Source organism: Aromatoleum toluvorans (assembly GCF_012910905.1).
Taxonomy (GTDB): domain Bacteria; phylum Pseudomonadota; class Gammaproteobacteria; order Burkholderiales; family Rhodocyclaceae; genus Aromatoleum; species Aromatoleum toluvorans.
The window spans coordinates 1-56,478 of sequence record NZ_WTVN01000003.1 but is presented as its reverse complement, the minus strand read 5'-3'; the positions used below and the strand labels follow the sequence as shown (position 1 = coordinate 56,478).

Sequence of the window (56,478 nt, the reverse complement as noted above, 5' to 3'; positions counted from 1 at the left end):
AAGCTCTACAGCCAGATCAAGGACCCGAAGCACTACGGGCGCAAGGTGCTGACCGAGTTCGTGAAGGCGGGCGCGCCCGAAGAGATCCTGTACGTGAGCAAGCCGCACATCGGCACCTTCCGCCTCGTCGGCATGGTCGAGACCATGCGCGCCGAGATCATCGCGCTGGGCGGCGAGATCCGCTTCCAGCAACGCGTGGCCGACGTGCTGATCGAGGACGGCCAGTTGCGCGGTGTGGTGCTCGCGAACGGCGAGGAGATCCGCAGCGACCACGTCGTGCTCGCGCTCGGCCACAGCGCGCGCGACACTTTCGAGATGCTGCACGAGCGCGGCGTGTATATGGAGGCCAAGCCTTTCTCGGTCGGGTTCCGCGTCGAGCATCCGCAATCCCTGATCGACAAGGCGCGCTTCGGCCCCAACGCCGGCCATCCGCTGCTCGGCGCGGCCGACTACAAGCTCGTGCATCACGCGAAGAACGGCCGGTCCGTGTACAGCTTCTGCATGTGCCCCGGCGGCACGGTGGTCGCCGCGACGTCCGAGCCGAACCGTGTCGTCACGAACGGCATGAGCCAGTATTCGCGCAATGAGCGCAACGCCAACGCGGGCATCGTCGTCGGCATCACGCCGGACGACTACCCGGGCGGCCCGCTGGCGGGCATCGCGTTCCAGCGGCAGTGGGAGTCGCGCGCCTACGAGCTCGGCGGCGGCGACTACATCGCGCCGGGGCAACTCGTCGGCGACTTCATCAGGAACCAGCCGTCGAGCGTGCTCGGTTCGGTCGAACCTTCGTACAAGCCGGGGGTGAAGCTCGGCGACCTGTCGACAAGCCTGCCCGACTACGCGATCGAAGCGGTGCGCGAAGCCTTGCCGGCCTTCGAGCGCCAGATCAAGGGCTTCTCGATGCGCGACGCGGTGCTCACCGGCGTCGAGACGCGCACCTCGTCACCACTGCGCATGACGCGCGGCGCCGACTGCCAGAGCCTCAACGTGAAGGGCCTGTATCCGGCCGGGGAGGGCGCGGGCTACGCGGGCGGCATCCTCTCGGCGGGTGTCGATGGCATCCGCGTGGCCGAGGCGGTGGCGAAGTCCATCCTCGGCGACGTGACCGTCGTGGCGGAGGAGGCGTGATGGATGAGCGTCTCGACCGCATCGAAAGCAAGCTCGCGCTGGCCGAGGACACCATCGACGAGCTCAATCTCACGGTGTTCAGGCAGCAACAGCAGATCGACCGCCTGCAGCAGCAGATCCTGGAACTGCACCGGCAGATCGCGGCAGGCTCGCCCGGCGAGCGCCGCGATCTGCGCGACGAGATTCCGCCGCATTATTGAATCCGAAATTCACTTTTGCCAGAATGCGAAGGGCCGCCTGGTCGTTCGTGGGTGACAGATGAACCACGCGGATCGCGACGAACAACCGCTGGCCTGATGCCGAAAACATCGCCGATGACCCGCACCGCATCCCCCGTGCATGCCGGTTCGCGCCATGCTCCGTTCGAGCAGGAGCCGACGCGCGTCGAAACCGCGTTTCCCGCCGTCGATCCGGCAGCTGCGCTCGTGGGGAACAGGCTGTGGACGCGCATCCTTCTCGTTGCGGCCGTCTATGCTGCGGCGGCGCTCATCTCGAAGCCGCTGGGGGCGTCCCCGGGTATTGCCACGTCGCTCTGGCCGCCGGCAGGGGTGGCGCTGGTATGCCTGATCCTGTTCGGGATCCGCGCCTTTCCCGGTGTATGGCTGGGGGCGTTCCTGTTCAGCCTGCTTTTCGATCCGACGACCGTGGGCGGACTCGTCGCCGGGTTCTGGGCCACGGGCGCAACCCTGCAAGCGGTGCTCGGCGCATGGTTCACCCGTCGCTACCTTCGCTCGCCGTTTGCGCTTGCGAGCCACTGGAGGCTCGTCCGGATTCTTTTGCTGACCGGACCGGTTGCGTGCGTCGCTTCGGCTACTTTCGGAATCGGTGCCCTGGTCGGACTCGAGCGGCTCGCTTCGGTCAATGCTGCCGACGAATGGCTGGCAGTCTGGGCCGGCGATACGATCGGCGTGATCCTCTTCGCGCCCCTCGGCCTGCTCGTCATGCCGGGCGTTCGGCCGGCGTGGACAGCCAGCGGCCGAAGCGGTCTCCGTGTCGCCGCCGCCCTGCTCGCCACTGCCATTCTCCTCGGGGTCGGCAGGGTCGGGGTGCATCGCATCGAGGCGGAGCGAAAGCGTGCGGACATCGCCCTGCGGATTGACGAGGTCGTCGAGCTGGGCCTCCTGCCTTTGCCGAATGTGGTCGCCATGCTGGAAGGTGTCGAACGCTTCATTTCGGCAAATGCCACGCTGACGCGCGAGGAGTTCGCCACGTATACCCGCTGGATAACGCGTCATCCGGCGCTGTCGTCCGTGGATTGGGCGCCGCGCGTCCTGCGCGACCAGCGCGCCGCGTTCGAATCGGCTGCACGGGCAGGCGGCGTCCCGGACTACCGGCTCTTCGAACCCGACACCGATGGCAGCCCGCTTCCGGCACGGGATCGGCCGGAGTATTACCCCGTGCTGTTTACCGAGCCACTGGAAAAGAACCGGATGATCCTGGGGCTCGATCACGCGTTCAATTTCGAGCGCATGGAAGACATGCACCATGCGTCGGATCCGGGCTCTCCCCATCTGTTTTACAGACCCCGTCTCCGTCGGAGCCCGAATCCGTCCCTGCTGGTGTTCCAGCGCGTGCTTGCGAAGGACGCCGCGGGGGCCGCGGCGGCGGGTGCGAAGGACAGCGAGACCCGTGGGTACGTGGTCGGTGTCTATGACGTCGCGGCGCTCCTCGCCCCCCTCCTCGACGCGGCGAGGGCGCGCGGGGTGCTCTGCCGTGTTCGGGACGTGACCGGCGGCGAGACCGCGTACACGCTGGTCGACGACCTGACGGCGGACGTGCCGCCGCTCGTGACGCGCGACATCGAGGTCGCCGGCCGCAGCTTCCGGCTCGAAATGCAGCCGGGCCCGGGGTTCGCCGCCATGGCTTACGGGGCCGAGTCGCACATCTTTCACGTGTTCTCGGTTCTCGTCGCGCTCCTCGTGAGTTTTGGCGCGCTCAGCACCGCCGGCTATGCGGCGGGAATCGAGCGGACGGTGGCGCAACGCACCGCGGAGCTCGAGGACGAACTCCGGGCGCGGCGCAGCGCCGAGAACGAGCGCGACCGCCTGTTCAACCTCTCGCTGGACCTGCTGGGTATCGCGAGTTTCGACGGCTACTTCAAGCGCATCAATCCGGCCTTTCGGAAAACGCTCGGGTGGAGCGACGAAGAATTCCTTGCACATCCGTTCCTCGATTTCGTTCACCCCGACGATCACGCGGCTACACAGGCCGAGCTCGCCAAGCTCGCCGCGGGAACGCCGATGCAGGGCTTCGAAAACCGCTACCGGTGCAAGGACGGTTCCTGGCGCTGGCTGGAGTGGAAGGTCTTGCCGCAGCCCGACGGCCTGATGTTCTGTTCCGCGACAGACGGTACCGAACGTCACGAGCATGCGCTGCGCCTTGGTCAGCTGAATACGGTGCTGGCACGCCGGGTCGAAGAGCGGACCGCAGCGCTGGACGCATTGCACGCGAAGAAGGAAGAACTCCGCGCGGTGCTCGATCACCTGCTTGACTGCGTCGTCACGATCGACGAGCGCGGCGTGGTGCAGCGCGCCAACCCGGCCATCGAACAGGTGCTCGGCTATTCGCCCGAGGAACTCGTCGGGCAGAACGTCGCGATGCTGATGCCGTCACCGCACTGCGAACAGCATGACGACTACCTGCGGCGTTATGTCGGGACCGGCGAGCGCCACATCATCGGCACGCGCCGCGAGGTGGAGGGGCGGCACAAGCTCGGCCATGCCGTCGCACTGGAACTGAGTGTCGCGGAATACAGCATCGGGAAGGAGCGATTCTTCATCGGCACCCTGCACGACATCACCAAGCGCAGGACGCTGATCGCTGCGCTGCAGCAGGCGCGCGACGATGCCGAGCAGGCGAGCCGCGCGAAGTCCGCGTTCCTTGCCGCGATGAGCCATGAAATCCGCACGCCGATGAACGGCGTGGTGGGGCTTGTCGACGTGCTCGCCCACACCGGGCTGACCGAGCAACAGGCCGATCTGATCGCGACCATACGTTCGTCGTCGTCGACCCTGCTCGAAATCATCGACGACATCCTCGATTTCTCGAAGATCGAGGCCGGACGGCTCGAGCTCGATATGGCGCCGGTCGCACTGGGCGAACTCGCCGAGGGGCTGGCCACGTCGCTCGCACCGGTCGCAAACGGCCGTGATGTCGATCTCTCGATCTTCGTCGCGCCCGACCTTCCGCGACTGTTGATGGCCGACGAGATGCGTGTGCGGCAGGTCCTGTACAACCTCGTGGGCAATGCAATCAAGTTTTCGGCGGGGCGTCCGGGCATCCGCGGGCGGGTCGGAATTCGGGTGGCCGTGGCACAGCGCGACCCGTTGCGCGTTGCCATTTCCGTGTCCGACAACGGAATCGGAATTGCCCCCGACAAGGTAAATGAGCTCTTCCATCCCTTCACGCAGGCCGAGACCTCGACGACGCGGCGCTTCGGCGGGACGGGGCTGGGGCTCGCGATCTGCAGGCGGCTCGTCGCGCTCATGGATGGCGACGTGGCCGTCGAGAGCCGCCCCGGCGAGGGGGCGCGTTTCACGGTGACACTGCCGTTCACTCCCGCCGAGGTACAGGCTGCGCAACCGGACCCGCAGCTCGCCGGCGTCGGCTGCATCCTCATCGATGACGCGGAGTTGGCGACCGACGACCTGCGCATCTATCTCGAACATGCCGGCGCGCACGTGCATGTCGCAGCCGATGTGAGCGCAGCCGCTGCGGCCGTGCAGGCTCTCGGCGCGTCGGCGATCGTGATCGGCTTCGTCGGCACTGGCGCGAACGAGCAGCGCATTGCCGAAACGCTCGCGGGCGTCCGGCGTGTCTGCATCAAGCGGGGACGCCGCCAGCGTCCCCGCATCAGCGACCCGCACACGGTCACGATCGATGGCAATGCGCTGCGCAGGCACGCCCTGCTGCGCGCCGTGGCCGTCGCAGCGGGACTTGCTTCGCCCGAGATCTTTCCCTCGTTCCTGCCTGTTTCCGAGCAGGCTGCCACGCTGACGATGCCCGACATCGAGCAGGCCCGTCGCGAAGGTCGCCTGATCCTGGTCGCTGACGATGATGAAGTCAATCGCAAGGTGTTGATCCATCAGCTCGCGCTGCTCGGATACGCGGCCGTGCTTGCGAACGACGGCGTCGAGGCACTGCAGATGTGGCGCAAGGGTCATTACGCGCTGGTGCTGGCCGACATCCACATGCCCGAGATGGATGGCTACCGGCTCACCGAGTCGATCCGGCACGAGGAGGGCGACAAGGGCAGGACGCCGGTCGTGGCCGTGACGGCGAACGCCTTGCGTGGCGAGGAGCGCCGTGCGTATGCGGCAGGAATGGATGGCTACCTGACGAAGCCCGTGCTGCTCGAGGCCCTGAGTGCCACCCTTCGGCAATGGTTGCCGGAGGGTGAGGTGCCGCGTGCGGCCGGACAAGCCGCGCAACGCATCGGCCTCGAACCGACCGGCGAATTGCCGCTGCTGGATCTGTCGGCGCTTGCGAAGCTGGTCGGCGAGGAAGAAACTGTCATACGGGAGTTCCTGCAGGAGTTCGCGGAGTCAGCCCGGCGGCACGCAACGACGATGGGGGACGCCGAAACGCGCGGCGAGCTTCACGTCATCGCGGCGACGGCGCACAGGCTGAAGTCGTCGGCGCGTGCAGTGGGTGCGCTATTGTTGGGCGACGCCTGCGCGGCACTCGAGGAAAATGCCAAGAAAGGGGATCACACTCTGATCGCGAACCAGATGGCGCGCTTCAACGCATCGTTCGAGGCAACGATGGCGCGTGTTGTCGAAGATCTTTCGGCGGAGACCCTGCCGCTTCGCGGAGAAGTCCGATGAAAATCCTGGTGGTCGATGACGAGCCGATTCAGCGCAAGCTAATCGTTCACCAACTGGGCCGGCTCGGAATCGAGGATGTCGAAGCCTGTGCCAGCGGCCACGACGCCCTGACGGTGCTTGCCACGGCGCGCGAGGGCATCGACCTGATTTTCTGCGACCTGCAGATGCCGGGGATGGACGGGATCGAGTTCGTGCGCCACCTGACCCGGCAGGGATATGCCGGAAAGCTCGTCCTCGTGAGCGGCGAAGGCGAACGCATCCTGCAAACGGCCGAGAAGCTGGCCCAGGGCCACCGGCTCCACGTGCTGGGCGCGCTGAGCAAGCCGGTGACCATGGATGAACTGCGGCATGTCCTCCAGCAGCGGGCGTCACCCGAACCGGCCGCTGTCCGGGCAAGCAGGCACACCTACACGGTGGACGCGCTGCGCCACGCAATCGCCGCAGGCAACCTGGTCAATCACTATCAGCCCAAGGTGGACCTCGCGACCGGTGCGGTGACCGGCGTGGAGACCCTGGTGCGCTGGGCGCATCCGCAGGACGGCCTGATCTTCCCCGACCAGTTCATCGCACTTGCCGAAGACAACGGGTTGATCGGCGAACTCACGCGAACGGTGCTGCTCGACGCGCTGCGCCACGCGCACCAGTGGCATATGGACGGGCTGCCGCTTCAGGTTGCGATCAACGTGTCGATGGACAATCTGGTGTCCCTCGATTTTCCGGATGTCGTGGAGCGTGCGGTGCACGAATCCGGGTTGCCTTCCGGCAGCGTGATGCTCGAGGTGACGGAGAGCCGGCTGATGAAGGATCCGCTGACGCCGCTCGAGATCCTCACGCGCCTGCGGCTCAAGCGGATCGGGCTGTCGATCGACGATTTCGGCACCGGCCATTCCTCGCTCGCACAGCTGCGCGACATCCCCTTCACCGAACTCAAGATCGATCGAGGTTTCGTGCATGGGGCCAGCCGCGACGCGTCGTTGCGCGCGATCTTCGAGGCGAGCCTGGGCATGGCGCGGCAGCTCGGCATGAAGGTTGTCGCCGAAGGCGTCGAAGACCGCGAGGACTGGGATTTCCTGCAAGGGACGGGCTGCGACTTTGCCCAGGGCTGGTTCGTTTCCAGGGCAATGCCGCCCGAGCAGATCCCCGACTGGGTCGCCGACTGGGAGGTCCGGCGCCCGACGCTCGTGAGCATGGGGTCATGAACGGCACCGCGCGCATCCTGGTCGCCAGTGACGTAGCCGTCGATGCATCCCTGGTGCGCAAGCTGTTGAGCGACGAATTCGAGAACGTGTCGCTCTCGACCCTGCCGGACAAGAGCGTGGAGGACTTCGAGCGGGTCAAGCCGCAGGTGCTCGTCCTTGCGTTCAATTCGCTGGAGAAGGCCGAGCGCTACTACCTCGGCCTCTACCGGCTGGGCACGCTCGTGCATGGGCATCCGCACCGGACGCTGATCCTGTGCAACAAGGACGACCTGAAGCGCGTGTACGAGCTGTGCAAGCGCGAGTATTTCGATGACTACATCCTGTTCTGGCCGATGACGCACGACACGCCGCGTCTGCCGATGGCGGTCATTCACGCGCTGCGTCAGATGACTGCGGCCGGTGCCGGCACGCCGACGGCACGCGAACTTGCCGCACAGGCCCGGCACATCGCCGAACTGGAAGAGCAGCTCCGGCAGTACGCGTCGAAGGGCGGGCAGCAGATCGAGCACGTGAGCCGCTCGTTCCGGCATGCGGGCAGCGAGATCGGGGCGGCGATCGACGGTTTTTCGCGGCGCATGGCGATGGGTGAGTTCCGTGACGTTGTAGAGATCAAGGATCAGGGCGGATTCGAGCGCGAGCTCTCGCGCCTGAAGACCGACGAAGTGGAAAGACGGCTGGAGGAGGCGGGGAGTGCCGTCCGGCCGCTGACGCTATGGATCGATTCGATCGAGGAGGCGTTTCGCCCGCAACTGCAGGCGGCGCGTGAACTGCAGTCGCTGGCAGACCGGATTCCCCCCGTTGTGCTGGTCGTGGACGACGACGAACTCCAGCACAAGCTGATCGGTCGCCTGCTGGGGGACATGCAGCTGGAGATCCTTTACGCGAGTTCGGGCACCGAGGCACTGGGTGTGCTGCGCCGGCGGCGTCCGGATCTCATCCTGATGGATGTAAACCTCCCCGATTTTTCCGGCGTGGAGGCGACGCGGCGGCTGAAATCCAACGCGGCACTCGCAAACGTGCCGGTCGTCATGATCACCGGGCGGGCCGAAAAATCGGTGGTCGTCGACAGCCTGAAGGCGGGGGCGGTCGATTTCGTCGTAAAGCCCGTCGATCGCGAAACGCTGCAAGGCAAGCTGCGCAGCTACCTCGACCTCCCGGCGCCCTCCGCGGGCTGAACTTCGGGCCCGCGACGTCCTGCCGAGGCACATTTTCCTGGCTTTTCGCGGGCGGGGCAGTCTAGATTGAAACCGTGCGGATTTGCGGCGCCGCGGTCCGCGTGATGACATTCAGGAGAACGCGTCATGACCGATCCCGTTCCCAATATTGCGCAGAAGGGGCCGTACGCCGTCGAACTGGAAGCCGGCAAGGAGTATTACTGGTGCCAATGCGGCAACAGCAAGCACCAGCCGTTCTGCGACGGATCGCACAAGGGCGGCCCCTTCCTGCCGGTCAGGTTCATAGCGGCCGAGACGGGCACCGCCTATCTGTGCGGCTGCAAGCGCACCGGCAACAAGCCGTATTGCGACGGGACGCACAAGACCTTGTAGCCGCGCCGACCGCCGCGCCGGACATCACGCGGCGATCACGCAGTCCGCGAAACCGGCGCGCAGTTCGGCCTCGGGCAGCCGACGGCCGATCAGCACGATGCGCGAACGCCGCGCGTCGTCGTTCCATTCTGCACCGTAGTCGAATCCGGCAAGGCGGTGCACGCCCTGGAAGACGAGCTTGTTCGCCTGATCGGGGATCGCGAGCACGCCCTTGTAGCGGAGCAGGTCGTCGCCGTGGCGGTCGAGCAGGCCCTGCACGAAGACGCCGATGCGGTCGAGGTCCACGTCGCCCGCATGTTCCAGCAGCAGCGAGCCGATCTCGTCGCTGTGCGCGGTTCCGCCGAACAGCTTTCCGCCCCCCTGCGCGGCCGGGCGAAAGCGCGGAGCCGCAGGGGCTTCTTCCGCGAGCAGGTTCTCGTTGAGGTTGAAGCCACGGATGTCGAGCAGGAAGCCGATATCGAGCTCGCCCGCGACAAGCTGGCGGATCGGCGCGCGCGGGTTGATGCGTACGAGCCGTTCGAGCAGCGCGTCGAGCGCCTCGGCCGCGATGCCTTCGCCCTTGGATACCAGCAGGCGGTCGGCGAAGCCGATCTGCTTCAGCAGCACGGGGTGCTCATCGAGCTGCCGGGCGACATGAACGGCATCGACGACCGTGAGCACGGCGTCGAGGAGATAGGCGTCCGCGAGCTCGGGCTCGGCGAAGAAAGTCTGGATCACGGGACCGGGGTCGGCGAGGCCGGTGGTCTCGATGACGATGCGGTCGAAGGCGAGCTCACCCGCGTCGCGCCGTGCCTTGAGATCGACGAGATTCCTCGCCAGATCCCCACGCACGGTGCAGCACAGGCAGCCGTTGGTCATTTCGACGACTTCCGCGCTCTGCTGCACGAGCAGTTCGCTGTCGATATTGACCGGCCCGAACTCGTTCTCGATCACCGCGATGCGGTGGCCGTGGGCCGTCGTCAGGATGCGGTTCAGCAGCGTCGTCTTGCCGGCGCCGAGAAAGCCGGTGAGGACCGTGACGGGAACAGGGACGGCGGGGGAGGGGTTGGGGTGTTGCATGCTCGATCCTTGGTCCGTCACGGTGCCTCAGCAGCAGCGGCCGGTGCCGCCGTTGTAGCGCGCTTCCTGCCGCTCGCGGAAGAATTCCTCGTAGCTCATCACCTGGCGGTCCGGGTGCGTCGCCTTCATGTGCGCGACGTAGGTGTCGTAGTCGGGCAGGCCCACCATCAGGCGGGCGGCCTGCCCGAGATACTTGCCGAGCTTGGAGAGGTCGTTGAACACGGGCTTACGCCGCGGCGCTCTGCGACGCCGCCGGTGCGCCGACTTCCTGCGTCGTCGGGTGCGCAGCGCGGTACGCCTGCCAGCACGAGCGCACGCCGTACACCAGGATGCTCACGACGACCAGCATGAAGAACAGCGACAGGCCGGCGTCGATCTGGTTGTTGAGGATGATCTGCTTCATCTGGCCGACGTTCTTCGCCGGCGCGAGCAGTTCACCCCGATCCAGCGCAGCCTGGTAGCGCGACACCTGCGCGAGGAAGCCCACCTTCGGGTTCGCGTCGAACAGCTTCTGCCAGCCGGCGGTCAGCGTGCAGGCAAGCAGCCAGATCGTCGGCACGACGGTCACCCATGCGAAGCGCTCGCGCTTCATCTTGAACAGCACGACGGTGCAGAGGATCAACGCCACGGCGGCGAGCATCTGGTTGGAGATGCCGAAGAGCGGCCACAGGGTGTTGATGCCGCCGAGCGGATCGACGACGCCCTGGTACAGGAAGTAGCCCCAGGTCGCGACGCACAGGGCGGTCGCGATGGCATTGCCGACCCACGAGTCGGTGCGCTTCATCGCCGGCACGAAGTTGCCGAGGAGATCCTGCAGCATGAAACGGCCTGCGCGGGTGCCCGCATCGACGGCGGTGAGGATGAAGAGCGCCTCGAACAGGATCGCGAAGTGGTACCAGAAGCCCATCATCGCGGTGCCGCCGAACATCACCGAGAAGATCTGCGCCATGCCGACCGCGAGCGTCGGCGCACCGCCGGCACGGGCGATGATGGTGTTCTCGCCGACTGCGGCGGCCGTCTGCGTGAGGACGTCGGGGGTGACGACGAAGCCCCAGTTGGAGATGACCTGCGCGGCGCTTTCGGCGGTGGGGCCGAGCACGGCGAGCGGGCTGTTCATTGCGAAGTAGATGCCCGGATCGATGATCGAGGCAGCGACCAGCGCCATGATCGCGACGAAGGACTCCATCAGCATGCCGCCGTAGCCGATCAGGCGCGCGTGCGATTCATTCTCGATCATCTTCGGCGTCGTACCCGACGAGATCAGCGAGTGGAAGCCGGATACCGCACCGCAGGCGATCGTGATGAAGAGGAAGGGGAAGAGGTTGCCGGCCCAGACGGGGCCCGTGCCGTCGATGAAGCGCGTGACGGAGGGCATCTTCAGCTCGGGGGCGACGAACAGGATGCCGATCGCGAGGGCGGCGATGGCGCCGATCTTCAGGAAGGTCGACAGGTAGTCGCGCGGCGCAAGCAGCAGCCACACGGGTAGCACCGAGGCGATGAAGCCGTAGGCGATCAGCATCCACGTGAGCTGCACGCCGGTGAACGTGAACAGGGGCGCCCAGGTGGGGCTCGCGGCGACCTGGCCGCCGCCGATGATCGCGGCCATCAGGCCGATGAAGCCGATGACCGACACTTCACCGATGCGGCCCGGGCGGATGTAGCGCGTATAGAGGCCCATGAAGATCGCGATGGGAATCGTCGCCGCGACGGTGAAGGTGCCCCACGGGCTCTCGGCCAGCGCCTTCACGACGATCAGGGCGAGCACCGCGAGGATGATCACCATGATCAGGAAGGTGCCGAAGAGTGCGATGACACCGGGAACGGCGCCGAGTTCGGACTTGACCAGGTCACCCAGCGAGCGGCCGTCGCGGCGCGTGGACACGAACAGCACCATGAAGTCCTGCACCGCGCCGGCGATGACGACACCGGCGAGAATCCACAGCATGCCCGGCAGGTAGCCCATCTGCGCCGCCAGCACGGGGCCGACCAGCGGGCCGGCGCCGGCGATGGCGGCGAAGTGGTGGCCGAACAGCACGTACTTGTTGGTCGGCACGTAGTCGAGGCCGTCGTTGTGCCGGTAGGCGGGGGTCATGCGATCGGGGTCGAGCGACATCACCCGCTTCGCGATGAAGAGGCTGTAGTAGCGGTAAGCGATGAGGTACACGGAAACCGCGGCGACGACGATCCACAGGGCGTTGATCGTTTCACCGCGATTGAGTGCGATATATGCGAGCGCGAAAGCGCCGAAGATGCCGACAAGCGCCCATAGCGCATGTCTCGACAGCGTGGCCATTTATACTCCTCCTCTCTCCGGATAGGCCGTTGATTCAGGCTCTGGTCTTACCGGATCTGGTCCCGGGTCCCGGCACCCCTGTGCCGGGGATCACGCGGTAATGTCGCGGATCGGCGCGCACCGGGCCATTCGCACTACTACTTTCAGGGTCTGCGTAGTTCTACGCAGACGCGCCGCGCAAGGGCGCCGGGTGAGGGTTCCGGCGCATTACAATCGCAGGCGAATCGAGGGGAGAGTAGCACTTGCGTCTCAAGTACAAAGTCATCGTCCTGGCCGTGCTGCCGCTCATCGCGGCAGTGGCGGCGATCGCGATCATGGTCGCGGTGCAGGCGCGCGACCTGGAGCGGCAGCAGGAGGTCGTGCTGAACGAGGCAATGATGGCCGCCAAGCGCGCGGAGTTGCAGCATTATGTCCAGCTCGCGCAGACCTCGATCGACCACCTGTATTCCTCGGGCCGCGACGACGAAGCGACCAAGAACGAGGCCAAGCGCATCCTCAGCGAGATGAACTACGGCGACGACGGCTATTTCTTCGCCTACGAAATCAGCGGCCTCAACATCGTCCATCCGCGCCAGTCCGAGCTCGTCGGCCGCAACCTGTGGGAGAAGCAGGATTCCGAGGGGCTCCCGGTCATCCAGCGCCTGATCGCGGTGGCGACTTCCGGCGACGGGTTCCTCCCGTACAAGTGGAACAAGCCCTCGACGGGCAAGGAAACCGCCAAGCTGGGCTATGTCGTGAAGCTCGATCGCTGGGGCTGGGTGCTCGGGACGGGTATCTACCTCGACGACGTCGAAACCATCCGCAGCAAGCTGCGCGACCAGATGGCGTCACGCATCGCGGCAACCGTCCTGGGCTTCACCGTCGTGGGGATCGTCGCGGCCCTGATCGTGTTCGCGGGCGGCATGGCGCTGAACATCAGCGAACACCAGCTCGCGGACCGCCGCCTGAAGGGACTCGCGCAGCGCATCGTGACCTCGCACGAGGAGGAGCGCACGCGTGTCGCACGCGACCTGCACGACGGACTCAGCCAGTTGCTGGTGTCGGTCAAGTACCACCTCGAACTCGCGAAGGAGCGGGCGCTCGCAGGGCGTGACGACGTCGCGGAACACATCGGCAAGGGACTCGATGGCCTGGGGGTGGCGATCGGCGAGATCCGCAGCATTTCGCACAACCTGCGGCCCTCGCTGCTCGACAACCTCGGCCTGCCGGCCGCGCTGCAGCAGCTGCTCGACGAATTCCGCGTGCGCACCGGCATCGTCGTCGATGCCGACATCGCCAGGGTCGACCTGTCGGCCGACGTTGCCGGGGCGACGACGCTGTATCGCATCGCGCAGGAAGCGCTGACGAACATCGAGCGCCATGCCGACGCGCACCACGTCCGCCTGACCCTGGCGTCCGGACGAGGCACCGTGCACCTCGTGATCGCGGACGACGGACGCGGCTTCGACACGGCTCGGATCGATTACCCCCGCAGTGGCGGAATCGGCCTGCGCAACATGCGCGAGCGCATCGAACACCACGGCGGACAACTTGCGGTCAACTCGATGCCGGGACACACCGCGCTCAGGGCAGTACTGCCATGCCCGAATGCGAAGAAGGGGAGCTTGTCATGAGCGATACAACCGGGCCCGGCGCAACGATTCGCCTGCTGCTCGTCGACGACCATCAACTCGTCCGTGACGGCCTGCGGGCGCGGCTGGGCGACATTCCGGAGATCGAAATCGTCGGCGAGGCCGCCAACGGCCGGCAGGCGCTGGCGGCCGCCGAGGCCCTGCGGCCGGATCTTGCGCTGGTCGACATCGGCCTTCCCGACATCAACGGCATCGAGCTGACCGAGGCACTCGCGCGGCAGCGCCCCGAGCTGCGCGTGCTGATCCTGAGCATGTACGACAGCCAGGGTTACGTGATGTCGGCGATGCGCGCCGGCGCGCGCGGCTATGTGCTCAAGGATGCCCCGTCGGCGGAGATCATCGCGGCGATCCGGGCGGTCGCGGCCGGGGGCGCCTATTTCAGCAGTGCCCTGACCGCCGCGCTGTCGACGCAGGCGGACGACGCGGCAACCTTGACCGAGCGCGAGCGGGAAGTGCTGATCCTGGTCGCCCAGGGCGACAGCAACAAGCGCATCGCGCAGAAGCTGGACGTCAGCGTGCGCACCGTCGAGACGCATCGCCTCAACCTGCGCCGCAAGCTCGGCATCGAGACGGCGGCGGGGCTCGCCAGCTACGCCCTCAAGCGCGGCTGGATCAGGGGCTGAAACGAAGGTCGATCAGGACTTCTCGCCGCGCGCCGCGAAGTAGATGCCCGCGAGCAGCAGCGCGAACCCCGCGAACTGCAGCGGCGCGAAGCCCTCGCCGAAGAGGACGAAAGCCATCGCTGCGCTGCACACCGGCTCGCCCAGGGTAACCACGGCGACGAAGGTGGCCGAAACATGCCGCAGCGACCAGTTGTACGCTGTGTGTCCGAGCAGCTGCGGGCCAAGCGCCATGCCGGCAAGCATTGCCCACGCAGTCGTGCCGAAACCGCTCAGCGGGGCCCCCGACGCGCCGCTCGCGCCGGCCAGCAGCACTGCGGCCGCGCCGTAGGCAAGCCATACGTAGGCGGGCAGGGGCAAACCGGCGCGAAGGCGCCTGCCGATGAGCAGATAGGCGGAAAAGCACCACGAACCGGCCAGCGCGAGCACATTCCCCAGCACCGGATTCGCCCCGGCGCTCACGGTCTGGCTGTCGCTCCAGAAGATCAGCAGACTGCCGCCGAATGACAGTGCGATGCCGCCCAGCATCATGCGGCCCGGCCGCTCGCCGAACAGCACGAAGGACACCAGCCCGATCCACAGGGGATTGGTCGTGACCAGCGCGGTGCTGGAGGCGACCGAAGTGTATTCGAGCGAACTGACCCACGTCGCGAAATGCAGCGCGAGGAAGAAACCGGCCGCCAGCGCGAGCAGGCACTGACGCCGGTTCAGCTCCTTGAGCGCGCGGTGAGACTGGAACAGCGCGACGGGCGTGATGATCAGCGCCGCCAGCCCCAGCCGCCAGGTCGCCACGGTGAACGACGGAACCCCTTCGCCCTGGGCCAGGCGGGCGAAGATCGCGCCGAACGAAACGGCGAGCAGCCCGATGCCGAGCACGGCAAAGGGCAGCCAGCGGGGCGGGGCGGCGGCGCGATCGGTCAATGCCCGCCTTCCAGGTAGGCCGCGCGCACCTCGGGGCTCGCGAGCAGTTCCTGCCCCGTCCCCGCCAGCACGATCTCGCCGTGCTGCAGCACGTAGCCGCGATGGGCGACGCGCAGCGCGTGGTGCGCGTTCTGCTCGACCAGCAGCACCGTCATGCCGTGCTCGGTGTTGAGCTCGCGGATGATCTGGAAGATGCGCTTGATGTAGATCGGCGCGAGGCCCAGCGAGGGTTCGTCGAGCAGCAGGAGCTTCGGCCGGCTCATCAGCGCGCGGCCGATCGCGAGCATCTGCTGCTCGCCGCCCGAAAGCGTGCCGGCACGCTGTGCCGCACGTTCCTCCAGGATCGGGAACATCGCATACACGCGCTTGATGTCGGCGTTGAAGTTCGCCGGATCGGCGAAGGCCGTGCCCATCAGCAGGTTCTCCAGCACCGTCATGCGCTGGAAGATGCGGCGGCCTTCCGGCACGATCGCGATCCCGCGGCGCGAGATCAGGTGGCTCGGCACGCGCGTGATGTCCTCGCCGTCGAACACGATACGCCCCCGTGATGCGCCCGGCTTGCCGAACAGGCTCATCATCAGCGTCGACTTGCCCGCGCCGTTGGCGCCGATCAGCGTCACGATCTCGCCGACCTGCACCTCGACGTCGATGCCGCGCAGCGCGTGGATATGGCCGTAATGGGCGTGTACGCCCTCCATGTGCAGCATCATGCGGCTTTCTCCCCGGATGCGGTTTCCTCGTCATCCTCGCCGAGATAGGCCTTGATGACTTGCGGGTCGTTGCGGATTTCCTCGGGCGTGCCTTCGGCGATCTTGCGGCCGTAGTTGAGCACGCAGATGTGGTCGGACACGTTCATCACCACGCTCATGTCGTGCTCGATCAGCAGGATCGCGATGCCTTCCTCGCGGCACAGCGACAGCAGCAGCGTGTTGAGCTCGGCCGATTCGCGCGGGTTGAGGCCTGCCGCCGGCTCGTCGAGGCACAGCAGTACCGGATCGACGCACAGCGCACGCGCGATCTCGATTCGCCGCTGCGTGCCATAGGGCAGATCGCCGGCGGCAACGTCGGCGATGTCGGTGAGGCCCAGGCGCTCGAGCCAGTGCGCGGCCGTCTTCAAGGCCTCTGATTCCGCCTTGCGGTAGCCCGACAGCCGGAAGATACCGGCGATCGAGAAGCGCGAGGCCTCCTGCAGGAAGTTGTGCTGCGCGACGATCAGGTTCTCCAGCACCGTCATCTTCGGGAACAGGCGGATGTTCTGGAAGGTGCGCACCACCTGCGCATCGCGGGCGACGCGGTGGCCGGTCATCGTCTCCAGGCGCATCTCGCCCTTCTTCGGATGCGCGAGGCGCACGCTGCCGACCGTCGGCTTGTAGAAGCCGGTCAGGCAGTTGAAGAAGGTCGTCTTGCCGGCCCCGTTCGGGCCGATGATCGCCGTGATCTTGCCGGCGGGCACCGACACCGACAGGTCGTCGATGGCGGTGAGGCCGCCGAAGCGCATCGTCAGGTTCTCGACGGAGAGCAGGGTCGCGCTCATGCTTCACCTCCCGTGGCCGCGGCCTTGTTGAGACGGATCGTGGGTTCGCGCGACGCGAGCAGGCCGCTCGGCTTCCACACCATGATCAGCACCATCGCCGTGCCGAACATCAGCATGCGGTACTCGGAGAAGTTGCGGCCCAGTTCCGGCAGCAGCACCAGCACGAGGGCCGCGAGCACGACGCCGAGCTGGCTGCCCATGCCGCCCAGCACGACGATCGCGAGGATCGTCGCCGACTCGGTGAAGGTGAAGCTCTCGGGCGAGATGAAGCCCTGGCGCGCGGCGAAGAACACCCCGGCGAAACCGCCCAGCATCGCGCCGATCGCGAAGGCCGACAGCTTCACGTTGGTCACGTTCATGCCCATCGCCTTGCACGCGATCTCGTCCTCGCGCAGCGCTTCCCACGCGCGGCCGACCGGCAGCTTCCTCAGGCGCGACACGAACACGTTGGTGAGCAGCGCCAGCACCAGGATCAGGTAGTACAGGAAGATGATCCGGTGCATGCCCGAGAAGTCCAGCCCGAAGAAGGTCGCGAAGCTCTGCGTGCCTTCTGCCGGATTGCGTTCGAAGGGCAGTCCGAACAGCGTCGGGCGCGGGATCGAGCCGATGCCGTTGGGGCCGTTCGAGAGCTCCGTCCAGTTCACGAGGATCACGCGGATGATCTCGCCGAAGCCCAGCGTCACGATGGCGAGATAGTCGCCGCGCAGGCGCAGGATCGGGTAACCGAGCAGGATGCCGAAGGTCGCCGCCATCGCGCCCGCCACCGGCAAGGCCTCCCAGAAGGTCCAGCCGAAATGCGAGAAGAGCAGGGCGTAGGTGTAGGCGCCGACCGCGTAGAAGGCGACGTAGCCGAGGTCGAGCAGGCCGGCGAGGCCCACGACGACGTTCAACCCCCAGCCGAGCATCACGTAGATCAGCACCGTCGTGGCAGTATCGATCACGTAGCGGTTCTCGGAGAACATGATCGGCAGTGCCACCGACGCACCGAGCACCGCCCAGCCGATCACCCTGATCGCGAGCGGCGTGCGGTCGGCCTTCGCCACCGCGGACTTCGCCGCGCGACGGCCACGGACCTGGTCCATGATCCAGCGGAAGATGAAACGGCCCGCGAAGGACACGCCGACGAAGATCGCGAGCATGCCGAAACGGGTCTGGACGGTCAGCGCGCCGCCCTCGTCGACGGTCGTCAGGCCGACCATCGGAATGCCCAGCAGCAGCGCGACGAAGGCCACCCAGGCCGCGTCCTTGAAGCGCTCGGCCGGCGTGCGCGCGTGGCGCGCGATGATGACGGCGCTCATCAGACCTTCTCCACTTCAGGACGGCCGAGCAGTCCGCTCGGGCGGAACATCAGCACGAGGATCAGGATCGCGAAGGTCGCGACGTCCTTGTATTCGGGCGACAGATACGCCGCCCAGAACGCTTCGATCAGGCCGATGATCAGTCCGCCGAGCATCGCGCCCGGCAGCGACCCGATCCCGCCCAGCACCGCGGCCGTAAAGGCCTTGATGCCCGCGACGAAGCCGATGAAGAAGTCGACCACGCCGTAGTACACCGTCACCATCACGCCGGCGACGGCGGCCAGCGCCGCGCCCAGCATGAAGGTCGCCGAGATCGTGCGGTCGACGTTGATGCCGAGCAGCGCCGTCATCGTGCTGTCCTGCTCGCAGGCGCGCTGCTGGCGTCCGAACGCGGTCTGCGTGATCAGCCAGGTGAAGGCCACCATCAGCACGACCGTCACGAGCACGATCATGATCTGGGTCCACGACACCTGAACCGTGAAGTCGGCTGTCCGCCACAGCTCGATGCCGCCTTCGATCACCGGCGGAATCGGTTTCACGCGCGCGCCCTGGGTGAGCTGCACCATGTTCTGCAGGAAGATCGACATGCCGATCGCGGAGATCAGCGGCGCCAGGCGAGTCGAGCCGCGCAGCGGCCGGTAGGCCATGCGCTCGACCGCCCAGCCGTAGGCCGACGTGAAGAAGATCGCGGTGATCAGCACCGCGGTGAGCGCCAGCGGCAGCGACGTGATGTCGAAGGCCGCCAGCAGCGTGAAGGCGGTGACCGCGATGAACGCGCTCACCATGAAGATGTCGCCGTGGGCGAAGTTGATCATGCCGATGATGCCGTACACCATCGTGTAGCCGATCGCGATCAGGCCGTACACGGCCCCCAGCGTCAGGCCGTTGATGAGCTGTTGCAATGCATATGCCACAGCAGTCTCCTTTGTCGTTTTGTGCGGATGTCTCGCGCGCGATCCCGGCGGGCAGGGCTGCGCCGAACTCACCCGGGAGATGGCGCCGCCGGCCTTTTGGACCGGCGGCGCGCAGGCCGGGCGGGTCGCCCGGCCGGTAACAGAAACTACGCGGGATTACTTGGCGGCGTAGTCGTACTGGCCGCCCTTCCACTGGTAGACGACGAAGCCGGGCTTCTTCTGGTCGCCCTTGGCGTCGAAGGAGAGATCGCCGATCACGGTCTTGAAGGTGCCGCCGCGCATCGCCTTCTCCAGATCGGCGAACTTGGTGCTCTTGGCCTGGGGCGCGGCTTCCGCAAAGAGCTGCATCGCAGCGTAGGCGTACATCACGTAGCCTTCCGGCTCGACCTTGGCGTCGCGGAAGCGCTTCACGACCGGCGCGGCGTCCGGGTTCTTGCGCGGGTCGGGCGAGAACGTGAACATCACGTTGTCGGCGTTCGCGCCCGCGGCGGTGACGAGCTCCGAGTTGGTCATCGTGTCGCCGCCCATCACGGTCAGCTTGAGGCCGGCCTGCTGCGCCTGGCGCAGGATCAGCGCGACTTCGGTGTGGTAGCCGCCGTAGGCCAGCACTTCGACGCCGGCCTGCTTGAGCTTGGTCACGATGCCGGAGTAGTCCTTCTCGCCCGCGGTGATCGACTCGCGCAGCGTCGGCTTCAGGCCCTTGGCGGTCATCGCCTTGGCCATCTCGTCGGCCAGGCCCTTGCCGTAGGCGCTCTTGTCGTCGAGCACGGCGACCTTCTTGCCCTTGAACTTGTCGGCGATGTAGCCGCCCGCGACCAGACCCTGCTGGTCGTCACGACCCATGATGCGGAAGATGTTCTTCAGGCCGCGCTCGGTGACCTGCGGGTTGGTCGACACCGTCGCCATCGGGATGTCGGCCTCGACGTACACCTCGGAGGCGGGAATCGTCGAGCTCGAACACCAGTGGCCATGCATGAACACGACCTTCTTGTTCACCATCGTGTTCGCGACCGACACCGCCTGCTTCGGATCGCAAGCGTCGTCGCCGACTTCGAGCTTCAGCTTCTGACCGAGCACGCCGCCCTTGGCGTTGATGTCGGTGATTGCCATCTCCGCGCCGCGGCGGATCTGGTCGCCGGCCGAGGCGTACTGGCCGGTCATCGGGCCCGCGATCGCCACCGTCAGGTCGGCGTGGGCGAGCTGGGCCTGCGCGCCGAGCGCGAGGAAGGCGGTCGCAATCAGGGTCTTCTTCATGTGTTTCCTCCGTGGTGTCTGTGGTTCTTCAGGTACTGCACGAGCGACGCCCCCGCATCGAGCACATGGGCCCGCGTCAGGGACGCTGCAGCGTCGGGGTCGCGCCTTGCGAACGCATCGAGGATCGCGCTGTGTTCGCTTTGCGTCTTGGGCATCTCGGTCTGCGCCGTCATCGCGAGCAGCGCGCGCACATAGCGTTCCAGCTTGTCGTACAGCGCGCGGATCTCGGCCAGCAGGATGGGCCGGTCGGCGTCTGCATACAGTGTCGAGTGGAACAGCCAGTTCAGTTCACCCCAGCGTCCGGGGTCCTGCGACGCGCCGAACTCCGCAAGCTTTTGGCGTGCGTCGTTCAGGCGTTCATCGCTGATCCGGGCTGCAGCGAGCCCGGCTGCGCGCGCTTCCAGCAGCGCGCGGATGTCCATGTATTCAAGGATCTCGGCCTGCGACAGGCCGGCCACGACAGCACCACGGTTCTTCGCAAAGCGTACCAGGCCTTCCGCTTCCAGCCGCTTCAGTGCCTCGCGCACCGGAATCTTGCTGACATGGAAACGGGCCGCGATCTCATCCTGGCGCAGCACCTCGTCGGTCGCGAGATGCCCCCCGACAATCGCGTCGCGCAGCGAACCGGCAATCTGGTCGGATGCCGAGAGCCGCAATACGCGCGGGACTGCGAGTTGTTCGAGTGGCGATGCCATGGATGGGTTTTGCGTAAGATCGTATACGTTATACGGAGCGGTGCGAAAATTACCTGCCCCCGGAACGGAATGCAAGCTGCACTGCAATATAACGATCTGCCGATGCTTCGCCCGTGCGCCGGGCGCCCGCGTCAGCCTACGGGAAGCTGCAGCTCCGCCCACATCACCCATTGCCCGCAGGCGTTGCGCGGGCTGCGCAGGGTGCCGTGCCACGGCCCCTCGTTGCACGCGCCGCGCGCGTCGTCCTCGTACTCGACTTCGCCCGGATTGGCACCGGGTTTGCGCGCACCACCCCAGCGTTTGCAGGAAACGCAGCGCTTGCGGTCGGCGGGCTGGACGGACATGGAAGGTGAAACGGAAAGGAAAGCGCGGTCAGGCAGCCTTGCGCGCGAGATGCTGTTCAAGCGCGGGGCGAAGATTGCATTCCCGCTGCCACGCGCGCCGTTCGTCGTTGGCGAACGCGTAGGCGCGCGCCTCCTCGTCGCCGAGGGCGGTGAGCGTTTCAAGCGTGCGCTGCAGGAAGACGTGCTGCGGCAGCATCGTGCCGAAGAACAGCACCACATCCCCGCGCTGGATCAGCAAGGTGGGGAAGTTCTCGATGTCGAGGTCGCCGGCGACGTCCGCATCGTCCTCGACGTCCACCCAGTGGAACGCGGCCTGCGGCCATTGCCCTGCGAGCGCCTCGAACCCGGCGCGATACTCGCGACAGGTCCCGCACCATTCGGCGCACAGGCAGACGACGAGCAGTTCGGGCAGGGCAGGGGCGTTCATCGACGGAGACATTCGGTGCAGTAAGCCCCGAGGCTAGCATATCCGGCCCCCGGCACGCGCCCTTTGTCCGCGTCCGGTCCTCTGCCCGCCCTGCCGGGAGCGGATCAGTTGCTCGCGCTGACGCGGAATACGGCCGGATCGTCGCCGTGGTCGATCAGGATCCTGCGTACCCGGTCCTGCCACATTTGCCCGAAACGGCTCGTCAGCTCGGCGGCGTCGGGCCCGTGAAGGCAGCGCATCAGCAGTTCGGGCATCTCCGGATCGGCCGACACCGACGAGAGATCCGCCTGCGCATCGACGGCTGCTCCCGTGTCGACGCGTGTAAACCTCATCGCCAGCGGCACATCGGCAGCGAAATCCAGCAGCCCGCGGCGCACGAACCGGCCGCCGAGCCCCTTGAACCCGCCGTCGTGCGCGGCGCCCGTCAGCAGCGTGACGACGCTCGCGATGACGCCGGTGACGCCCTCGTCGATACGCCCCCGAAACGCGACCCGGATGCCGCCGCGCTCGGGCATCTCGTCCCGATACAGCGCCCGCAGGGCATGCGCGGTGAGCATGTAGGCCGAGGCCACGGTCGGGCAGGAGTGGCCGGCGAGCTTCACCGCGTCCTCATAACCGTAAGCGATCACGCCCCCCGCGCTCGCACCGAGAAACGCCGCGAGCGGATCGCGAAGCTCGATTCGTCTTGCGTCAGCGAAAAAATCGGGAAAACCCATCTGCGACCTCGTATCCTTCGGAGTGTTGTCGGGGGCCGCGCACTGGTCACGCGGCGTCGGGTTCGGGCATCGCCGCCCATTCCCTCACGTTTCAAGGATCTCAACAAGGCGGGGCGCGTCTCATTGATACCCGTCAAATCCGGGGTCAAACGCGCGATCCGGGATTTCGGGTTTCCTGCGAGGGAGATTTCCATGCATCGATTCTCGTCGTCACCTCCGACCGCGCCCGGCGTACGCGCAGGCCGATGGGGGCGCTGGCGGGGCTGCGTCGCCACGTGCTCGCTGATCGCGTTCTTCGGCCTTCCCCCTGTCGCAGAAGCGCAGACGGTCGTGCGCAGCGAAGCGGGGCCGGTGCGCGTTACCGAAGTCGCGCGCGGACTGGAAACGCCCTGGTCGCTCGCCTTCCTGCCCGACGGAAACATGCTGGTCACCGAACGCCCGGGACGCCTGCGCATCGTATCGCCCGACGGAAAGCTTTCCGCGCCGATCCTGAACGTCCCCCGGGTTCATGCCGCAGGGCAGGGCGGCTTGCTCGACGTCGTCATCGGGCCGAACTTCGCCCGCGACCGCCTCATCTGGCTGTCCTTCGCACAACCGACATCGAAGGGCGCACGCACGGCAGTCGCCCGCGCACGGCTGGACGACACCGCCCGCAGCCTGCAGAACGTCGAGGTCGTCTTCGCCCAACGCGAAGATCCCGATGGCCGCAACCACTGGGGATCGCGCCTGGTGTTCGACCGCGACGGCAACCTCTTCGTCACCCTCGGCGACCGCTTTTCCCACCGGGACAGCGCGCAGGATCTCGCGAGCCATCTCGGCAAGATCGTCCGCATCCGCCCCGACGGCGGCATCCCGCCGGACAATCCCTTCGTAGGCAAAGCCGGTGCCCAACCGGAAATCTGGTCCTGGGGCCACCGCAACGTCCAGGGCGCGGCGCTGCACCCCGTCACCGGAAAACTGTGGGCGCACGAGCATGGGCCGCAGGGCGGAGACGAGGTAAACGTGGTCCGCGCCGGCGGCAACTACGGTTGGCCGGTCATCACCTACGGCAAGGAGTACGTCACCGGATTCAGCATCGGCGAGGGGACGGAACGGGCCGACGTGGTGCCGCCCGTCCGCGTCTGGATCCCCTCCATCGCGCCGTCCGGAATGACGTTCTACACCGGCGACGCGTTTCCGAAATGGAAGGGCAGCCTCTTCGTCGGTGCGCTGCGCGGCCAGCTGCTCGCGCGGCTCGAACTGGACGGCGAGAAGGTCGTCCGCGAGGAGCGCCTGCTCACCGAACTGGGCAAACGGATTCGCGACGTGCGCCAGGGGCCCGACGGGAAACTCTATCTCCTCGACGAAACCGACGGCCGGATCCTGCGGCTCGACCCCGGCTGAGCAGGGCACCCGAATCAGGCGGCCGTGGCCCGCTCCGCGAAACGCCCCGGCACCGGCGCTATCCTGCGCGCCGCGTAGTCGAAGAACACGAACCCGATCTTGGCCCGGGCAACCTCCCGCCCGCCGTCGCGATCGCGCACGCGGCAGACGAGATCGGCACCGTACTTGTTGAAGTCGTCGGCCGCCATGTCGAAGACCAGCGTCTCCCCCTCGAAGGCCTCCGATACATACTGGATGGCCATGTCGGCGACGATCGTCCCGACCCCTTCGACGTTCTCCTGCGTGTATCCCAGGCTGGCGAAATAGGCCATGCGCGCTTCGGAGAGCAATACCACCAGCTGCGCGTTGTCGACATGGCCGGCCCAGTTGACATGATGTGCGCGTACCGGGATTTCGGTCGCGAACGTGAAACGCTCGGGCAGGTCGATCTTGATTCGTGGCATGTGAATATCGCTAAAGAGTTTTCGCTCCGGTCCGTAATCATTATACGGAGCACTCCCCCGCGGCGATGTCCGCAGATTTCGCGGCGCACCGGGCGCCGACGGCCCGCATGGCGCGTCGCAGCGTCGTTTCGTGGGTGACGGGGTGCAAAAATGTGTCAAACTGAATAAGTTTTTGCTTCATCCGGAAGCGGGCGACATCATCGCCCTTGTCCCGTACCGCCATGAAAGCGGAGCATGTCGTGATCAACGAACATTTAACGCGCCAGACCGGAGTACCCGACGCCTTCCGTCCGCATCAGGGTGTCCTGCTCGAATGCCGCGACTTCGTCGGCCAGCGCGTGCGTGAAGCGCTCGCGCGGTCGGTCGGCGAGCTCCGCGACGAACTCCAGGCCCGCCGACTGGCCGCGAAGAACGCCGAGGAAGCCCAGAAGCTGATCGAGTTGCTGGCACTTCTGCACACCATCGGAGCGGAAATCGATCGCACTTTCAGCACGGGGTTCGAGGACCAGTTCCAGGAACGGGCCAAGACCTCCAATGCCGCGAGCACCTTCTACGAGAGCGGGAGCGAGATGGGTTTCTTTCCGGAGCTCAAACTGGTCGACGAAACGGAAATCGACACCACGATCGCCGTGAAGAATCTCGCCACGCGCCTCGAACGGGCGTGCGAAGCCGAAAACCAGGACCTCCAGACCCGGGTCGCCTTCATGCTCGGCGAAAGCGACATCGATGGGGCTGCGAATCCGATCGGACCAGCGGCGATCTGCGAAGCGCTCAAGAACATCTGCTGGGAGCAGGACGCGTCGGGCGGGCTGCGCGCGACCGCGCTCGAGCTCCTGGTCGGCCGACTGGCCGGAGAGATGTCGACCGTCTATCACGACGTCAATGCGCTGCTGGTGGCGCGGCGCGTCATGCCCAACGTCCGCCCCCGGGCGCGCCGTGGCAAGGCCTCGCAACGGATGGCCGCGCGCAAGGACGTGGTGCTCCCCGGAGAACCCGATCCGTCGGACCTCGTGAAGCAGATCTTCACGGCCAAGGCGGCTGCAGTCGAAAAAAACGACTGGAAACAGCGCACCGGAACGTCGGACCTCATGCAGTTGCTGAACGGCCTGCAGCAAGGGCAGGGCGACCTGCAGTTCGGCGGCCAGAGCTTCGCCCTGCCGGCCGGCGTGGACGCGACCGGCAACATCATCAGCGCGCTGATCGAGGCCGGGCTCAGCAAACAGGCAAATTCCATCGACGGCATCGTCATCGATGTCGTCGCCACCCTGTTCGATTACATTTTCGACGACTCGCGCGTCCCCGATGCAATGAAGGGGCTGATCGGGCGTCTGCAGATCCCGGTGCTGAAGCTTGCCATGATGGATCACGGCTTCTTCTCCAACCGCGCCCACCCGGCGCGACGCCTGATCAACTCCCTCGCGCAGGCGAGCGTGACCTGGGATGGCCCGCTGACCGAGGACAGCTCGCTGTATCGCACCGCCGAAGGGGCCGTCGTCCGCATCCAGAACCAGTTTGCGGAAGACGCGAGCGTGTTTGCATCCTGCCTGCAGGAGTTCGAGAACTACCTGACCGAGCAGGAGCGTTACGCCGACGAACGCGCGGCCACCCTGACCGAGCGCCTCAAGGAACGCGAGCGCATCGACCTCGCCCGCAAGGTCGGTGAGGACGCGATGGCGGGCCATCTCGCGAACGAAGAACTTCCTGCCGTCGTGCGGGACTTCATCCGCGACATCTGGACGCGGGTGCTGGCACATGCCGCGCTCGAGAGCGGCGCCACGAACGCGCCGCCGGCCAACAGCGAACGCTGGACCAGCGCCATCACCGCAAGCGCCGACCTCGTGTGGAGCGTCCTGCCCAAGCAGAGCATGGAAGAGCGCCAGCGCATGGTGAAGCAGCTCCCGGTGATCCTGCGCAACCTGAAGGCAGGAATGACGACGGCGGCGATCGACGAGGTTCGCCAGAAGGCGTTCTTTTCCGAACTCGTGCAGTGCCACGCCGCCGCGCTGAAAGCCCCGATCGCCTCCGCGCCACCGCCGGCACCTCCGCCCCCGCCGAATGCGCCGGCACGTCGGGCCGGGCCCTTGCCGGGCCTTCAGCCCATCGGCGACGATCCCACCCCGGAAATGCTCGAACTCGACCTTCTCACCCGTGGCAGCTGGGTGGAGCTCAGGGACGAATCCGGCGAAGTGCGTCGCGTGCGCCTCACCTGGATCAGTCCCGCGCGGACCATGTATCTGTTCGCGAATCGCCAGGGACAGCGCGCACTCGCCCTGACGCGCGCGGAGCTGACGCGACGCTTTGCGAACGGGGAGGCGACAACCGCCGATCAGGAACCGCTGCTGGACCGCGTCGTGGACGACGTGCTGGACGAGCTGCGAGGCTGAACGTTGGAGCGGAAAGGGCGGCCGGCGGAGCTAACTGCCCGCGGCGCGGCCGAGCTGCAGGACAGGAAGAAGAACCACGCAGGCGCACGCTGGCGCCATCGATACGGCAACAACGCCAACCGCCTGCGCATCACTAGAGAGAACGTGAATGAATTCAGCCAGCACCCAGCGTGATCGCGGACAGGTGACCGGAAACATCCGCGACTTCCTGCTCGCTGCGGATGAACTCCCGAGCCCGCGCGGTGCCGCGCTGAAGCTGATCGAGCTCGCCCGCGACCCCGAAGTCCGCATCGACGCCGTCGTGCGCGTGATCCGCTCGGACCCCGCGCTCTCAGGCTTCGTGCTGCGCGCGGCGTCCGCCGCCCGCTTCGGCCGCACCGAGCGCTCGCTGGATCTCCAGCAGGCCGTGATCCGCCTGGGCATGAACATCGTGCGCGCCCACGCCGTCGCGCTGTCGCTGGTCGCGAACCGGCCGAAGGTGACCTCGAAGCGCTTCAATTACAACGCGTTCTGGACCACGTCGCTCCTCACCGCAGCCGTGATGGAGTCCGTGGCCGCCCACCGCGGCGATCTACCCGCTGCGGAAGCGTTCACGCTGGGGCTGCTGAGCGAGATCGGCACGCTCGCGTTCGCCACGGCCGCGCCCGCGACCTTCGACCTCACCCTGGAACAGGCCGCGCGCGTCTCCGAACCGGTCGAAACCGCCGAGATCGCGACCTTCGGTTTCGACCGGCACGAACTATCCGCCGTCCTGCTCGCGGATTGGGGCATCCCGACAGCGCTCGCCGATGTCGTGTACTGGCAGCGCGATCCCGAGGGCGGCGGCTTCGATCCCGAATCGCGCTCCTACCGGCTCGCCTGCGGCCTGCAGCTCGCAACCCGGCTTTCGGAAACCTGTCTGGCCGCGCAACCCGATGCCGAGACGGTGGGTACGGTCTATCTGCGCGCTGCCATTCTCGACCTGACGCCGGAAGAGACGCGCAAACTCGCCATGGATGCGCTGGCGGAACTGCCGATATGGACGGATCTGGTGCGCCTGCCCAAACCCGTCATCACGGCCCTGCCCTCGTCGTGGGTCGATTGAGGTTTCCCCTCAAAGCACCTTGAGCAGGTCGTTGCGCAGATCTTCCGCCCGGCGCCGGCCCGAGCGGCTGTCCACGATGAGCCGATACCACTCGGGGTAGAGGTCGCGCAGACCCTCGTGCGAATCCGCCGAGTTGATGTTGCTCATCAGCGAGATCGGGCCGTACAGGCTGCAGAAGTTCTTCAGCGTGTTGATCATGAAGTTCCGCGCCATTTCGAGTTCCCTGGCATTGCGTGCCGCGGGCAGCTCGCGAAACGCCGTGATCGAGGGCAGGGGCTCTACAGGCTCCTGGCCGGCCGCGGATGCGGATTCCGGTCGGGACACTTCGATCATCCCGAGTTCCTCGAGCGATCCCAGCGTATGCGTCAGATCATCCGCCGCGACCAGCTCGCGCAACTCGCTGACGGTGCGCCGGCCATCGACCAGAATCAGCACCCTGCGCACACGCGGCGACAGCCCTCCGCTGCGGCTGACGAATTCTTCCTGTCCCTTCGCGGTCTTCGCGAAAACCACTCCCATTTGATTGTCTCCTGATTATTTTTCAACAACATCCGTCGAGGGACGTCGAGTAACATTTTGGCACGATTGAGAACAAGGCGGCGAAGCCACGGGCGATCACCGCTCCGCGGCGACAGTGATACGACATATGACGGGTACTCGCCAAAGCGAATATCCTCCCGCGCTTGACGAAAGAATTCCCGTCCCACTACAATCGCGCCTCTTCGCCACACTGGGCGGTTAGCTCAGCGGTAGAGCACTGCCTTCACACGGCAGGGGTCACTGGTTCGATCCCAGTACCGCCCACCAGTCGATGACGAAGACGCACGGAATTCCGGGCGGTTAGCTCAGCGGTAGAGCACTGCCTTCACACGGCAGGGGTCACTGGTTCGATCCCAGTACCGCCCACCACAATGCAAGGCCCTGGAGCTTCGGTTTCAGGGCTTTTGTATTTTTGCGTGCGGATTCCTGCAGCCATCGCCTCCGCCGTGGCGGAGGGTCGGCGTAGAATCCGCGTCTTTAGATCCGGTCCCGAGTCCCCATCGATGGCTTCCAACGTTCGCACCCGTTTCGCCCCCAGCCCCACCGGCTACCTTCACATCGGCGGCGCGCGTACCGCGCTGTTCTCATGGGCGTTTGCACGCCGGCACGGCGGCACGTTCATCCTGCGCATCGAGGACACCGACGTCGCACGCTCGACGCCCGAGGCGGTGCAGGCGATTCTCGACGGCATGGCCTGGCTGGGGCTCGACGCCGACGAGGGGCCGTTCTACCAGATGCAGCGCATGGACCGGTACAAGGAAGTCATCCAGCAGATGCTGGCGGCCGGCACGGCGTATCACTGCTACACGTCGCCCGAGGAGCTCGACCGCATTCGCGAGGAGCAGCGCGCCCGCGGGGAGAAGCCGCGCTATGACGGCCGCTGGCGGCCCGAGCCGGGCAAGGTCCTGCCGACACCGCCGGAGGGCGTGAAGCCGGTGGTGCGCTTCCGCAACGCGGCAGAAGGCGTGGTCGCCTGGGACGACCTCGTCAAGGGGCGCATCGAGATTGCGAATGCCGAACTCGACGACCTCGTGATCGCCCGTGCCGACGGCACGCCGACCTACAACTTCTGCGTCGTCGTCGACGACCTCGACATGGGGATCACGCACGTGATCCGCGGCGACGACCACGTCAACAACACGCCGCGCCAGATCAACATCCTGCAGGCGCTCGGCGCGCAGGTGCCGCTGTACGCGCACCTGTCGATGATCCTCGGCGACGACGGCACCAAGCTGTCGAAGCGGCATGGCGCCGTCAGCGTCATGCAGTACGACGACGAGGGCTATCTGCCCGAAGCGGTCGTGAACTACCTCGGCCGCCTCGGCTGGAGTCACGGCGACGACGAGATCTTTTCGCGCGAGCAGTTCGTCGAGTGGTTCGACCTGGATCACATCACCCCCTCGGCCGCGCAGTTCAACACTGAAAAGCTCAACTGGCTGAACGCGCACTACATCAAGCAGGCCGACAACGCGCACCTTGCGGCCGAGGTCTCGCGCCGGCTTGCCCGCCGCGGTGTCGATCCCGAAACGGGGCCCGAACTGGAATCGGTTGTCGCGCTGTACAAGGAGCGTGTCGCCAATCTCAACGAACTGGCCGACTCGGTCGAGCTGTACTGCGTCGAGGTGCATCCGGCGCCCGAACTCATCGCGCAGCACCTGGGCGAGGCGGCACGCATCGCGCTTGCGAGCCTGAAGGCGCGCTTCGAATCCGCTCCGTGGGAGAAGGCCGCGCTCAACCAGGCGATCAAGGACACGATGGCCGAACATGGACTGAAGATGCCCCAGGTCGCCATTCCGCTGCGCGTGGCAACGCTGGGCGTGGCGCAGACGCCGGCGATCGACGCCGTGCTCGAAGTGCTCGGGCGCGACCGCGTACTGGCCCGGATGGCCCGCTACGTCTGACGCTTGTTTGCAGCGTGCGGCCGTTCAACCGGCCGCAAAGCATTCCGTGAAGTGCCGATCGCGCAGGGTGCGCGCGCGCAACTCGTGGTCGCGCTTGTAGCGGTTGCGTTTCACGTGCGTCCGCGCGTCGGCTTCGGCTCGCTCGGCACGCTGGAGATAGCCCGCGCAGCGCGATTCACGCGCCTGCCGCTCCTTGTCGCGCAGATCCTGTTGCGCCTGCGCGCTGCGCCTCGTGGCTTCCTGCTCCGCCTCGACGGTCCTGACGAAGCGCTGCTCCTTGGCGGCCCGCTTTCGCGCTGCGGCGCGTTCTCCCGGATCGGGATCGTGCACGCGCAACTCCATGCGGTCCCCTTCAGCCTGGCAGGGGAGGGCCTGATAGGTGGCGCGACTGCCGTCGGCAACGCACTTGAACACCTGCCCGGAGTGCGCGGGTTGAACGAATGCGAAGGCGGCCGAGAAGAGGAGGGGAAGAAGGGCTCGTGCTCGATTCATGCAATTCATACATGCGTTCGCAAAAAAGCGAATGATGCCATATGCATCATCCACGATGCCACGCCCCTTTTCCCAGGCGCCTGACCGCGATTTCCTGCGGTTTGTACGAATGCCCCGAGCGACGTTTGCATGTTGCAATCTGCCCCGACCTTGCGCACTATAATTCATCGGCACTTTATTGCCGTTTTCAAGGGGTAGCCCCAAATGTCCAACGATGAAAATTCGTCGCGCCTCAAGCGTCCGGATCTGTCGGTAGAGGAAAACAACTACCTGCTGATGCTCGGCGACCGCATTCGCGACCTGCGCGCGCAGCGGGGAATGACGCGCAAGATGCTGGCGCAGCAGTCGGGCGTATCGGAGCGCTACCTTGCCCAGCTGGAAACCGGGCACGGCAACATCTCGATCATCCTGTTGCGACAGATCGCGCAAGGCCTCGGCTTTCCGATCGTCGATCTCGTGCGCGAAGAACCCGAGCAGTCGCCGGAGCTCACCCTGCTGATGCAATACCTGGGCCGCTTCCCGCCCAAGACGCACGAATGGGCGCGCCGCCTGCTGCAGAACGAACTGGAATCGACCGGACGTACGGCAAGGCGGCAGCGCATCGCTTTCATCGGCCTGCGCGGGGCCGGCAAGACGACACTCGGCACGATGCTCGCCGACCATCTCGGGGTGCCATTCCTCGAACTGGCGAAAGTGATCGAGCAGGAAGCGGGGGCGGATCTTTCGGAAATCTTCTCGCTCTACGGCCAGTCGGCCTATCGCCGCTACGAGCGGCGCGGGCTGGAATCCGTGGTCGCGAACAACGAGGCCTTCGTCCTCATCGCCGGCGGCAGCATCGTTTCCGAGCCGGCCAACTTCGACCTGTTGCTGTCGTCGTGCTTCACGATCTGGCTGCGCGCGTCGCCGGAAGAACATATGGCGCGGGTGATGGCGCAGGGCGACTACCGCCCGATGAACGGGAACCAGGAGGCGATGGAGGATCTCAAGCGCATCCTGGCTGGTCGCACGGCCATGTACAGCAAGGCCGACGCAATCATCGACACCTCCGGCCGCACGGCCGAAGAATCCTTCCTCGACATCCTCGAAGTCCTGAGCCGCTGATCCGGCCACCTTCGCGCCCATTCGGGCCTGTGCGCGCGCCGAGTGACCGGGCGCGCACTGACACGGCGCGCTCGCGCCGACACCTCCCGTAATCCCTCCGCCAACGGGTTTGGCACTGCAACATCCCGCCGGCGAGGCGGGTTTGTTGCCCGCTGCCGCATGCCCGGAAGCCTCACCGGCTTTCGCAGCGCCGCTTCCGTCGCCATCCGCATTCCATTTACCGGGCGTATGAGCACGGCGCACGTCTGCTGCAATGCACAAAATTACATATTTATTGTGCAGTGCAATGCGCATTGATGCACTTTGACACATCGAAAATGCAGTCCCGTGCATATCAACCTGCCAGTCGTTTGACTTAGGTCAACATCGCATGCACTCCAGTGCGTAACATGCGACATCATGCAGGGCCGGAACAATAATGCAGCAAGCGCGGAGTCGGGGAACGGATCCGCGAACATATCAGAGGAGATAGTTCGATGAGCGATGGTTTGTTCGACCAGTTCAAGACCTGGTACGAGAAGCGCCACGATTATGCACGCGACTGGAAGGCGCGGACAGGTGGCCAGGTGGTGGCAACGATGTGCACCTATACGCCGGAAGAGCTGCTGATCGCCGCCGGCATGCTGCCGGTGCGCGTCCTCGGCGCCCACGAGCCGCAGAACGTGACCGAGCCGCACATCTTCGGCATGTTCTGCCCGTTCTGCCGCGATTCGCTCGCACAGGGCCTGCTCGGCCGTTTCGACTACGCGGAAGGCGTCACGCTGACCCAGTCGTGCATCCAGTATCGCCAGACCTTCGGTTCCTGGCGCCTGCACGTCCCCACCGTGAAGTGGGACTACTACGTGCCGATGCCCAACGAAGTCCAGTCGCAGCATTCCCGCAAGGCCCACTACGAGGAAGTGCAATCCTTCCGCGTGTTCCTGCAGACGCTGACCGGCAAGGAAATCACCGACGCGATGCTGACGGACGCGCTGGCCGTGTGCGACGAGAACCGCCGCCTGCTGCGCGAACTGTATGAGTACCGCAAGGAAGCCGACCCGAAGGTGACCGGCGTCGAGGCCCTGTACGCATCGCTGACCGCGCAGTTCATCGACAAGCGCGAGCACAACGAGATGCTGAAGAAGGTGCTCGCTGCGCTGCCGAGCCGCAAGATGGAGCGCAAGACGGGTGCCCGCTTCATGACGATCGGTTCCGAGAACGACGACGTGGCGTTCATGGGCATGGTGGAGTCGGTCGGCGCGACCATCGTCGTCGATGACCAGTGCTCCGGCAGCCGTTACTTCTGGAACGCCTCGAAGCCTGAAGGCGACGTCATCAAGGCGATTGCCGACCGTTACTGCGACCGTCCGGCCTGTCCGACGAAGGATTACCCGGCCCACACCCGTTTCGACCACGTTCTCGGTCTGGCCAAGGACTACGGCGTTCAGGGCGCGATCTTCCTGCAGCAGAAGTTCTGCGATCCGCACGAGGGCGATTACCCGGATCTGAAGCGTCATCTCGAGGACAACGGGATTCCGACGCTGTTCCTGGAATTCGACATCACCAATCCGATCGGGCCCTTCCGCATCCGTATCGAGGCATTCCTCGAGACGCTGAGCGAAGAAGAGCTGTTCTGAACTGACGGGAAAGAGGGATAAACGCCATGGCAAATCTGTATCCGACCGAGCCGCTGAAGCTCTGGAAGAAGGCGAAGGAGCTTCGCGAGCAGTACTACATGAACTACGCCCGTGCGAAGGAGAAGGGCGGCATCCGCTGGTCCGGCTCGGCCTGGGCGCTGGACGCGATCCCCGCCGGCCTCGGTGAGGACGTCTATTCGCTGACCGGCGAGCCGTACGCCGCCGCCGTCGCCCACGACCGCAAGTTCGCGAAGGAGTGCATGGACGCGGCCGAAGCTTACGGTTTCGCTCGTGACCTGTGTTCGTACATGCGGATCTACTGGGGCGGCATGCACCTGAACAAGTACGCCTTCGGCGGCGAGTTCCCGAAGCCGGACTTCGTCTTCCAGACGCAGATCTGCTGCTCGCACTCGAAGTGGTACCAGCACGTCGCGAAGGAAGAGAAGGTCCCCGAGTTCTACCTCGACGTCGGCGTCGGTCCGTACAAGGACATGACGGACGCTCGTCTGGACTATGTCGCCAACCAGTTGCATGACGGAATCGAGTTCGTGCAGAAGGCGAGCGGCCGCGAGTTCAGCGACGAGCTGTTCATCGAGGCGGTCAAGAACGAGATGCGTTCGACCTCCCGCTGGGCGGACATCTGCGCGCTGAACAAGGTGAAGCCCGCGCCGCTCGACGAGAAGACGATGTACTCGCTGTACGTGCTCTGCACGCTGTCGAAGTCGTCGAAGTGGTGCGCCGACTTCATGGACGAGCTGTACGAGGAAGTGAAGGACCGCGTCGCCCGTGGCATCGCTGCCGTGCCGAACGAGACGATCCGCCTGATGACGGACACCCAGCCGCCCTGGTCCTTCCTGAAGATCTTCCGCTATCTCGAGACCTACGGTGCCGTTTCGATCGGCTCGCTCTACACGTTCTCGCTCGAAGGTATCTGGGAAGAGAAGGCCGACGGCACCTGGGGTGGTCGCACGCTGCCGTGGGACAAGGGCATCGAGATCAAGGATCGCGAGACCGCAGTGCGCCTGTATGCAGACTGGAACCTGTCGAAGCCGCAGTGGCAGCACTTCTACGATCCGCGCATCAAGAGCGAAATGATGCTGCGCATCATCAAGGAGTGGCAGGTCGACGGCGTGATGCTGCACCTGAACCGCGGCTGCGAAGGCCTGTCGGTCGGCATCATGGAAAACCGCCTCGCGATCGCGAAGTCGGGCACGCCGGTGATGACGTTCGAAGGAAACATGGGCGACGAGCGCGAGTTCGACGAAGTGCGTACTCAGGCACGTGTCGACGCCTTCATGGAACAGCTTGGGGTGCGCCGTCAGGCCGCCTGATCGGAAACAGAGCCAAGAGGAGACGAGAATGATTACCGCTGGAATCGATATGGGCTCCCGCAGCGTCAAGGTTGTGCTGCTGGAACAAATCAAGGTCGAAGGTGCCAAGGAGCCGAGCTTCGCGGTCAAGAAGGCTCACCTGATGCTGCCGGGTGACCTCGACGCCGATCAGGCCGCCGAGAAGGCCTTCGACGCTGCGCTCGCCGAGGCAGGCGTGACGCGTGACCAGGTGAAGTCGATCTTCGCAACCGGTGCTGGCCGCGGCCAGGTGGCCTTCGCGACCGAAGGCGTCACCGAGATGACCGCCGGGGCGCGTGGTGCAGTGTTCATGTACCCGCAGGCCCGCACCGTGGTGGACGTCGGTGCAGAGGAAGGCCGCGGCATCAAGACCGACTCCGACGGCAAGGCGATCGACTTCGCCGGTAACGAGAAGTGCGCCGCGGGCGCCGGCTCGTTCGCCGAGGCGATGAGCCGCGCGCTGCAGCTGTCGCTCAAGGAATTCGGCGAGGCCAGCCTGAAGTCCGACAAGAGCATCCCGATGAACGCGCAATGCACCGTGTTCGCCGAGTCGGAAGTGGTGTCGCTGATCCACTCCTCGACGCCGAAGGAAGACATCGCCAAGGCGGTGCTGGATGCAGTGGCGAGCCGTGTCTGCGCGATGGTTCGTCGCGTCGGCATCGAAGGCAACGTGGTGCTGATCGGCGGCATGGGCCACAACCCCGGTTTCGTCCAGTCGCTGAAGACCGCGATGGACGTCGATGAGGTTCTCCTGCCCGAACTGCCCGAGTTCGTCAGCGCCCTGGGTTGCGCGCTGATTGCAGCCGAGCGCCTGCACTGAACCGACACGCGAACAGATACGGATTAAGGAGCGATCAAATGAATGCAGAAGTTGCTGCCGCCACCGCCGCCCCCGAGAAGAAGGAATTCTGGCGCTGGCAGGAAAATACCTGGTACGACGAGACCAAGAACTGGAAGGACGCCAAGATCATCACCTGCGGCATCGACGTCGGCTCGGTGTCGTCGCAGGCGGTGCTGGTCTGTGACGGCGAGCTGTACGGCTACAACAGCATGCGCACCGGCAACAACTCGCCGGACTCGGCAAAGAATGCGCTGCAGGGCATCATGGACAAGATCGGCATGAAGCTCGAGGACATCAACTATGTCGTCGGCACCGGCTACGGCCGGGTAAACGTGCCCTTCGCCCACAAGGCGATCACCGAGATCGCGTGCCATGCCCGCGGCGCGAACTACATGGGCGGCAACAAGGTGCGCACCATCCTCGACATGGGCGGCCAGGACTGCAAGGCCATCCATTGCGACGACAAGGGCAAGGTCACGAACTTCCTGATGAACGACAAGTGCGCAGCCGGTACCGGCCGCGGCATGGAAGTCATCTCCGACCTGATGCAGATCCCCATCGCCGAGCTGGGCCCGCGCTCCTTCGACGTTGAGACCGAACCGGAAGCCGTGTCGTCGATCTGCGTGGTGTTCGCGAAGTCCGAGGCACTGGGTCTGCTCAAGGCCGGCTACACGAAGAACATGGTGATCGCGGCTTACTGCCAGGCGATGGCCGAGCGCGTCGTGAGCCTGCTGGAGCGGATCGGCGTGGAAGAGGGCTTCTTCATCACCGGCGGTATCGCGAAGAACCCGGGCGTCGTGAAGCGGATCGAGCGTCTGCTGGGCATCAAGCAGATCGATACCAAGATCGATAGCCAGATCGCTGGCGCGCTGGGCGCCGCGCTGTTCGGCTACACGCTGATGCAGAAGCAGGCCGCCAAGTAATTGGCGCGAAGGCCGCGGCGGTCCGCAAGGGCGCCGCGGCGCATTGAATCCAGGAGAGGGAAATGATCGCGAACTACGGTTACAAGGACGGTTCCGGCGAGTACTACATCAGCATCGACACGGACAAGTGCATCGACTGTGCGGCCGAGCGGGCTTGCCTGAAGGCCTGTCCGCAGCAGATGTTCGAAATCATCACCGACGACTACGACGATGAAGTGGCGTGGGTGAAGAAGGAGAAGACCCGGGCACTCGCCTATGACTGTGCCGACTGCAAGCCGGCCGGCGGCTACACCGGCCTGCCCTGTACCACCGCCTGCACGCCGGGCGCGATCAAGCATTCCTGGTAAGGAGTAAACCATGTTCCCGGCGATGACGGAGGGTTCCAAGATGAGCACGAAGAAGACGATCCCGATCAAGCTGGCCGGTAGTGCCCCTCGCGAAGAGGAGGCTGAGGATCGGCTGCTGCGCGAAGGGTGGAAGCGGCTGACGACGATTGGCGAGCCGCGCTTGTCCGAGATCGCCGAAGCGTACCGGGGCATGGGTTTCGAGGTTCACGTCGAGAGCTACCAGACCGAGGGTGACGGCTGCACGACCTGCCTCGACACCGACCAGGAAATGGGGAAGGTCATCGGCACGGTATACACCCGCCGCTCGACGAAGCCCCAGCAGGAAGACGAACTGTTCTGAGAGGCGGCGCCGCGAACGGACGCGGAACTGCCAACCAAAGGAGATAGGTAAATGTCTGACCAGAAGCGTGTGATGCGGGTGCTGAAGAAGGAAGACCTGAATGCGATCGTCGAGATCGACGCTGCAGGGTCCAAGCAGAATCGTCGCGAGTACTACGAGCGGAAGCTGGAAGGGGTTCTCAATCCGCAGCACAACATCAACTCCTCCCTTGTGTGCGAGATCGACGGCAAGCTTGCCGGTTTCGTGATGGGCGACGTGTATTTCGGCGAGTTCGGCATTCCGGAGTCGACCGCGACGATCGACACGATCGGCGTCGATCCGCGCTTCCAGAATCGTGGCGTGGCGAGCGAACTGCTCGACCAGTTCATGATGAACATGAAGGCCGCGGGCGTGAAGAAGGTCTACACGCTGGTGAACTGGGACGACTTCGCGCTGGAGAAATTCTTCTCCCGCCAGCGCTTCTCGCCGTCCAAGCGCATCAACCTCGAGTACACCGTTTCCTGAGCGGCCAGGCCGGCGCGCGGAGTCCGTCCCATGTGGATCGATTGCCATTGCCATACCAAGTACTCCTACGACAACTGGCTGGAGCCGGTGGATCTGATCCGCCGCGCGAAGGAACTGGGACTCGACGGGGTGTGCATCACCGAGCATTACTCGTACGAAGCGTCGCTGCCTGTCGAACAGGTGGGGCGCGACGAGGGTTTCCTGGTGTTGCGCGGCGTGGAGATCGCAACCGATCGCGGGCACATGCTGGCGTACGGTATGCAGGATGACGGCTGGAACATCTGGGGGCGCGACAACTACCTCCCGATCAACGAGGTCATCGAGCATATCAACAGCATCGGCGGAATCTGCGTACCGGCTCATCCGTTCCGCGAGGTCGGGGTCGCGAGCCTGCTGCACGGGCTGCTCGACATCACCGGGATTGCCGCCGTGGAAACCCACAACGGCGGCAACCTCGACAGCGACAACGATCTGGCAATCAGTGCCGCTCGCCACATGGCCCTGCCAGCGCTGGGCGGCAGCGATTGCCACAAGACGATTGCCGTCGGACGGTGCGCGACGAAATTCTCGCAACCGGTCACCGACATGGCGAGTTTCATCGCGGCGGTCCGCGCTGGTGCCTGCCAGGGGAGCTACTACCCCGGTTACGCGCAACTCGCGCAGGCTGCCTGAGAAGGGCCGGACACGGGCACACGCTAAGCCCGGAGCAGAATAGAGGACGAGAGAGACATGGAAGCCGTACAGACATCGGAAATCAGGTGGTGGAAGGCGAGCAAGCCGGCGGGGATGGCCGAGTTCGGTGCGCCGGTGAAGCTGAGCATCGATGGCGTCGAGGTCGAGGCCCCGGTGGGTGCGTCGGTCCTGAATGCGGCGACCGCCGCGGGTCTCTACATTCCTGCGCTGTGCGCGCACCCCGATCTTCCGCCCGCCGGTCAGCGCGGCGCTGGCGACGGCGGCTGTAATCTGTGCATGGTCGAAATCGACGGTGTCGACGGGGTCGTGAAGGCCTGTTCGACCACCGTCACGGCCGGCATGGTCGTGACGACGAAGTCGCCGGCGATCCAGGAAGTGCGCCAGGCGAGCCTCGCCAAGATCCTCGGCCCGCACCCCCATGTCTGCCTGACCTGTCCGCAGCGCGACGGCTGTTCGCGCTCGCAGTGCTCCTATGGCAACCCGCAGGAAACGCGCTGCTGCACGATCTTCTCGTCCTGTGAGCTGCGCAAGGTCTCCGACTACATCGGCATTCCGAACACGACACCGCCGTACAAGCCGGTGCAGTTGCCGATCATCAAGGACGAACCCTTCTTCGATCGCGACTACAACCTCTGTATCGACTGCCGTCGTTGCCTCGTCGCCTGTAACGACGTGCGCGGCGTGGGCTGTCTCGAAGTCAAGGAAGTCGAGACGCCGCAGGGCAAGCGCACCTACGTCGGCACGATCGCGCCGACGTTGATCGAGTCCGGCTGTACCTTCTGCCAAGCCTGTGTGACCGTGTGCCCGACCGGCGCGCTGATGGACCGCACGCTCGACCCCGCCAAGCGCGAGGAGTCGATGGTGCCGTGCAAGAACGCCTGTCCGGCCGGCATCGATGTGCCGCGCTACGTGCAGCTCGCCGCCGAAGGCAAATACGGCGAAGCGATCGCGGTGGTGCGCGAGCGCCTGCCGTTCCCGGGCATCCTCGGCCGCGCCTGTTTCGCGATGTGCGAATCGGCCTGCCGCCGCAAGGATCTCGACGATCCGCTGTCGATCCGCAACCTGAAGCGCATCGCCGCCGACAACGACACGGGCATCTGGCGTGAGCATGCGAAGAAGCTGCCCGCGACCGGCAAGAAGGCCGCGGTGATCGGTGCCGGTCCGGCCGGTTTGACGGTGGCCTACTACCTCGCGAAGCAGGGGCACGGCGTCACGGTGTTCGACGCGCAGCCGGCTGCGGGCGGCATGGCGCGCTACGGCATCCCGTCCTACCGCGTGCCGGCCGAAGTGATCGACAACGAGGTCGCCGAGGTGTCGGCGCTGGGCGTCGAGTTCCGCTTCGGTGCGAAGGTCGAGAACGTCGATACGCTGTTCAATGACGGTTACGGCGCCGTGTTCGTCGGCATCGGCGCCCAAGGCGGCGACAAGCTGGGGATCCCCGGCGACGACCTGCCGGGCGTGGTCGACAGCCCGACCTACCTGAAGGCCGTGACGATGGGCCTCGTGAATACGCCCGAGGGCATCCAGACCGGCAAGAAGGTCGCGGTGATCGGCGGCGGCAACGTCGCGACCGACAACGCGCGCAGCTCGCGCCGCTTCGGCGCCGAGGTCGACATGGTGTATCGCCGCACCCGCGAGGAGATGCCGGCGCGCCTGGAGGAGTTCGAGGGCTGCGTGGAGGAGGGCGTGAATATCCGCTACCTGCTCGCGCCGAAGAAGATCGAGCCGGGCACCAACGGTTTCCGGCTGCAGATCACCTACGCGAAGATGGCGCTCGGCGAGGCGGATGCCTCCGGCCGCCGCAAGCCGGTCGAGACCGGCGAGGAAGTGGTCGAGGGCGTGGATCTGGTGATCGCCGCGATCGGCCAGTTCCCGAAGCGTTTCGAAGGCTTCGGCGTCGAGACGGACCGCAAGGGCCGCATCACGGTGCGCGAGGATTCGATGCTGACGAGCCGGCCCAAGGTCTATGCCGGCGGCGACTGCGTGCTCGGACCTTCGACGCTGATCGAGTCCGTGGCGCAGGGCCGGGTTGCGGCTTCGGCGATGGACATCGTGCTCGGCGGAGACGGCGACATCTCCGAAGTGCTGCTGCGCAACGGCTGGGAGACCAACCCGCGCATCGGCCGCAAGGAAGGCTTCAACAAGATCCGCAAGTTCCACCCGATCATGCTGGCGCCAGAACAGCGCACCGGCTGGGACGAGGTGGAACTCGGCTTCGACGACGCGACGGCCCGTGCCGAAGCAGCGCGCTGCTTCAAGTGCAACCTCGCGCCGAAGATCGCCGAGGCGATCCTGCCGCCGGAGTCCTCGCTGAAGTTCGACGAGGCGACGATCGCGTCCGTGCCGACCGAGTCGGGCGTGTTCCAGCTGCTCGACGGCAACAAGAACGTGCTGATGATCAAGGGCGTCGAGAACCTTCGCGAAGGCTTGATGGAGCAGCTTGAGCGCGGCGGCGACGCGACGAACTTCGTGTTCGAGGAAGCCGCGCTCTTCACCTCGCGCGAAAGCCAGATGATCCAGGCCTACCTGCAGCAGTTCGGGAAGATGCCCGGCGGCGGATCCGACGAACTCGACGACCTCTTCTGACCGGAGGCCGACATGGGACAGGTCATCGATTTCTGGTCGGCGGAGGAGATCCGCCCCGCCATCAAGCCGGAAGCGAAGTGCCGGTGCACGAATTGCGGCGCGGATCTATGGCATATCCGCTGCGACGGCGAGGTGTGCTGTGCGGACTGCGACGCGGTTTGCCCCTACCGGCTGCAGATGAAGAACGAGAACTGAAGTACTAAAACACGCAGAGCGAACGAGAACGAGGAGAGACACGAGATGAGTAGTGCGCAATTCCAGTTCATCACCTACGGCGTGGCCGACGGCCTCGCGACGCTGACGATCAACCGCCCGCCGTTCAACGTCCTCGACATCCCGACGATGGAGGAGATGAACGTCGCGCTGGACCGCTGCCTGGCGGACAACAGCGTGAAGCTGCTGATGATCACCGGTGCGGGCGAGAAGGCTTTCTCGGCCGGCGTCGAGGTCGCTGACCACACGCCGGACAAGGTCGATCGCATGATCGAGGTGTTCCACGGCATCTTCCGCCGCATGCAGCAGCTGCCGATTCCGACGCTGGCCGCGGTGAATGGCGTGGCGCTCGGGGGCGGCATGGAAGTGGCGATTGCGTGCGACATGCTCGTCGCGGCGTCCAACGCGAAGTTCGGCCAGCCGGAGATCAAGCTCGCGGTGTTCCCGCCGATCGCCGCGGTGCTGCTGCCGCGCCTGGTGCCGCCGGCGCGTGCGCTGGAGCTGTTGCTGGGCGGCGAGAACATCGGCGCGGACGAGGCGAAGGCGATCGGGCTGGTGAATCGCGTGTTCGCGAAGGAGAGCTTCGCCGCGGACGTGCAGGGCTTCGTCGCTCCGTTCCTGACGCTCAGCCGTGCAGCACTGGCCAGCACCCGCAAGACGATCCGCGCCGTGGCCGACAAGCCTTTCGCTGCCGCGCTCGACACCGCCGAGAACATCTACCTGAAGGAATTGATGAACACCGACGACGCGAAGGAAGGGCTGGCTGCCTTCCTGGAGAAGCGGAAGCCGGTTTGGCGGAACACCTAAGCGGGCCGTGGTGCTGACGACCCGCCCCCGACCGGGCGTGTTCCGCGCCTCGTTGGCGCAAGCGGACGCCTCGGCACGAAACACGCCCAATCGGGGGCTGCTGCGCGGCAAACCCTCGGGCCGTGCCTGAAACGAAGGTTTTGAAGATACGAAATCATACGTGGGAGACGAAGCGTGATTCCTGAATTCATCGATACCTGGCAGATGACCGAGCCGGGCAAGCTGCAGAAGACCCGTGTGCCGATGCCCGCCCTGGGCCCGGGCGACGTCGTCGTGAAGATCGCCGGCTGCGGCGTGTGCCATACCGACCTGTCCTACTACTACATGGGCGTGCCGACGGTGCAGAAGCCCCCGCTATCGCTGGGCCACGAGATCTCCGGCACGGTGATCGGCGGCGAAGCGTCGATGATCGGCAAGGAAGTGATCGTGCCGGCCGTCATCCCCTGCGGCGAGTGCGAGCTGTGCAAGACCGGTCGCGGCAACCGCTGCCTGTCGCAGAAGATGCCGGGCAATTCGATGGGCATCTACGGCGGCTATTCGAGCCACATCGTCGCGCAGTCGAAGTACCTGTGCGTGGTCGAGAACCGCGGCAGCACGCCGCTCGAGCACCTCGCGGTGGTCGCCGATGCCGTGACGACGCCTTACCAGGCCGCGGTGCGCGCCGACCTGAAGAAGGATGACCTGGTGATCGTCATCGGCGCCGCGGGCGGCGTCGGCAGCTTCATGGTGCAGACCGCCAAGGGCATGGGCGCGAAGGCCGTGATCGGCATCGACATCAATGAAGAAAAGCTGACGATGATGAAGGACTTCGGTGCCGACTTCATCATCAATCCGAAGGACAAGAGCGCGAAGGACGTCAAGGAGCTGTTCAAGGGCTTCTGCAAGGAGCGCGGCCTGCCGTCGAACTACGGCTGGAAGATCTTCGAGGTCACCGGCAGCAAGCCCGGCCAGGAGCTCGCGCTGTCGCTGCTGTCCTTCACCGGCAAGCTCGTGATCGTCGGTTACGGCACGGCCGAGACGAACTACATGCTCTCCAAGCTGATGGCCTTCGATGCCGAGATCATCGGCACCTGGGGCTGCCCGCCGGACCGCTACGCCGCCGTGCGCGACATGTGCCTGGACGGCCGCATCAAGCTCGGACCTTTCGTCGAGACGCGTCCGATGAGCCAGATCGAACAGGTGTTCGACGAGGCACACCACGGCAAGCTCAAGCGTCGCGTCATCCTGACGCCCGATTTCTGATTTCACGCACCACTGGACATAACAGGAGACATCTCATGGCACTCGATTGGCTGCCCCGCGACAACGAAACCAAGGATCACGCCCTGCTCGGTCACGAGCATTTCGGCACCGAGGCGCCCTCGGTCATCTTCGAAAAGCGTCCCGTGACGGACCCGCAGGGTAATCAGGTTCCGGGCCTGTACGCCGCGTGGATCATCCTGAACAACCCGAAGCAGTACAACTCCTACACGACCGAGATGGTCAAGGGCGTCATCGCCGGGTTCCAGCGCGCCTCCGGCGACCGCACGGTCACGGCGGTGGTGTTCACCGCGATGGGCGACAAGGCGTTCTGCACCGGTGGCAACACCGAGGAATACGCGTCCTACTATGCCCGTCGCCCGAACGAGTACGGCGAGTACATGGATCTGTTCAACGCCATGGTCGACGGCATACTGAACTGCAAGAAGCCGGTGATCTGCCGCGTCAATGGCATGCGCGTCGGCGGCGGCCAGGAGATCGGCATGGCGACCGACATCACGATCACGTCCGACATGGCGGTGTTCGGCCAAGCCGGCCCGAAGCACGGCAGCGCGCCGGATGGCGGCTCCACGGACTTCCTGCCGTGGATGCTGAACATGGAAGACGCGATGTACAACTGCATCTCGTGCGAGCCGTGGAGCGCGTACAAGATGAAGTCGAAGAACCTCATCACCAAGGTCGTGCCGGTGCTGAAGAACAAGGACGGCGAATGGGTCCGCAACCCGCTCGTCCGCACCGATGCCTACGTCGATGACGGCGAGCTGGTCTACGGCGAGCCGGTCGCGGCCGACAAGGTCCAGGCGGCGAAGGATCTGATCGGCCAATGCGCGACCGATTTCTCGCGCCTCGACGCGGAAGTCAATGCGCTCGTGTGGAAGTTCACGAACCTCTTCCCGCAGTGCCTGATCAAGTCGATCGACGGCATCCGCGGCAAGAAGAAGTTCTTCTGGGACCAGCTGAAGCTCGCCAACCGGCACTGGCTCGCGGCGAACATGAATCACGAGGCGTACCTCGGCTTCACCGCCTTCAACAACAAGAAGGCGACCGGCAAGGACGTCATCGACTTCATCAAGTTCCGCCAGCTCGTCGCCGAAGGCGCCATGTTCGACGACAACTTCGCCGAGCAGGTCCTGGCGAAGCCCAAGGCCTGATGCCTGGGCAGCTAAACGTTTCATAAGGTCTCTCCCTTCCCGGGGTGGTGGATACGGCATCGGCTGTCTCCTCCCACCCCGGCCTTTTCTCTACCGGGGGAGCATTGCAGTTCACCGGCGGATCGACGACCGCCACGCAGTGACAGGGGACTCGCATGCAGTTGAAAGACAGGGTCGCAATCGTGACCGGAGCGGGGCAGGGCATCGGGGCGGCCGTTGCGAAGGCCTATGCAAAAGAGGGCGCGAAGGTTGCGGTGATCGATCTCGATCAGGCGACCGCAGACCGCGTGGCCGGACAGATCGTCGAGGCCGGCGGACAGGCGATCGGGGTGGCGTGCAACGTCGCGGACCGCGAGCAGGTCGAAGCGATGGCCGCCAAGGTCAATGCGCAATGGGGCCGCATCGACATCCTCGTCAATAACGCCGGCATCACGCGCACGGCGATGCTCAACAAGATGACGCCGGACCAGTGGAACCAGGTGCTGGCGGTGCATCTCACCGGCGCATTCAACTGCCTGCAGGCCGTGGTCGGCGGCATGATCGAGCGCCAGTACGGGCGCATCATCTACGTGACGTCCACCGCCGGCGTGCTCGGCACGATCGGGCAGATCAACTACAGCGCCGCGAAGGCCGGCGTGCTCGGCATGACCAAGAGCACCGCCAAGGAGCTGGCGCGCTACAACATCACCGCGAATGCGATTGCGCCGGGAGCGGCGACGCCGATGACCGAGACGATCCGCACCGACGAACGATTCAAGGAAAAGTACCTCGACCGCATTCCGCTCGGGCGCTGGGCCGAGCCGGAGGAAATTACCCCGGTGTTCGTGTTCTTCGCTTCGGATGCGGCGAACTACGTGACGGGACAGATTCTGGCAGCCGACGGCGGACTAACGATTCACTAGATCCCGCCGCCGCAAGGAGATGCCAGACCGATACGAACGACAAGGAGAGGAGGAGCAAATGGCAGAACTTAGCGCCGCGGATCAGAGCGTCAGCCCACCGCGAATCACGATTCCGCGTGAATACAACGCCGCGCACGACCTGATCGAGCGCAACCTGCGCGCTGGGCGCGGCGGCAAGACGGCGGTGATCGACCAGGCGGGGAGCTATACGTATGCGCAACTCGCCGAGCGCGTCGATCGCTTCGCGCACGCCCTGGGCGAGATGGGCATCCGCATGGAGGAGCGGGTGCTGCTGTGCCTGCTCGACACCGTCGATTTCCCCACGGCCTTCCTCGGCTGCATCAAGGCCGGCGTCGTGCCGATCCCCGTCAACACCCTGCTGACGGCATCCGACTACACCTACATGCTGCGCGACAGCCGTGCGCGCGGCCTGGTCGTCTCGTCGGCCCTGCTGCCGGCTTTCACCAGCGCGATCGAAGCCAGCCCCTTCATCAAGAACGTGATCGTCTCGGGCGGCGACGCCGGCACCCGCGGCGGACATCTCGACTTCGCCGAACTGATCGCGTCGCCGCGCCCGCCGTACGAGGCCGCGCAGACCTGCTGCGACGATCCCTGTTTCTGGCTGTATTCGTCCGGGTCGACCGGCGCCCCGAAGGGCACGGTGCACCTGCACTCGAGCCTGATCCATACCGCCGAGCTGTACGCGAAGCCGATCCTCGGCGTGACCGAGGACGACGTCGTTTTCTCCGCGGCGAAGTTGTTCTTCGCCTACGGCCTGGGCAACGGCCTGACTTTTCCGCTGGCCGCCGGTGGCACGGCGGTGCTGATGGCCGAACGGCCGACGCCGGACGCAGTGTTCCGCGTGCTGCGCGAGCATCAGCCGACGATCTATTGCGGCGTGCCGACGCTCTACGCGTCGATGCTGGCGAGCCCGGCACTGCCGGGGCGCGAGGAACTGTCCATCCGCCGCTGCACGTCTGCCGGCGAGGCGCTGCCGGCGGAAGTCGGCAAGCGCTGGACCGAGCACTTCGGCGTCGAAATCCTGGACGGACTCGGCTCGACCGAGATGCTGCACATCTTCCTTTCGAACAGGTCAGGTGACGTGCATTACGGCACCAGCGGCAAGCCAGTGCCAGGATACGAGTTGCGCCTGATCGGCGACGACGGCGCGGAGGTCGCGCAAGGCGAGGCGGGCGAACTCCAGGTGCGCGGGCCGACCAGCGCGGCGCTCTACTGGAACAACCGCACGAAGAGCCGCGAGACCTTCATCGGCCAGTGGACGCGCAGCGGCGACAAGTACAGCCAGGATGCGGACGGCAACTACGTGTACGCCGGGCGCAACGACGACATGCTCAAGGTCGGCGGCATCTACGTTTCGCCGATCGAGGTCGAATCGGCGCTCATCACGCATGCTGCGGTGCTCGAAGCGGCGGTGGTCGGAAAGGCGGACGATGACGGCCTGATCAAGCCGCTGGCCTTCGTCGTGCTGAAACCGGGGCGCATGCCCGCGGCGGACCTTGCGGACGAGCTGAAGCTCCACGTCAAGAGCAAGCTCGCACCGTACAAGTACCCGCGCTGGCTGGAGTTCGTCGAAGAGTTGCCCAAGACGGCAACCGGCAAGATCCAGAGATTCAAGCTTCGGTCGCTTTCAGGGGCGTAGATCCCGTAGCGCACACATAAATAACCAGAGCCGCTCAAGCGGCCTAACCAAAGGAGGAGTGTGAAATGGAGCAAGGATTCAATCGCCGTCGTTTCCTGCTGTCCACTGCCGGTATCGCGGGAGGGCTTGCCCTGCCCGGAGCGCCGCTTTTTGCGCAGAGCGCCAACAAGATCCGCGTCGGCCTGATGCTGCCGTACACCGGGACTTACGCGTCGCTGGGCAACGCGATCACCAACGGCTTCAAGCTTGCCGTGGAGCAGGGTGGCGGCAAGCTCGGCGGACGCCAAATCGAGTACTTCACCGTCGATGACGAGTCGGACGCCGCGAAAGCGCCCGAGAACGCCAACAAGCTGATCAAACGCGACAACGTCGACGTCCTGATCGGCACCGTGCATTCGGGCGTGGCGCTGGCGATGACGCGTGTCGCGCGCGAGACGAAGTCGCTGCTGATCGTCCCGAACGCCGGCGCGGACGAGATCACGGGCCCGCTGTGCTCGCCCAACATCTTCCGCACCTCGTTTTCGGCCTGGCAGCCCGCTTACGCGATGGGGCAGGTGATGGCCGAGAAGAAGCACAAGAACGTCGTCACGCTGAGCTGGAAATATTCCTTCGGCGAGCAGTCGGTCGCGGGCTTCAAGGAGGCGTTCGAGAGAGCGGGCGGCAAGGTCGTGAAGGAGATGTACCTGCCGTTCCCGAACGTCGAGTTCCAGCCTTACCTCACCGAGATCGCCGCGCTCAAGCCCGACGCCGTGTTCGTGTTCTTCGCGGGCGGTGGCGCGGTGAAGTTCGTGAAGGACTACGACGCCGCGGGCCTGAAGAAGACCATCCCGCTTTACGGCTCGGGCTTCCTCACCGACGGCACGCTGGAAGCGCAGGGCGATTCCGCCGAGGGCATCCTCACCACGCTGCACTACGCCGACGGGCTCGACATCGCCCGGGACAAGGCTTTCCGCACCGCCTACGCGATGGCATTCAAGATGCAGCCGGACGTGTATGCCGTGCAGGGCTATGACGCGGCGCAGCTGTTCGCGGCGGGACTTGCCGGCGTCGGCGGTGACGTCACGAAGCGCGAGGGGCTGGTCGCGGCAATGGAGAAGGCGACGATCGACAGTCCGCGCGGGCGCTTCACGCTGTCGAAGGCGCACAACCCCGTGCAGGACATCTATCTCCGCAAGGTGGAGGCCAAGCAGAACAAGGTTATCTCGGTCGCCGCGAAGGCGCTGGCCGATCCGGCGCGCGGCTGCCGGATGTAATCCGGTCGCCAGCCCCGGCGGGGCGTGCGCGGGCGCGACGTAAGGGACGCCCCCGCGCAGGACACGCCCCGCCGGCGCGGCACCACTGCTTCAGGCGGCGTTCGCCCTCGCGGCGGCGCACGCCCGATTCGGCTCACCTTCACACGGGCGCAGGCTGCGCCCGGAGGGATACGGCGATGGATTTCTCGACCTTCCTCATCCAGCTGCTGAACTCGCTTCAGTACGGGCTGCTGCTGTTCCTGGTGGCCAGCGGACTGACGCTGATCTTCGGCATCATGGGCATCATCAACCTTGCCCACGGCAGCTTCTACATGATGGGCGCCTACATGGCGTTCTCGCTGACCTCGCTGTCGGGCAACCTGCTCGTGGCCGTCATCGTCGGCATCGCACTCAGCGCGCTGATCGGCTTCCTGCTCGAATGGGGGCTCTTCAGCAGGCTCTACAAGCGCGACCACCTCGACCAGGTGCTGCTGACCTACGGCCTGATCCTGATCTTCGAGGAGCTGCGCAGCCTGATCGTCGGCGATGACGTGCATGGCGTGCCGATCCCCGAGCTCCTGTCGGCATCGATCCAGTTGAGCGAAACCCTCAGCTACCCGGTGTATCGGCTGTTCATGTCCGGCGTATGCATCCTGCTCGCCGCGCTCATGTACTGGCTGATCCGCTACACGCGCCTCGGGATGATGATCCGCGCGGGCAGCTCCAACCGCGAGATGGTGCAGGCGCTGGGCATCAACATCGACCTGATCTACCGCATCGTGTTCGGTCTCGGCGTGACGCTCGCGGCCTTCGCGGGGATGCTCGCGGCGCCGGTGTCGTCGGTGTATCCGGGCATGGGCAACCAGGTGCTGATCATCTGCTTCGTCGTCGTCGTGATCGGCGGCGTCGGATCGGTGTGGGGCGCGCTCGTCGCGGCGCTGCTGATCGGCCTGACCGACACCTTCGGCAAGGTGATCGCGCCCGACTACGCGGGGCTGGCCGTGTATGTGCTGATGGCCGCGGTGCTGCTGTGGCGGCCCGAAGGCATCTTCCGGAGGATCTGACATGCCGCTGCCCGCCAAGAAGAAGCGCAACTACCTCCCGCTGGTGCTGCTGGCGCTGGCCCTGTTCCCGATCTTCGGCTCGACCTATTACAACGAGCTCATCGCGAAGATCATGATCATGACGATCTTTGCGATGAGCCTCGACCTGCTGGTCGGCTTCACCGGCCTGGTGAGCTTCGGCCATGCGGCCTTCTTCGGGGTCGCCGCCTACAGCGTCGTGCTGCTGTCGCCGAAGTACGATCCGGGGAACCTGTGGCTCGTGCTGCCGGGGGCGATCCTCACCGGCGCCGCGGTCGCCTTCGTCGTGGGGCTGTTCGTGCTGCGCACGAAGGGCATCTACTTCATCATGGTGACGCTGGCGTTCGCGCAGATGATCTACTTCGTCTTCCACGACACGCCGCTCGGCGGGGGGTCGGATGGCGCCTTCCTGAACGTGAAGCCGGAACTGCGCATCGGCGAGAAGGTGCTGCTCGACCTCAACGAGCCGATGCAGTTCTACTACATCGTGCTCGCCTTCCTGGTCGTCGCCTACGTGTTCCTGCGCGTGCTGCTGCGCTCGCCGCTCGGGCACGCGCTGGCGGGCATCAAGAGCAACGAGCACCGCATGGTGTCGCTGGGCTTTCCGGTCTTCCTCTACAAGCTCGCGGGCTTCGTCACCGCAGGCGGACTCGCGGGGCTCGCCGGCTTCCTCTCGGCCTGCCAGTTCGGCTTCGTCACCCCGGAAATCCTCTCGTGGCACCAGTCCGGCAACGTGCTGCTGATGGTGATCCTGGGCGGCATGGGAACGCTCAACGGCGCGGCGATCGGCGCCTTCGCCTTCGTCGTGCTGCAGGAAGTCTTTGGCGCGCTGACGAAGCACTGGCAGCTGCTGATGGGGGCGGTGATCGTCACCGTGGTGATGGTCCTGCCGGGCGGGCTGTCGAGCCTGCCCAGACGCCTGAAGGGGCTTCTGATCGGAGGAGGGGCCCGCCATGGCTGAACTCGTGCTCTCCGCGCGCGGGCTGTCTCGCCGCTTCGGCGGCCTGTACGCGAACAGGGACGTGTCGCTCGACATGCACAAGGGCGTGCTCCACGCGGTGCTGGGGCCCAACGGCGCGGGCAAGTCGACGCTGATCAACCTGCTTTCGGGCGACCTGCCGCCGTCGGGCGGGCAGATCCTCCTTCGCGGGCAGGACATCTCGGGCTGGAGCCCGGACAGGCGCTCGCGCAACGGCATCGGCCGCAGCTACCAGCGCACCAACATCTTCCCCGGCTTCACGGTGTTCGAGAACTGCCGCCTCGCCGCGCAGTCGCGCACCCCGCGCGCGCTGCGCATCTTCTCGCACGCCACCGGCTACGCCGACCTGTGCGAGGCGGCGGACAAGGCGATCGGGCAGGCGGGGCTCTCCGCGCGGCGCGACGTCGTCGCCGGCACGCTCAGCCACGGCGAGCAGCGCCAGCTGGAGATCGCGATGGTGCTCGCGACGACACCGTCGGTGCTGCTCCTCGACGAGCCGCTCGCCGGCATGGGGCCGGAGGAATCGCAGGCGATGGTCGGCCTGCTGAAGAAGCTCACGCCGGATCACGCGATCCTGCTCGTCGAGCACGACATGGACGCTGTCTTTGCCGTCGCGGACGTGATCACGGTGATGGTGACCGGACAGGTGCTCGAGAGCGGCCCGCCGGAGCAGATCCGCGAAAGCGTGGCGGTGCAGGAAGCCTACCTTGGCGCAGGAGAACCCGACGATGAGTGACATCCTTCTGGAAGCCGAAGGGCTGCATTCCTTCTACGGCACGAGCCACATCCTGCACGGCATCGACTTCCGCATCAGCCGCGGCGAGACCGTCGGCCTGATGGGGCGCAACGGCATGGGCAAGACGACGCTGATCCGCAGCATGCTCGGCCACGTGCGCCCGCGCCACGGCCGCGTCGCGGTGCGCGGCAAGACGATGACCGGCGCGCGGCCCTATCTGATCGCGCGCAAGGGCATCGCCTACGTGCCCGAGGGCAGGGGGATCTTCCCGAACCTGTCGGTGCGCGAAAACCTGCTCATGGCCGCGAAACCGGGCGTCGACGGGCGCCGCGACTGGACCTACCAGCGCGTGCTCGACACCTTCCCGCGGCTCGGCGAACGCCTCACCAACGGCGGCAACCAGCTCTCGGGCGGCGAGCAGCAGATGCTCACGATCGGCCGCGCGCTGATGACGAACCCGGACCTGCTGATCCTGGACGAGGCGACCGAAGGCCTGGCGCCGCTGATCGCCAAGGAGATCTGGTACATCATCCGCCAGATCCGTGCCACCGGCATCGCCACCATCGTCATCGACAAGAACCATGCGGCAGTGACGTCGATTTCCGACCGGAACGTCATTCTCGTGAAAGGCCAGGTCGCCCACGAGGCGAGCAGCGCCGACCTTCGCGCGAATCCCGACGTGCTGCACAAACACCTGGGCGTGAGCTGAGGGCCCATCACCGGGACACCCATCACCAAACCGCAGGGCCTCACAGGGCGCCCTGAGGCATTACAACGATTCACGGAGACACGGCAGCATGAGAAACATCGATGTACACAAACTGATCGACGAGGCGAAATTCAATCGCTTCCACTGGCAGGTCCTCTTCTGGTGTGCCCTGATCATCATCTTCGACGGCTACGACCTCGTGATCTACGGCGTCGTGCTGCCGGTGCTGATGAAGGAATGGAACCTCACGCCGATCCAGGCCGGCACTCTCGGCAGCTACGCGCTGTTCGGCATGATGTTCGGCGCCCTGATCTTCGGCCCGATGTCCGACCGCTTCGGGCGCAAGAAGGTGATCGCGGTGTGCGTGACCCTGTTCAGCCTGTTCACCTTCATCAACGGCTTCGCGCGCGATGTCACCGAGTTCGCGGTCTGCCGCTTCATCGCGGGACTGGGGATCGGCGGCGTGATGCCCAACGTCGTCGCCCTGATGACCGAGTACTCGCCGAAGAAGCTGCGCACGACGCTCGTCGCGATCATGTTCAGCGGCTATTCGGTGGGCGGGATGCTGTCGGCGGGCCTGGGCATCTACCTGATCCCGTCCTTCGGCTGGTCCTCGGTGTTCTTCATCGCCGGATTGCCGCTGCTGCTGCTGCCCGTGATCCTGTACTTGCTGCCCGAATCGATCGGCTTCCTTCTCCACTCCAATCGCGACCGCGAGGCCGCCATCCTGCTCGCGCGCGTCGAAGGAAGCTTCGTCCCGCAACCCGGCGACCGCTACGACTTCCCGACGGGCAAGACCGGCCACGTTCCGCTCGTGGCGCTGTTCAAGCACGGCCGCGCGCTCAGCACGGTGATGTTCTGGGTCGCGTTCTTCATGTGCCTGCTGATGGTCTACGCGCTCGCGTCGTGGCTGCCGAAGCTGATGACGCAGGCGGGCTACGGGCTCGGCTCGAGCCTCTCCTTCCTGCTGGTGCTGAACCTCGGGGCCATCTTCGGCGCCGTCGGCGGCGGGGTCGTGGCGGATCGCCTGCACCTGAAGACCGTGCTGATGATCTTCTTCGTGATCGGCGCGTTCTCGATCAGCCTGCTCGGCTACAAGAGCCCGACCGAGGTCCTGTACGTCCTCGTCGCGCTCGCGGGGGCGACCACCATCGGTTCGCAGATCCTGCTGTACGCCTATGCCGCGCAGTTCTATCCGATGGCGATCCGCTCGACCGGCATCGGCTGGGCCTCCGGCGTCGGCCGCAGCGGCGCGATCCTCGGGCCCATCGTCGGCGGCACGCTGCTCGCGATGGCAATGCCGCTGCACTTCAATTTCCTGTTCTTCGCCATTCCCGGCGCCATTGCGGCACTCGCCGTGTCGCTGGTGGCCCGCAGCGCGCCGCACGCGCCCGAGGAAGAGGAGCCGCTCGCCTTCGCCGGTGAAATCGGCGTCGTGGCCGAGTAAGGCTGCCTTGTACGGCCCGCCCCGCGGTCGGGGCGGGCCGTTTGCCGCGGAATCGCCGAACCATTCGTAGCGACAACGGCCAACGATTACAATTTGTAATAAAAACGACACACGCACCCGCTAGCCTCGGTCGATCCGTATCAGTCTCCAGCGAATCCCAAGGCCGTGTTCAAGCGACTCCTCCAACCCACGATCTGGCTTGCCGGACGCCTGAGTTTCCGTCACAAGCTGCTCGGCGCGTTCCTGCTGTTTTCCCTGCCCCTGGCCGGCACCACCGCGCTGCTGCTGCACGACGCGTCGCAGTCGATCGACCGCATCGCCCTGCAGCGGCAAGGCCTCGCGCTGCAGATGCCCGTCCTCGGACTGGTGCGCAGCGTGCAGGACCATTACGCCGCGTCCCTGGCAAGCGCACACGGCGACACCGCGCTCGACGCGCACATCGCGCAGTCGGCCAGCGAATTCGAACGCGCCGCACCGGCCGCACTCGACCACCCCCTTGCCGGCGACGACGGCAGTCGCATCCGCCGACAATGGGACGAGCTTGCCCGGCAACGCTTCGAGGACGCCGATCAGGTCCGCGAAGCACATGAGCGCATGCTGGACGAGCTCTTCCGCCTGCGTGACGTTATCGTCGACCGGAGCAGGTTGGGCCTGCAGGACGAGCTCTCCGTGCAGGTGGCAATCGGCATCCTTAACGATCAACTCGCCCCGCTGGTGCACAACCTCGGACAGGCGCGCGACACCGGTACCGGCGTCCTTGCCCGCGGCCGCATCGGCTCGGCGCAGCGCGACGCGCTGAGCATGTTGCGCGGCAGCTTCGACACGCTCCTGACGTGGATGAGCAAGAGCATCGAAAAGACCGGCGCGGTCGCCCCGGCAACCGGCAAGGCGCTCGCCGCGCCGCTGGACGCGCTCAACCTCGCGACCCTCGGCCTGCAGGAACTCCTCACGACCAAGCTCATCAACACGACCGAGTTCGACATCCCCGCGGCCGACTTCCACGCCAAGGGCAGCGCCGCCCTCGATGCCGCCCTGGCCTTCGGCGCAGCGCTCACGCCCGGAATCGACGGGCTGATGGCGACGTCCGAAGCCAAGGCACGGACGACCTTCCACGCGGGCATGATCGTGTTCGGTGCGACCATCGTGCTGCTGGGCTGGATATTTTCCGGCGCCTATTCGTCGATCACGGGCTCCATCGGGGAACTCGAAGGCGCCGTCCGTGCGATGACGGCGGGCGATCTCCGTACCCGCGTCGCCGTGCGCACGCGCGACGAGATCGGCCACGTCGGCAGCGGCTTCAACGCCATGGCGCAGAGCTTCGCCGAGCTCATCGGCAAGGTCGCTGCCGCCGCAGGCGACACACAATCCGCGGCCGGCATCCTGACCGACCAGATCGGGCACGTAACCACCGCCTCGGGCCGCCAGAGCGAGACCGCGGCCAGCTCGTCCAGCTCCGTGCAGCAGCTTGCGGTCAGCGTTCAGGAGGTCGCCGTCCACGCCGAAGACACGAGCCGCATCGTGCGCCAGGCGGCCGATCTCTCCGCCGAGGGCCGCGACGTGGCCGATCGGGCGAAGGCCGAGATGCAGCGCGTCGTCGAGGACATCGCCGCTGCGGTCGACGCCGTGCTGGCGCTGGAGGAACGCTCGCGCAACGTGGATCACGTGATAGGCGTGATCGCCGAGATCGCCGATCAGACCAACCTGCTCGCGCTCAATGCGGCGATCGAGGCCGCACGCGCCGGCGAAGTAGGGCGCGGCTTTGCGGTGGTCGCCGACGAAGTCCGCAAGCTCGCCGACCGTACCGGGAAATCCACGCGCGAGATCGAGGAAACGATCCGCGAGATGCGCGGCAGCATCCAGGACGTGGTGGCCCGCATCCGCCAGGGCAGCGACCGCGTGGACGCGAGCTCGGCGAGCTTCTCGCAGGTCCGCGACACGCTCGCTTCCATCCACGAAGAGGTATCGCACTCGGCCAGCCTCGTGAACGACATCGTCGTCGCGACCCGTGCGCAGACCGAAGCCAGCACCGACATCGCGCGCAGCATCGAGCGCATGTCGGCGATGGCGGACGAGAACCACTCCGCGGCCCGCCACACCGGCAGCATCATCGATGAACTGCAGTCGCTCTCCGGCGGACTGCGGCACGCGGTCTCCGGCCTGCGGGTCTGACGGCGGCCCGACGGCCGGCGTTTCGTCGGATTGCATGGCCGGGGATTGCGTGGCCGGGAGCGGCAGGGGACACTATCCGTTCATATCGTCGGCAGCGTCCCAGGGCGATCACTCTGCCGCACGGTCATATCGTGCGGGAATCCAACGCTTCACGGCATCCGTTGCGTCGCAACGGGCGAAAACTCATGAACCGATTCATCCTGATCGCCGGCAGCCTGCTCGCCGGGCTGGGCGTTGCCCTCGGGGCCTTTGGCGCGCACGGCCTGCGCAATGTGCTCGGCCCCGCCGAACTCGGCTGGTGGAACACCGCCGTGCAGTACCAGATGTGGCACGCCACCGGGCTGCTCGCGCTCGGCGCCTGGCGACTCCCGAATGCAGGGCTCGCCGCGGTGCTGCTCGTGCTCGGCACGCTGATCTTTTCCGGTAGCCTGTACGTGATGGCGCTGAGCGGCTGGCGCGTGCTGGGGATGATCACGCCGATCGGCGGCACGCTGATGATCGCCGGCTGGCTGCTGCTCGCGTGGCGGGGCCTGTGCGGGTAACGGTAAGGGAAGGGTATCGCCCCGGGGCGCCGCTCAGCGCACGACGGGCCGGTTCGGCAACTGGTTCGACCTTGCTGCGCCGTCGGCATCCGTCGCGGGGAAACCGGACCTGAGTACCGCGCTCACCGCGTCGATCGTCCGCTCCAGACCTTCCTCGTAGCGGTTCGCCCGGAATGCGGGCGTGACGTCGGCGATCATGCGCTGCCATTCCGCCTCGCTCACGGTCCGCGCCACGGCGCGGTCGGCGACGATTTCGACGCGGTGTTCCGCCAGCTGCAGGTAGATCAGGACGCCGTTGTTGAGCTCCGTGTCCCAGACGCGCAGCTTGCCGAACAGGGTCACGGCGCGTTCGCGCACGACGGCGGCGATCGGCGCCCCCTTTAGATGGCGCCACAGGTAGCTCATGGGAAGGCTCGCCTCGACGCACAGGCAGATCTCGCCCGTGTGCTGCCGCTCGCTCTCGCGCACGCGCGCCTCCAGACGCCGTATCGCGTCGGGCCCGACCGCCCGCCGTGCATCGGCGGCGTCCAGCCACAGGTGACGAACGAGGCGGGCGAGGGCGCTCATTGCCTGCCCCCCGACGTGGCGTTCGTTTTCCCTACCATCGCCCTGACGCGCCTCCGCCGCCGAAACTCCCACCCCCGCCGGAGCCGAAC

Annotated in this window: 53 protein-coding genes and 2 tRNA genes (1 of these 55 only partly in view); 38 read left to right on the top strand and 17 right to left on the bottom strand. The window is 65.8% G+C overall.

What is annotated here, in order from left to right:
• The 6 genes from GPA22_RS03250 to GPA22_RS03225 all read left to right on the top strand — a co-directional run.
• Positions 1–1,128, top strand: partial view of an NAD(P)/FAD-dependent oxidoreductase gene (locus GPA22_RS03250; RefSeq protein ID WP_169254668.1) — the 3' portion only. 498 nt of this gene lie to the left of the window's left edge; 1,128 of the gene's 1,626 nt are visible here — the last part of the coding sequence; the start codon falls outside the window, past its left edge; the stop codon is at positions 1,126–1,128.
• Complete coding sequence (locus GPA22_RS03245; protein ID WP_169254667.1) at positions 1,128–1,328, top strand: SlyX family protein; 201 nt, start codon at positions 1,128–1,130, stop codon at positions 1,326–1,328. Before GPA22_RS03250 ends, GPA22_RS03245 begins: the two co-directional genes overlap by 1 nt.
• Positions 1,329–1,442: 114 nt before the next feature.
• Positions 1,443–5,954 carry a PAS domain S-box protein gene (locus GPA22_RS03240; RefSeq protein WP_169254666.1) on the top strand — a complete coding sequence of 1,504 codons (4,512 nt, stop codon included), beginning with the start codon at positions 1,443–1,445 and terminating at the stop codon, positions 5,952–5,954.
• A gap of 8 nt (positions 5,955–5,962) precedes the next feature.
• Positions 5,963–7,153, top strand: a complete 1,191-nt coding sequence (locus GPA22_RS03235; RefSeq protein ID WP_343035937.1) for an EAL domain-containing response regulator — start codon at positions 5,963–5,965, stop codon at positions 7,151–7,153.
• Positions 7,150–8,328 carry a response regulator gene (locus tag GPA22_RS03230; RefSeq protein ID WP_169254664.1) on the top strand — a complete coding sequence of 393 codons (1,179 nt, stop codon included), beginning with the start codon at positions 7,150–7,152 and terminating at the stop codon, positions 8,326–8,328. Before GPA22_RS03235 ends, GPA22_RS03230 begins: the two co-directional genes overlap by 4 nt.
• A 126-nt stretch (positions 8,329–8,454) precedes the next feature.
• Positions 8,455–8,700 (top strand): CDGSH iron-sulfur domain-containing protein, encoded by a 246-nt coding sequence (locus GPA22_RS03225; protein WP_169254663.1) that lies wholly within the window; start codon positions 8,455–8,457, stop codon positions 8,698–8,700.
• 24 nt (positions 8,701–8,724) lie between these two features.
• Here GPA22_RS03225 and GPA22_RS03220 read toward each other — a convergent pair whose 3' ends face one another.
• The 3 genes from GPA22_RS03220 to GPA22_RS03210 are packed head-to-tail and all read right to left on the bottom strand — an operon-like array spanning position 8,725 to position 12,052.
• The gene (locus GPA22_RS03220; protein WP_169254662.1) at positions 8,725–9,759 is read right to left on the bottom strand and encodes a CobW family GTP-binding protein; all 1,035 of its coding nucleotides are present in this window, start codon (positions 9,757–9,759) and stop codon (positions 8,725–8,727) included.
• Between the two features lie 27 nt (positions 9,760–9,786).
• Positions 9,787–9,981, bottom strand: coding sequence for a CstA-like transporter-associated (seleno)protein (locus GPA22_RS03215; protein ID WP_169254661.1), 195 nt, complete (start codon positions 9,979–9,981; stop codon positions 9,787–9,789).
• Between the two features lie 4 nt (positions 9,982–9,985).
• Positions 9,986–12,052: a carbon starvation CstA family protein gene (locus GPA22_RS03210; protein ID WP_169254660.1), complete on the bottom strand. Its 2,067-nt coding sequence runs from the start codon at positions 12,050–12,052 to the stop codon at positions 9,986–9,988.
• A 242-nt stretch (positions 12,053–12,294) separates the two neighbouring features.
• Between GPA22_RS03210 and GPA22_RS03205 the strand changes: the two genes are divergently transcribed.
• Entirely contained in the window at positions 12,295–13,665 is a 1,371-nt protein-coding gene (locus GPA22_RS03205; RefSeq protein ID WP_169254659.1) for a cache domain-containing protein, read from the top strand.
• Positions 13,662–14,306, top strand: a complete 645-nt coding sequence (locus GPA22_RS03200; protein ID WP_169254658.1) for a response regulator — start codon at positions 13,662–13,664, stop codon at positions 14,304–14,306. The genes GPA22_RS03205 and GPA22_RS03200 overlap by 4 nt, the downstream gene beginning before the upstream one ends.
• A gap of 12 nt (positions 14,307–14,318) precedes the next feature.
• Here the strand turns inward: GPA22_RS03200 and GPA22_RS03195 are convergent, their stop codons facing one another.
• The 10 genes from GPA22_RS03195 to GPA22_RS03150 all read right to left on the bottom strand — a co-directional run bounded on the left by GPA22_RS03195 (position 14,319) and on the right by GPA22_RS03150 (position 22,406).
• Positions 14,319–15,224, bottom strand: a complete 906-nt coding sequence (locus tag GPA22_RS03195) for a DMT family transporter (RefSeq protein WP_169254657.1) — start codon at positions 15,222–15,224, stop codon at positions 14,319–14,321.
• Positions 15,221–15,931: an ABC transporter ATP-binding protein gene (locus GPA22_RS03190; protein ID WP_169254793.1), complete on the bottom strand. Its 711-nt coding sequence runs from the start codon at positions 15,929–15,931 to the stop codon at positions 15,221–15,223. Before GPA22_RS03190 ends, GPA22_RS03195 begins: the two co-directional genes overlap by 4 nt.
• On the bottom strand, positions 15,931–16,758 hold the full coding sequence (locus tag GPA22_RS03185; protein WP_169254656.1) for an ABC transporter ATP-binding protein: 828 nt from the start codon (positions 16,756–16,758) through the stop codon (positions 15,931–15,933). Before GPA22_RS03185 ends, GPA22_RS03190 begins: the two co-directional genes overlap by 1 nt.
• A complete protein-coding gene (gene livM, locus GPA22_RS03180; protein WP_169254655.1) occupies positions 16,755–18,056 on the bottom strand; it encodes a high-affinity branched-chain amino acid ABC transporter permease LivM in 1,302 nt (433 codons plus the stop codon). The genes GPA22_RS03185 and livM overlap by 4 nt, the downstream gene beginning before the upstream one ends.
• Entirely contained in the window at positions 18,056–18,970 is a 915-nt protein-coding gene (locus GPA22_RS03175; protein ID WP_169254654.1) for an ABC transporter permease subunit, read from the bottom strand. The genes livM and GPA22_RS03175 overlap by 1 nt, the downstream gene beginning before the upstream one ends.
• A gap of 156 nt (positions 18,971–19,126) precedes the next feature.
• On the bottom strand, positions 19,127–20,224 hold the full coding sequence (locus tag GPA22_RS03170; RefSeq protein WP_169254653.1) for a branched-chain amino acid ABC transporter substrate-binding protein: 1,098 nt from the start codon (positions 20,222–20,224) through the stop codon (positions 19,127–19,129).
• Positions 20,221–20,880 carry a GntR family transcriptional regulator gene (locus GPA22_RS03165; protein WP_246264033.1) on the bottom strand — a complete coding sequence of 220 codons (660 nt, stop codon included), beginning with the start codon at positions 20,878–20,880 and terminating at the stop codon, positions 20,221–20,223. Before GPA22_RS03165 ends, GPA22_RS03170 begins: the two co-directional genes overlap by 4 nt.
• 170 nt (positions 20,881–21,050) lie before the next feature.
• Positions 21,051–21,263 (bottom strand): hypothetical protein, encoded by a 213-nt coding sequence (locus GPA22_RS03160; RefSeq protein ID WP_169254652.1) that lies wholly within the window; start codon positions 21,261–21,263, stop codon positions 21,051–21,053.
• Between the two features lie 28 nt (positions 21,264–21,291).
• A complete protein-coding gene (locus GPA22_RS03155; protein ID WP_169254651.1) occupies positions 21,292–21,690 on the bottom strand; it encodes a thioredoxin family protein in 399 nt (132 codons plus the stop codon).
• Positions 21,691–21,794: 104 nt separating this feature from the next.
• Positions 21,795–22,406 (bottom strand): hypothetical protein, encoded by a 612-nt coding sequence (locus GPA22_RS03150; protein ID WP_169254650.1) that lies wholly within the window; start codon positions 22,404–22,406, stop codon positions 21,795–21,797.
• Between the two features lie 192 nt (positions 22,407–22,598).
• Between GPA22_RS03150 and GPA22_RS03145 the strand changes: the two genes are divergently transcribed.
• Positions 22,599–23,789, top strand: coding sequence for a PQQ-dependent sugar dehydrogenase (locus GPA22_RS03145; protein ID WP_169254649.1), 1,191 nt, complete (start codon positions 22,599–22,601; stop codon positions 23,787–23,789).
• Between the two features lie 14 nt (positions 23,790–23,803).
• On the opposite strand, the gene GPA22_RS03140 is transcribed toward GPA22_RS03145, so the two are convergent.
• Entirely contained in the window at positions 23,804–24,232 is a 429-nt protein-coding gene (locus GPA22_RS03140; RefSeq protein ID WP_169254648.1) for an acyl-CoA thioesterase, read from the bottom strand.
• A 239-nt stretch (positions 24,233–24,471) separates the two neighbouring features.
• Between GPA22_RS03140 and GPA22_RS03135 the strand changes: the two genes are divergently transcribed.
• Both GPA22_RS03135 and GPA22_RS03130 read left to right on the top strand, forming a co-directional pair.
• Positions 24,472–26,616, top strand: coding sequence for a DUF1631 domain-containing protein (locus GPA22_RS03135; RefSeq protein WP_343035936.1), 2,145 nt, complete (start codon positions 24,472–24,474; stop codon positions 26,614–26,616).
• A 148-nt stretch (positions 26,617–26,764) separates the two neighbouring features.
• Positions 26,765–27,700, top strand: a complete 936-nt coding sequence (locus tag GPA22_RS03130; RefSeq protein WP_169254646.1) for an HDOD domain-containing protein — start codon at positions 26,765–26,767, stop codon at positions 27,698–27,700.
• A 9-nt stretch (positions 27,701–27,709) separates the two neighbouring features.
• Here the strand turns inward: GPA22_RS03130 and GPA22_RS03125 are convergent, their stop codons facing one another.
• The gene (locus GPA22_RS03125; RefSeq protein WP_169254645.1) at positions 27,710–28,219 is read right to left on the bottom strand and encodes a hypothetical protein; all 510 of its coding nucleotides are present in this window, start codon (positions 28,217–28,219) and stop codon (positions 27,710–27,712) included.
• 213 nt (positions 28,220–28,432) lie between these two features.
• On the opposite strand from GPA22_RS03125, the gene GPA22_RS03120 reads away from it, so the two are divergent.
• From GPA22_RS03120 to gltX, 3 genes are all read left to right on the top strand, one after another.
• Positions 28,433–28,507 (top strand) — tRNA-Val (locus GPA22_RS03120).
• A gap of 27 nt (positions 28,508–28,534) precedes the next feature.
• Positions 28,535–28,609 (top strand) — tRNA-Val (locus GPA22_RS03115).
• 134 nt (positions 28,610–28,743) lie between these two features.
• Positions 28,744–30,141, top strand: a complete 1,398-nt coding sequence (gene gltX, locus GPA22_RS03110) for a glutamate--tRNA ligase (RefSeq protein ID WP_169254644.1) — start codon at positions 28,744–28,746, stop codon at positions 30,139–30,141.
• Between the two features lie 24 nt (positions 30,142–30,165).
• Here the strand turns inward: gltX and GPA22_RS22595 are convergent, their stop codons facing one another.
• Positions 30,166–30,687 (bottom strand): hypothetical protein, encoded by a 522-nt coding sequence (locus tag GPA22_RS22595; RefSeq protein WP_211168905.1) that lies wholly within the window; start codon positions 30,685–30,687, stop codon positions 30,166–30,168.
• Between the two features lie 150 nt (positions 30,688–30,837).
• Here GPA22_RS22595 and GPA22_RS03100 point away from each other — a divergent pair, with 150 nt between their 5' ends.
• From GPA22_RS03100 to GPA22_RS02985, 24 genes are all read left to right on the top strand, one after another.
• Positions 30,838–31,734: a helix-turn-helix transcriptional regulator gene (locus GPA22_RS03100; RefSeq protein WP_169254642.1), complete on the top strand. Its 897-nt coding sequence runs from the start codon at positions 30,838–30,840 to the stop codon at positions 31,732–31,734.
• 476 nt (positions 31,735–32,210) lie between these two features.
• Positions 32,211–33,350: a benzoyl-CoA reductase, bzd-type, subunit N gene (bzdN, locus tag GPA22_RS03095; protein ID WP_169254641.1), complete on the top strand. Its 1,140-nt coding sequence runs from the start codon at positions 32,211–32,213 to the stop codon at positions 33,348–33,350.
• Positions 33,351–33,376: 26 nt separating this feature from the next.
• On the top strand, positions 33,377–34,681 hold the full coding sequence (bzdO, locus tag GPA22_RS03090; protein WP_169254640.1) for a benzoyl-CoA reductase, bzd-type, subunit O: 1,305 nt from the start codon (positions 33,377–33,379) through the stop codon (positions 34,679–34,681).
• 28 nt (positions 34,682–34,709) lie between these two features.
• On the top strand, positions 34,710–35,519 hold the full coding sequence (locus tag GPA22_RS03085) for an acyl-CoA dehydratase activase (RefSeq protein ID WP_169254639.1): 810 nt from the start codon (positions 34,710–34,712) through the stop codon (positions 35,517–35,519).
• A 38-nt stretch (positions 35,520–35,557) separates the two neighbouring features.
• Positions 35,558–36,463, top strand: a complete 906-nt coding sequence (gene bzdQ, locus GPA22_RS03080; protein ID WP_169254638.1) for a benzoyl-CoA reductase, bzd-type, subunit Q — start codon at positions 35,558–35,560, stop codon at positions 36,461–36,463.
• Between the two features lie 62 nt (positions 36,464–36,525).
• Positions 36,526–36,810, top strand: a complete 285-nt coding sequence (locus GPA22_RS03075; protein WP_169254637.1) for a ferredoxin — start codon at positions 36,526–36,528, stop codon at positions 36,808–36,810.
• A gap of 40 nt (positions 36,811–36,850) precedes the next feature.
• The gene (locus tag GPA22_RS03070) at positions 36,851–37,150 is read left to right on the top strand and encodes a hypothetical protein (protein WP_246264030.1); all 300 of its coding nucleotides are present in this window, start codon (positions 36,851–36,853) and stop codon (positions 37,148–37,150) included.
• Between the two features lie 51 nt (positions 37,151–37,201).
• The gene (locus GPA22_RS03065; RefSeq protein WP_169254635.1) at positions 37,202–37,654 is read left to right on the top strand and encodes a GNAT family N-acetyltransferase; all 453 of its coding nucleotides are present in this window, start codon (positions 37,202–37,204) and stop codon (positions 37,652–37,654) included.
• A 30-nt stretch (positions 37,655–37,684) separates the two neighbouring features.
• Positions 37,685–38,326 (top strand): CehA/McbA family metallohydrolase, encoded by a 642-nt coding sequence (locus GPA22_RS03060; protein ID WP_169254634.1) that lies wholly within the window; start codon positions 37,685–37,687, stop codon positions 38,324–38,326.
• Between the two features lie 57 nt (positions 38,327–38,383).
• Positions 38,384–40,933 (top strand): FAD-dependent oxidoreductase, encoded by a 2,550-nt coding sequence (locus tag GPA22_RS03055; protein WP_246264028.1) that lies wholly within the window; start codon positions 38,384–38,386, stop codon positions 40,931–40,933.
• A 12-nt stretch (positions 40,934–40,945) separates the two neighbouring features.
• Positions 40,946–41,128 (top strand): hypothetical protein, encoded by a 183-nt coding sequence (locus GPA22_RS03050; RefSeq protein WP_169254633.1) that lies wholly within the window; start codon positions 40,946–40,948, stop codon positions 41,126–41,128.
• 45 nt (positions 41,129–41,173) lie between these two features.
• The gene (locus GPA22_RS03045) at positions 41,174–41,953 is read left to right on the top strand and encodes an enoyl-CoA hydratase/isomerase family protein (RefSeq protein WP_169254632.1); all 780 of its coding nucleotides are present in this window, start codon (positions 41,174–41,176) and stop codon (positions 41,951–41,953) included.
• A gap of 174 nt (positions 41,954–42,127) precedes the next feature.
• On the top strand, positions 42,128–43,195 hold the full coding sequence (gene had, locus GPA22_RS03040; protein WP_169254631.1) for a 6-hydroxycyclohex-1-ene-1-carbonyl-CoA dehydrogenase: 1,068 nt from the start codon (positions 42,128–42,130) through the stop codon (positions 43,193–43,195).
• A 35-nt stretch (positions 43,196–43,230) separates the two neighbouring features.
• The gene (gene oah / locus GPA22_RS03035) at positions 43,231–44,364 is read left to right on the top strand and encodes a 6-oxocyclohex-1-ene-1-carbonyl-CoA hydratase (RefSeq protein WP_169254630.1); all 1,134 of its coding nucleotides are present in this window, start codon (positions 43,231–43,233) and stop codon (positions 44,362–44,364) included.
• Between the two features lie 155 nt (positions 44,365–44,519).
• Entirely contained in the window at positions 44,520–45,266 is a 747-nt protein-coding gene (locus GPA22_RS03030; protein WP_169254629.1) for an SDR family NAD(P)-dependent oxidoreductase, read from the top strand.
• Between the two features lie 58 nt (positions 45,267–45,324).
• Positions 45,325–46,926, top strand: coding sequence for a benzoate-CoA ligase family protein (locus GPA22_RS03025; RefSeq protein ID WP_169254628.1), 1,602 nt, complete (start codon positions 45,325–45,327; stop codon positions 46,924–46,926).
• 65 nt (positions 46,927–46,991) lie between these two features.
• Positions 46,992–48,179, top strand: coding sequence for an ABC transporter substrate-binding protein (locus GPA22_RS03020; protein ID WP_169254627.1), 1,188 nt, complete (start codon positions 46,992–46,994; stop codon positions 48,177–48,179).
• 176 nt (positions 48,180–48,355) lie between these two features.
• Positions 48,356–49,222 (top strand): branched-chain amino acid ABC transporter permease, encoded by an 867-nt coding sequence (locus GPA22_RS03015; protein ID WP_169254626.1) that lies wholly within the window; start codon positions 48,356–48,358, stop codon positions 49,220–49,222.
• Between the two features lies 1 nt (position 49,223).
• Positions 49,224–50,201 (top strand): branched-chain amino acid ABC transporter permease, encoded by a 978-nt coding sequence (locus tag GPA22_RS03010; protein ID WP_169254625.1) that lies wholly within the window; start codon positions 49,224–49,226, stop codon positions 50,199–50,201.
• The gene (locus GPA22_RS03005) at positions 50,194–50,955 is read left to right on the top strand and encodes an ABC transporter ATP-binding protein (protein ID WP_169254624.1); all 762 of its coding nucleotides are present in this window, start codon (positions 50,194–50,196) and stop codon (positions 50,953–50,955) included. The genes GPA22_RS03010 and GPA22_RS03005 overlap by 8 nt, the downstream gene beginning before the upstream one ends.
• Positions 50,948–51,664, top strand: a complete 717-nt coding sequence (locus tag GPA22_RS03000) for an ABC transporter ATP-binding protein (protein WP_169254623.1) — start codon at positions 50,948–50,950, stop codon at positions 51,662–51,664. The genes GPA22_RS03005 and GPA22_RS03000 overlap by 8 nt, the downstream gene beginning before the upstream one ends.
• A gap of 88 nt (positions 51,665–51,752) precedes the next feature.
• A complete protein-coding gene (locus GPA22_RS02995) occupies positions 51,753–53,111 on the top strand; it encodes an MFS transporter (RefSeq protein ID WP_169254622.1) in 1,359 nt (452 codons plus the stop codon).
• A 165-nt stretch (positions 53,112–53,276) separates the two neighbouring features.
• Positions 53,277–55,280, top strand: a complete 2,004-nt coding sequence (locus tag GPA22_RS02990) for a methyl-accepting chemotaxis protein (protein WP_169254621.1) — start codon at positions 53,277–53,279, stop codon at positions 55,278–55,280.
• Positions 55,281–55,465: 185 nt separating this feature from the next.
• Positions 55,466–55,822 carry a DUF423 domain-containing protein gene (locus GPA22_RS02985; RefSeq protein ID WP_169254620.1) on the top strand — a complete coding sequence of 119 codons (357 nt, stop codon included), beginning with the start codon at positions 55,466–55,468 and terminating at the stop codon, positions 55,820–55,822.
• Positions 55,823–55,855: 33 nt separating this feature from the next.
• Here GPA22_RS02985 and GPA22_RS02980 read toward each other — a convergent pair whose 3' ends face one another.
• Entirely contained in the window at positions 55,856–56,389 is a 534-nt protein-coding gene (locus tag GPA22_RS02980; protein WP_169254619.1) for a TPM domain-containing protein, read from the bottom strand.
• Positions 56,390–56,478: the final 89 nt, after the last annotated feature.

What these genes read in the sequence shown, in the direction of transcription:
- GPA22_RS03145 (WP_169254649.1), top strand. Translation starts at nt 22,599, where the DNA reads ATGCATCGATTCTCGTCGTCACCTCCGACCGCGCCCGGCGTACGCGCA.
- GPA22_RS03245 (WP_169254667.1), top strand. Translation starts at nt 1,128, where the DNA reads ATGGATGAGCGTCTCGACCGCATCGAAAGCAAGCTCGCGCTGGCCGAG.
- livM (WP_169254655.1), bottom strand. Translation starts at nt 18,056, where the DNA reads ATGAGCGCCGTCATCATCGCGCGCCACGCGCGCACGCCGGCCGAGCGC.
- GPA22_RS03140 (WP_169254648.1), bottom strand. Translation starts at nt 24,232, where the DNA reads ATGCCACGAATCAAGATCGACCTGCCCGAGCGTTTCACGTTCGCGACC.
- GPA22_RS03220 (WP_169254662.1), bottom strand. Translation starts at nt 9,759, where the DNA reads ATGCAACACCCCAACCCCTCCCCCGCCGTCCCTGTTCCCGTCACGGTC.
- bzdO (WP_169254640.1), top strand. Translation starts at nt 33,377, where the DNA reads ATGGCAAATCTGTATCCGACCGAGCCGCTGAAGCTCTGGAAGAAGGCG.
- GPA22_RS03065 (WP_169254635.1), top strand. Translation starts at nt 37,202, where the DNA reads ATGTCTGACCAGAAGCGTGTGATGCGGGTGCTGAAGAAGGAAGACCTG.
- GPA22_RS03185 (WP_169254656.1), bottom strand. Translation starts at nt 16,758, where the DNA reads ATGAGCGCGACCCTGCTCTCCGTCGAGAACCTGACGATGCGCTTCGGC.
- GPA22_RS03060 (WP_169254634.1), top strand. Translation starts at nt 37,685, where the DNA reads ATGTGGATCGATTGCCATTGCCATACCAAGTACTCCTACGACAACTGG.
- GPA22_RS03085 (WP_169254639.1), top strand. Translation starts at nt 34,710, where the DNA reads ATGATTACCGCTGGAATCGATATGGGCTCCCGCAGCGTCAAGGTTGTG.
- GPA22_RS03010 (WP_169254625.1), top strand. Translation starts at nt 49,224, where the DNA reads ATGCCGCTGCCCGCCAAGAAGAAGCGCAACTACCTCCCGCTGGTGCTG.
- GPA22_RS03190 (WP_169254793.1), bottom strand. Translation starts at nt 15,931, where the DNA reads ATGCTGCACATGGAGGGCGTACACGCCCATTACGGCCATATCCACGCG.
- GPA22_RS03210 (WP_169254660.1), bottom strand. Translation starts at nt 12,052, where the DNA reads ATGGCCACGCTGTCGAGACATGCGCTATGGGCGCTTGTCGGCATCTTC.
- GPA22_RS03225 (WP_169254663.1), top strand. Translation starts at nt 8,455, where the DNA reads ATGACCGATCCCGTTCCCAATATTGCGCAGAAGGGGCCGTACGCCGTC.
- GPA22_RS03070 (WP_246264030.1), top strand. Translation starts at nt 36,851, where the DNA reads ATGAGCACGAAGAAGACGATCCCGATCAAGCTGGCCGGTAGTGCCCCT.
- GPA22_RS03015 (WP_169254626.1), top strand. Translation starts at nt 48,356, where the DNA reads ATGGATTTCTCGACCTTCCTCATCCAGCTGCTGAACTCGCTTCAGTAC.
- GPA22_RS03170 (WP_169254653.1), bottom strand. Translation starts at nt 20,224, where the DNA reads ATGAAGAAGACCCTGATTGCGACCGCCTTCCTCGCGCTCGGCGCGCAG.
- bzdN (WP_169254641.1), top strand. Translation starts at nt 32,211, where the DNA reads ATGAGCGATGGTTTGTTCGACCAGTTCAAGACCTGGTACGAGAAGCGC.
- GPA22_RS03160 (WP_169254652.1), bottom strand. Translation starts at nt 21,263, where the DNA reads ATGTCCGTCCAGCCCGCCGACCGCAAGCGCTGCGTTTCCTGCAAACGC.
- GPA22_RS03025 (WP_169254628.1), top strand. Translation starts at nt 45,325, where the DNA reads ATGGCAGAACTTAGCGCCGCGGATCAGAGCGTCAGCCCACCGCGAATC.
- GPA22_RS03130 (WP_169254646.1), top strand. Translation starts at nt 26,765, where the DNA reads ATGAATTCAGCCAGCACCCAGCGTGATCGCGGACAGGTGACCGGAAAC.
- GPA22_RS03075 (WP_169254637.1), top strand. Translation starts at nt 36,526, where the DNA reads ATGATCGCGAACTACGGTTACAAGGACGGTTCCGGCGAGTACTACATC.
- GPA22_RS03150 (WP_169254650.1), bottom strand. Translation starts at nt 22,406, where the DNA reads ATGGGTTTTCCCGATTTTTTCGCTGACGCAAGACGAATCGAGCTTCGC.
- GPA22_RS03125 (WP_169254645.1), bottom strand. Translation starts at nt 28,219, where the DNA reads ATGGGAGTGGTTTTCGCGAAGACCGCGAAGGGACAGGAAGAATTCGTC.
- GPA22_RS02980 (WP_169254619.1), bottom strand. Translation starts at nt 56,389, where the DNA reads ATGAGCGCCCTCGCCCGCCTCGTTCGTCACCTGTGGCTGGACGCCGCC.
- GPA22_RS03020 (WP_169254627.1), top strand. Translation starts at nt 46,992, where the DNA reads ATGGAGCAAGGATTCAATCGCCGTCGTTTCCTGCTGTCCACTGCCGGT.
- GPA22_RS02995 (WP_169254622.1), top strand. Translation starts at nt 51,753, where the DNA reads ATGAGAAACATCGATGTACACAAACTGATCGACGAGGCGAAATTCAAT.
- GPA22_RS03005 (WP_169254624.1), top strand. Translation starts at nt 50,194, where the DNA reads ATGGCTGAACTCGTGCTCTCCGCGCGCGGGCTGTCTCGCCGCTTCGGC.
- GPA22_RS03155 (WP_169254651.1), bottom strand. Translation starts at nt 21,690, where the DNA reads ATGAACGCCCCTGCCCTGCCCGAACTGCTCGTCGTCTGCCTGTGCGCC.
- GPA22_RS02985 (WP_169254620.1), top strand. Translation starts at nt 55,466, where the DNA reads ATGAACCGATTCATCCTGATCGCCGGCAGCCTGCTCGCCGGGCTGGGC.
- GPA22_RS03050 (WP_169254633.1), top strand. Translation starts at nt 40,946, where the DNA reads ATGGGACAGGTCATCGATTTCTGGTCGGCGGAGGAGATCCGCCCCGCC.
- GPA22_RS03030 (WP_169254629.1), top strand. Translation starts at nt 44,520, where the DNA reads ATGCAGTTGAAAGACAGGGTCGCAATCGTGACCGGAGCGGGGCAGGGC.
- GPA22_RS03200 (WP_169254658.1), top strand. Translation starts at nt 13,662, where the DNA reads ATGAGCGATACAACCGGGCCCGGCGCAACGATTCGCCTGCTGCTCGTC.
- GPA22_RS03045 (WP_169254632.1), top strand. Translation starts at nt 41,174, where the DNA reads ATGAGTAGTGCGCAATTCCAGTTCATCACCTACGGCGTGGCCGACGGC.
- gltX (WP_169254644.1), top strand. Translation starts at nt 28,744, where the DNA reads ATGGCTTCCAACGTTCGCACCCGTTTCGCCCCCAGCCCCACCGGCTAC.
- oah (WP_169254630.1), top strand. Translation starts at nt 43,231, where the DNA reads ATGGCACTCGATTGGCTGCCCCGCGACAACGAAACCAAGGATCACGCC.
- GPA22_RS03000 (WP_169254623.1), top strand. Translation starts at nt 50,948, where the DNA reads ATGAGTGACATCCTTCTGGAAGCCGAAGGGCTGCATTCCTTCTACGGC.
- GPA22_RS03055 (WP_246264028.1), top strand. Translation starts at nt 38,384, where the DNA reads ATGGAAGCCGTACAGACATCGGAAATCAGGTGGTGGAAGGCGAGCAAG.
- bzdQ (WP_169254638.1), top strand. Translation starts at nt 35,558, where the DNA reads ATGAATGCAGAAGTTGCTGCCGCCACCGCCGCCCCCGAGAAGAAGGAA.
- GPA22_RS03240 (WP_169254666.1), top strand. Translation starts at nt 1,443, where the DNA reads ATGACCCGCACCGCATCCCCCGTGCATGCCGGTTCGCGCCATGCTCCG.
- GPA22_RS03100 (WP_169254642.1), top strand. Translation starts at nt 30,838, where the DNA reads ATGTCCAACGATGAAAATTCGTCGCGCCTCAAGCGTCCGGATCTGTCG.
- GPA22_RS03230 (WP_169254664.1), top strand. Translation starts at nt 7,150, where the DNA reads ATGAACGGCACCGCGCGCATCCTGGTCGCCAGTGACGTAGCCGTCGAT.